Genomic DNA, 57030 nt, shown 5'->3' with positions numbered 1-57030 from the left:
CGGCAATTTACCGCTCGGATGGATCCATCCCGCTCGAGACGATCCCCGCTCGGAACCGGCTCAAGAGCCTTTGTCTCGTAGTCTGCGGTCGGCCCCCGTACTGTTGTCAGCTGACAACATCTTGTGCGATGTGGGGGAGGGCAAAAGAGGCGCGATGAGAAAGCAGGCGAGTCGGCGTTGTCAGCTGACAACACCTCCTAGGTGATCTGCAGAATTCCGACGGGTCGCCCATTCGAGCACTTGTAGCCCGCGCGTCCGGCGAAACATGGTTAATGCATTTTAATGGTGAATCCGACACCAACACTTCGCAGCAAAACGTTGTCAGCTGACAACACAGCCTAGCTCAATCTAGGCCTTTGATACAGGCGTTCTCACGACTGGCCAGAGCGAGTGAAGGCCCGCGAAGCTCCAAATCGAACTACGGTTGGCTAATCGTTCGAACCCTTCTTGAAGAAGTCTCGTAACCGTTCTTTGACCATCCGCCGATACGCCGTTAGCTGGTCGGAACTGAACTCTTCAAGACGACCGTTGCCACGCCTACTCGCCAAATCTGGCTGCTATCTCCGCGAGGGGTAGTTCTCGATATGACCTTCGCACCGCCGCTACAGACTGCCTAATCATGCGCCAGACTCATGCGGGGCCCAGTGGGGGGCCATCGCCGCTTGTAGATGAGCCGCCCAGCAACTGCCCCCGCCGGTAGTAATGATGCCAACCGGGTTGCTCTACAGCTCTACAGGCGGACGGCCGAGGAAGGAGAATAGAGGCTAGGACTCCGACATCGGTTTAAAGACCGATCGGCACTAACGCTTGCACGCTCATCATAGCAGTTGAAGCTATGTCGCTATGACGGAAATTAGCGACATGATAGCTTCCGTGTCGCCGATTCTCATCAAAGTTATCAAGGCGTTGTCTAGTAGCTACAAAATACCAGAACCGTTGCCCTGGTCGGCGATTGCACTTCCGCTCGCAGCCGCGGAAGATGCTTTAGCCCGTCTAGATGAGCGCCTTGCGAAAAGCCCAATCCGAGACGGTTGGATTAGTCGGACGCACTTCACCGACGCATGCGCCACTCTATGGCTGGAAGGCGAACTCGTCCACCTCGAAGATCTCGTTCTTCATGACGCTGGCATGGATGTTCGTGCGCCAACTCACGAGCTGAGCCGAGCTCGCGATGTACTCCGCGCCCGCCGGCGCATTCACCGCGAGGGCCCCGACTGGGCTCTCTCGTCCGTCGGGATCACCGATCTGCGCGGGTTAGCCGGCACAAATGGAATAGAAGAGGAGGACTGCGAACCGCCGAACATCGGAACTACGCATCATGAGGCGGAGCAGGACAGCCATGTGCCGAGAACCCACGACTACTCTTCTGTAACTCAGAGCAATGACGGACTCGCGCAGGCTTTCGCAGAAATCGACGCCGCGATCGCCAAGACCGACCAGATCTTAACCAGCGATCTCCGTCGAATGACCGAGCGGGATCCACTGGTCTACGACCCCGATTGGGACGAAGAAAAGCGTCTTGCCGTCTGGAGACGCGGCCTTCAGCAAAGCAGGAGCCTGCCTCCGACGCTCGCGGCGGCCATTGCCGCGGACAGCTGGCGCAGTCTCGAGCCCCTTCAGCACCGACCCTGGCTTGGCCAGCTGCTTACGTCTGCGCTGCTAGGTCATCGGAGAAAAGCACGCTCACACCTGGCTTGCCTGCATGAGGGGCTGAAGACGATCCCGCGTGAGCGACGCCGCTCGCGCGACCTTGCAACCCGTCTCGTCGCGGAGCTTGAGGCCATCACGGCCGCTGGTGAGATTGGCCTGAAGACGCACGACAGGTGGCTGAACGAACGCACTCTGATGCTTCGAAGGGTGGCCGGCCATCGATCGACGTCGAAATTGCCGGCGCTTATCGATTACGTCTTCAGCCGGCCAGTCGTTTCTGCCGGCATGATCGCAGAAGAGCTGGATATCACACCGCGTGCAGCATTGAGTCTCGTAAATGAGCTTGGTCTGCGCGAGACCACTGGACGAGGGCGTTACCGAGCCTGGGGTGTTCTCTAAAAAAGATAACCTACCCGAGTGCCAGCAGACGACCAATCTGCCGGTTCCTAATGCCCGCAGGATCAACCCCGCCATCGAGAATTCCCGAGACTCTTGAAAAATACAGCTTGCGCCCAAGCGGGCCTCCGCACCGATTGATCCCCTCCTCCATGACTCGGACTCAACAAGAGAGATGGACAAACGGCCGATCTGCCGCAGGCTTCGTTCTCGTGACCTTGGAACGGCCTAAAGTCCTGCTGCCCATGCCGTTGCGGCGCTTGAGCTCGGCGGCTCTCCTAAGCTCAGCCTGCCGCGAACGGACAGGGGACTCGATGCTCGTGACCACCCACAGGCGAAAACGATAGCGGGTGGTGGGCTTGTCGATGGGGCTAAGGCCCATGTATCATCTGCATCCTTTCCTTGGGCTCCGGCGCTACGAGAATGACAGGGTATCCCGACCGCGGCAATCGTATCCCGTTGCGTGGTGTCGCTGGCGGCGATCACCGCGATCGTAGGCAGGAGCCGGGCAGATCAGCTGGCGATTGCCGGAGGGCTGAAGGCTGAAGGCTGCATCATTCATTGGCAGCGGTTTACAGAGTCATGCAACAGCCGCGTTGGACGGCCCATTCATCATTATTTTGCTCGAGCGGGATCGCGCCGATCAGGCGTACGATGGCGTCTTCGTTCAGGAAGATGCCGACCACCTCGGTGCACCGCTTAATCTCGTCGTTAAGGTCCTCGATTGGGTGGTGGAGTGCTGCTTGGTCCGGGGCTGCGGCGAGAAGGTCACATAGGCCAGCACATCGGTCCAAGCCTCGCCAGCAAGCGCGCAAGCTTGGGCAATTTTGGCGGAGCTGGTCGGCGACCTTGCACCATTGCGCCTTTTCTGTCTCCGCATCGTCTGGGCAAACGCAGTAGCAATGAACGCTGAGACGACGCGGCGTCCACTTTTTTGCCGGCATGCGCCGGGGCGTTGTTAGAGGCAATGCCGGAGACGCCGATGTCAGCGTCCGCCGAACGCCCTGAAATAGTGTTCGATCAAAAATTGCTGCAGATCCTCGTCTGCCCGCTGACTAAGGACCCGCTGGAATTTGGCTCGGCCAAGCAGGAGCTGATCTCGCGATCGCGCAAGTTCGCTGACCCGCCCGTTTTCATAATCCGTTAGGCAAAGCGGCGATCTGGCACGGGATTTGATCTCAAGAGCCTGGGTGCTCGGGTAGTGAAACTTTACCGTCGTGGCGAACAAGTCGAGAAACGCCCGGCCACTTCCGGGCCGGGCCCAAGCGGGGATAGAACCCATGAAAATGGTTATGGCAATTATCAAGCCATTCAAGCTGGAAGACGTCCGTGACGCCCTGACCGACATTGGTGTTCACGGTCTCACGGTGACAGAAGTCAAGGGATATGGCCGTCAGAAGGGCCATACGGAAATCTATCGCGGCGCCGAATATGCCGTGAACTTCCTGCCCAAGATCAAGATCGAGGTCGCTGTCGCTTCTGATCAGGTCGACAAGACCATCGAGGCCATCACGTCCGCTGCGAAAACCGGGCAGATCGGCGACGGCAAGATCTTCGTCATCAATCTCGTCCACGCGGTCCGCATCCGCACCGGAGAGACCGACGCCGCGGCCCTTTGATTTCGCGGCCTGGATCTACCTTTCGATAACCCGAGCTTCGGTGTGGTGCCGTGCCAGTTCGCGCGCAGTTCTTCCGGATCGGAACCGTGTTTTTCGCGAGATGCACCGCGGCCTATCGACAGCGGCTCGGGTCGCTGTAGTCCGATCGCGCAAACCGGCGCCGCACTCGCTAGAGCTGGCCCTCGATCGCTTTCTCGGAACCGGAAGCATCGCGTCGGGAGCATTCCTTCAATGCGGCGGAGGAACTCGGGCCGATTGCTGAGCAGCACGTCGTGCTGTTCAGCAGATCGCCTATGCGCCGCATTGCGGACCGTGTCACTAAAGGTACCGTCGCGTTCGCCAACAGTTTGGCACGTTCCAGACAGTAGGCGCGTTTGCGTTCCGACGGAAACGGGGCGGCCGTGTGGCGGTCGGCGATGATGTTTTTGAGCGTTGGGCATTCTCGTGATGAGCGCCACATCTGACCGCTTCCCGCGACAATGAGGCGCGGGAGAAGAATGCTTCGACCATGAGATTGTACCCTCGCGAGCTCCCGGGCATGCATGTAGAGGAGAGTGCCAAGCTACGATGGTCAACTTCTTGCAAAGTCCTTCGAACAACGTCGGCGCGTTTCGACATTCAGTCCAGGCGCCAGAGCATCACGCGGCGAAGTTTTCACAACTTATGCCGTCCCGCTGCAGCGAGCCTCGGGCTTTGACAGCTCGTAGCCGCCGTACTGCCTGAGCTCTTAAGACCAAGCTGCGCATCTGCGTAATCTGTATGCACGGGCTCAAGTGCACTTGCTGCCTGGAGAGCTTTATGCGGATCATCGCAAACCGCCGCTTAAGGAAGCGGGGCTGTCGATGATCTCGCTCGGCGCGACGGGCTATCATGGCGGCCGCTGGAGGCCAACCCGAGGCAATCTTTCCGGCAAATGCGGGCCAAATGTAAGGGCCAAGTACCTCGCGGCTCAAGACAATCCACCGCATCCAGACAAGTGCTAACGTCGCGGGCATTTCGATGCCGGCCGGTTGGCCGAGAATGGACGACGAGCAGGCTAGCAAGGGCTATTGCCTCTACAAAATGGCTGCAAGGGGAAACCACCTAACGCTTGCTCGACCAGAGTGCGCAGCAATTCGGTATTGAGAACACCATGGCGACGTTCGTCCATGCGGCATGTGATGGGGCTGAAATGCCTTACGAGCAAGCGCGGAAGCGCCGCCCACGAATTCAGTCGAACTCAGAGAGTACAATGATGGGCATTCAGACGCCCAACCGATTCACGCTCGGTAACTCCAGCGAGGGCGATCTTGTCGATCCGCTGACCAGGATCGAATTCACCTGCTTATCGAGGTGAATGTCGATTCCGATAATGTGATCCGCAACGCGGTCTCAACGAGACGATGCGGCGTGGTATTGGGCGCGCGATGCCTTGGCGTTCACCGAGCGAATTTGCTGGGTCTGTACCGGCACGCACGCGCCGGCACCTGCGCGCAGTAGTGAACCGCTTGGCATCGTCATCCGGGAGATTCCCAGTTTAAACCTGTTACATCATGCAACTATGCATGACTATCTCGTGCATTTTTTGTCACGTGCATGCTCTGGATTGGGCTGGCTTCGGTCGGCGCGGTCTTCGCAGTCGAGGCTGACGCCAAGGCGGCCTCAGCACTTGCGCAATCGATCTCATTCGTCGCGTTACTGCTCACCAGGCTCACCAGGCTCGTGCAAACAAAGAAACTCGATCCATTCAAGAGCGCATTTTCGAGGCACCCAGCGTACAAGCTTTCGCCGTAGGCGAACCTAATGGCGGTGGCACATTGCCTGCAGGCGCTCGATCTCTAGAAGGACGTCGACAAACTCCACGTGCTGTTACGGCGGCAAGAACCCGCATGCGAACTGGCTAGTTGGAGTGCACCCAATGTCGAAAGAGGAATACAATGAACGGGTCGCAATTCGAGCGCGGAAACATCGTGGCAGAAGAGCTGTCGGCGACGGTCGCCTCGAAAACGACCGATCCGATTCAGGAACACAATTCCCGCCCCAAAGCCGAAGGCCTGTACGATCCGAGCCTGGAGAAGGATTCCTGTGGCGTCGGCTTCATCGCCAACATCAAGGGCCAGAAGTCGCATGAGATCGTCTCGGATGCGCTGAGCATCCTCTGCAATCTCGAGCATCGCGGCGCCGTCGGCGCCGACCCGCGCGCCGGTGACGGCGCCGGCATCCTGGTGCAGATCCCGCACGCCTTCTTCAGCCGCAAGGCCAAGGAGAACAAGTTCGAGCTACCCGCGCCGGGTGAATACGCCATCGGCGCGCTGTTCATGCCGCGCGACACCGCCTGGCGCAACGTCATCAAGAGCATCATCGCCGACCAGATCAAGGCGGAGGGCCTGACCCTGCTCGGCTGGCGCGACGTGCCGACCGACAATTCCTCGCTCGGCGTCACCGTGAAGCCGACCGAGCCTGCCTGCATGCAGGTGTTCATCGGCCGCAATGGCGTTGCCAAGACCGAGGACGAGTTCGAGCGCCGGCTCTACATCCTGCGCAAGTCGATCTCGCAGGCGATCTACCAGCGCCGCGACCGCGGCCTCGCCGGCTATTACCCCTGCTCGATGTCCTGCCGCACCGTGATCTACAAGGGCATGTTCCTCGCCGACCAGCTCGGCAAGTACTACCCTGATCTGCACGAGAAGGATTTCGAGAGCGCGCTGGCGCTGGTGCATCAGCGCTTCTCGACCAACACCTTCCCGGCCTGGTCGCTGGCGCACCCCTATCGCATGATCGCGCATAACGGCGAGATCAACACGTTGCGCGGCAACACCAACTGGATGGCGGCGCGCCAGGCTTCGGTGAGCTCCGAGCTGTACGGCAAGGACATCAGCCGGCTCTGGCCGATCTCCTACGAGGGACAGTCGGACACCGCCTGCTTCGACAACGCGCTGGAATTCCTGGTGCAGGGCGGCTACTCGCTGCCGCACGCCGTCATGATGATGATTCCGGAGGCGTGGGCCGGCAATCCGCTGATGGATGAGAAGCGCCGCGCCTTCTACGAATATCACGCCGCGCTGATGGAGCCGTGGGACGGCCCGGCCGCGATCGCCTTCACCGACGGCCGCCAGATCGGCGCCACGCTCGACCGCAACGGATTGCGGCCGGCGCGCTATCTCGTGACCAAGGACGACCGCATCGTGATGGCGTCCGAAATGGGCGTGCTGACCATCCCCGAGGACCAGATCATCACCAAGTGGCGCCTGCAGCCCGGCAAGATGCTGCTGGTCGACCTCGAACAGGGCCGCCTGATTCCCGACGACGAGATCAAGGCCGAGCTCGCCAAGAGCCATCCCTACAAGGAGTGGCTGGAGCGGACCCAGATCGTGCTGGAAGACCTGCCGAAGGTGCCGACCACGGGCGTGCGATCCAACCTCTCGCTGCTCGATCGCCAGCAGGCGTTCGGCTACAGCCAGGAAGACATCGCGATCCTGATGACGCCGATGGCGGCCACGGGGGAGGAAGCCGCGGGCTCGATGGGCAACGACACGCCGATCTCGGCGCTGTCGGACAAGGCCAAGCCGCTGTTCACCTATTTCAAGCAGAACTTCGCCCAGGTCACCAATCCGCCGATCGACCCCATCCGCGAGGAGCTGGTGATGAGCCTCGTCTCGATCATCGGGCCACTGCCGAACCTGTTCGACCTGCAGGGCATGGCCACCACCAAGCGCCTCGAAGTCCGTCAGCCGATCCTGACCGATGCGGACCTGGAAAAGATCCGCTCGATCCCGGAAGTGGCCGAGTCGCACTTCAAGCCGCGCACGCTGGACACCACGTTCCACGCCGGCCTCGGTGCGGCGGGTATGGACCAGGTGCTGGACGAGCTCTGCGCACGCGCGGAAGTCGCCGTGCGCGAAGGTGTCAACATCATCATCCTGTCCGACCGCATGGTCGGCACCGACCGGGTGCCGATCCCCTCGCTGCTGGCCTGCGCCTCCGTGCATCATCATTTGATCCGCACGGGCCTGCGCACCTCGGTTGGCCTCGTCGTCGAATCCGGCGAGCCGCGCGAAGTGCACCACTTCGCTTGCCTTGCCGGCTACGGCGCCGAAGCGATCAATCCTTACCTCGCGTTCGAAACCATCATCGCGATGAAGGACCGCCTGCCCGGCTCGCTCGACGACTACGAGATCGTCAAGCGCTACATCAAGTCGATCGGCAAGGGGCTGCTCAAGGTGATGTCCAAGATGGGCATCTCGACCTACCAGTCCTATTGCGGCGCGCAGATCTTCGACGCGGTCGGCCTCAAGGCGGATTTCGTCGGCAAGTTCTTTGCCGGCACGCATACCCGCGTCGAGGGTGTCGGTCTTGGCGAGATCGCGGAAGAGGCGGTGCGCCGCCATGCCGACGCGTTCGGCGAGGCTCAGGTCTACAAGACCGCGCTCGATGTCGGCGGCGAATATGCCTATCGCAGCCGCGGCGAGGACCATGCCTGGACCGCCGAGTCGGTCGGCCTGCTGCAGCATGCCGCGCGCGGCAATTCGCTGGAGCGCTATCGCGCCTTCGCCAAGATCCTCAACGAACAGTCGGAGCGTCTGCTGACGCTGCGCGGCCTGTTCCGGATCAAGAACGCGGAGGAAGAAAAGCGCAAGCCGGTGCCGCTCGACCAGGTCGAGCCGGCCAAGGACATCGTCAGACGTTTCGCCACCGGCGCGATGAGCTTCGGCTCGATCTCGCGCGAGGCGCACACCACGCTCGCGATCGCCATGAACCGGATCGGCGGCAAGTCGAACACCGGTGAAGGCGGCGAGGAAGCCGACCGCTTCAAGCCGATGCCGAACGGCGATTCCATGCGCTCGGCGATCAAGCAGGTCGCCTCGGGCCGCTTCGGCGTCACCACGGAGTATCTCGTCAACTCCGACATGATGCAGATCAAGATGGCGCAGGGTGCCAAGCCCGGCGAAGGCGGCCAGCTGCCCGGCCACAAGGTCGACGCCACCATCGCCAAGGTCCGGCACTCGACGCCGGGCGTCGGCCTGATCTCGCCGCCGCCGCACCACGACATCTACTCGATCGAGGATCTGGCGCAGCTCATCTACGACCTCAAGAACGTCAACCCGACGGGCGACGTCTCGGTCAAGCTGGTCTCCGAGATCGGCGTCGGCACGGTCGCCGCGGGCGTCGCCAAGGCGCGCGCCGACCATGTCACCATCGCGGGCTTCGAGGGCGGCACCGGCGCTTCGCCGCTGACCTCGATCAAGCACGCCGGCTCGCCGTGGGAGATCGGCCTTGCCGAGACCCATCAGACGCTGGTCCGCGAGCGGCTGCGCAGCCGCATCGTGGTCCAGGTCGACGGCGGCTTCCGCACCGGACGTGACGTCGTGATCGGTGCGCTGCTCGGGGCCGACGAGTTCGGCTTCGCCACCGCGCCCTTGATCGCGGCCGGCTGCATCATGATGCGCAAGTGCCATCTCAACACCTGCCCGGTCGGCGTCGCGACCCAGGACCCCGTCCTGCGCAAGCGCTTCACCGGCCAGCCCGAGCACGTCATCAACTACTTCTTCTTCGTCGCCGAGGAAGTGCGCGAGATCATGGCCTCGCTCGGCTTCCGCACCTTCAACGAGATGGTCGGCCAGGTTCAGCTGCTCGACCAGACCAGGCTGGTCGCGCACTGGAAGGCCAAGGGCCTCGACTTCTCCAAGCTGTTCGTCAAGCAGAAGGAAGAGAAGGGCCAGAAGATCTATCACTCCGAGCGCCAGAACCATCATCTGGAGGCTGTGCTCGACCGCACGCTGATCGAGAAGGCGACGCCTGCGCTCGACCGCGGCGCGCCGGTGAAGATCGAGGCCAAGATCAACAGCACCAACCGCTCTGCCGGCGCGATGTTGTCGGGCGTGGTCGCCAAGATCTACGGCCATGCCGGGCTGCCGCACGACACCATCCATGTCGGCCTCAAGGGCACTGCCGGCCAGGCCTTCGGCGCGTGGCTGGCGCAGGGCGTCACCTTCGAGCTCGAAGGTGAAGCCAACGACTATGTCGGCAAGGGGCTCTCGGGCGGCAAGATCATCGTCAGGCCGCCGGCCAACAGCGGCATCGTGCCGGAAGAGAGCATCATCGTCGGCAACACCGTGATGTACGGCGCCATTCAGGGCGAGTGCTACTTCCGCGGCATCGCCGGCGAACGCTTTGCCGTGCGCAATTCCGGCGCGGTGGCGGTGGTCGAGGGCGCGGGCGACCATTGCTGCGAATACATGACCGGCGGCATCGTGGTCGTGCTCGGCAAGACCGGGCGCAACTTCGCGGCCGGCATGTCCGGCGGCATCGCCTATGTGCTGGACGAGACCGGTGACTTCGACAAGCTGTGCAATCTGTCGATGGTCGAGCTCGAGCCGGTGCTGTCGGAAGAGCTGATCAACGCCGGCACCTACAACCACTCCGGTGACCTCGAGGCGCATGGCCGGGTCGACGTCTTCAAGAACCTGCTCGACTCCGACGTCGAGCGGCTTCACGTCCTGATCTCGCGCCACGCCAAGGCGACCGGCTCCAAGCGCGCCGCCGATATCCTTGCCAACTGGAAGGAATGGCTGCCTAAATTCCGCAAGGTGATGCCGGTCGAGTACCGGCGCGCGCTGCGCGAACTGGCCGCCAACGCGGACGCCGAGCCGAAAATCTAAATCGGGGCGTAAGAAAACGATCTCATGGTGAGTGGGGCGCGAAGACCGCCTCGTAAATACACAAGGCCGTCGCCGACAGCTTTAATTACCAAATCAAACTGATCGCGATGCAACATTGAGGCGTGTTAGGCCTCGCCAGACGGACCGTGTTTCTTGGCGGCGGATCGAGGTCAAGCGACTGAAGACGCTGGAGGAGGAGAATGCGAAGCTGAAGAAGCTTCTGGCCGAGCAGATTCGATGCGGCTGCCCTTCGCGAGCTCCTTTCAAAGAAGGGGAGGGGGCCCCCCCGCCACGCGCGCTGCCGTCTGCAGGCTGTCATGAGCCTGTCGGTGCGGAGCGCCTGCTCAATCATCAGCGCGGACCGGAAGATGATCCGCTATCAGTCCAGCCGCCCGCTGGATGCGGAGCTGCGCGGCCGGTTGCGCGATCTCGCCACCGGGCGGCGGCGGTCGTTCGGCTACCGCCGGGTGTTCGTCCTCTTACGACGGGAAGCAGAGCCATGGGGGATCAGCCGGATCTACCGGCATTATCGGGAAGAAGCACTCGCGTCCGCAAGCGGTGAGCTCGCCGCAAGGCCGTGGGGACCCGGCCCCGATTCTGGTGCAGGCCAGGCCCAATGCACGCTGGTCGCTGGACTTCGTTCATGACCAGTTCGGCATGGACGGCACTTCCGCATTCTCAACATCGTCGATGACGTGACCAAAAAGTGCCGGGGGGCTGTTCCGGATACGTCGGTCTCGGGCCAGCGCGTCGCCCGCGAGCTGACGTTCGTCGAGCGACGGGGCAAGCTACGGATGATCGTGTCCGACCATGGCACCGAGTTTCACCTCCAATGCCATGCTGCCTGGTGCAAAGGACACAATCATCGACTGGTACTTCATTGCGCCCAAAAAGCCGATGCAGAACGGCTTCATCGAAAGCTCCAACGGCTCGATGCGTGACGAACTCCTGAACAAGACCCCGTTTTCGATCTTGACGACACCCGCGCCAAGATCGTCCGCTGGGTCGCTGACTACGATATCCGGCGCCCTCACTCGTCGCTAAATACCTCACCCAGCGGCCTATGCCGTCCAACTCACCGCAAGGACGACCGGTTACGCAAACCCGACCAGCTCCGCCGATCGTCCGCTGCTACACACGCGCCGCTCAGCGTACAAAACCCTGAGCCTCTAACCGCTGCCGGATGAGTGGCAGGTCATGCCGATTATACAAGGATTGATCTGTCCAGGATCAACTTATCGCCCCGCCGCTCGGGGTACTGCGATGCGTCTCGTTTGGATGCCGAGCCACGAGATGCTTGCGGATTTCCAGGCTGTTATGGCTCAAGCCGAAGGTAAGAACTGCTGAATCGCGCGCTGTTGGCATGTGATCACCAAACAGTTGCGGGGAGACTTGATATGAATGGGCTGCTTCATCAGGTCTGACAGCTGTTTAACTGCATCGATGATCATCACTGGTCGACTCCCGGCGGACCTCCTGATGTGAGGCGGCCTAATGGGCACGTCACCTACGACTCGCTGGAGAGTTTGATTGATTGTCTCACTAGCGACGCGCCGATCAGACGAGTGACTCCTCGCCTTCCGTATTTGAAAGGAACAATCAGGCGTTGGTACGACAGCTGAACTTTGTCGTTCAAATGGGGGCGAAGAATCTTGGCATCGACCTCATCTAGGCGAGGTTGGTGCGTTTCTAGGACGGACTCGTACATACGATGCACCCATCGCCCATATTCATAATCCGGTTGTTCATCAACCGGAATGCCGGGCGCATTCTCCCGCCAGGTCTTGCTGAAGATTTCGAAGCCGGCTCCGAGATCGATAATGGTGAGGCGACCAGCCACGGCCTCAATTGCGGCGAACCTGACCGCGGCTGGGGAGCACAACGCCTTCTTCAGAGCTGTCAGATCGGCGGTTCGGTCCGAACAGTCCCAGTAGGACAAAAGCATGGATAGTGGACCTTGGCAGCCTACCAAAGTCTCAATCGGCATCTGCCTGTATCGAATGTTTGTCGCCGCTCGCTGGCAAGGCTCGCCTAGCCGCTGATTTATATATGTGACCGCTTGCGAACGAGTTGAAAACAACTTGTCGGCGAGGTCTACCGAATTTGAAATGACCATTCGCTCCACCCCAAGGTCGCTGACAAGATTGATCGCCGCAGCAACGCTGACTGGGGTGGCAGTCTCAAACCGGATTCGTATCTGTGCCGACCCGGGGCGGAACAGAGCAACTGTCACGAAACCCATATTATTGATGAGATAACTCAGGAAATCGAATTCGGTCACTGGGTAGTGTAGAAAACATTTACGCAGAGCTGAAGAACATGCGTCCCAAGCGTGGCCGCGATCGTCCAGTACGATTGTCCGCATGAGGGCCTCACGGCAAATCTGAGTGCCATTGTTTGCGCCAACTATGCGACTACAAAACATCGCGCCCGCGCGCTTGCACAGTACCGCCGGCAGCTGGCAGCTGCGAAACAAGATGCCAATCCAATGCAAGCATCAACCTGCCGAAGTTGGTAGCCCAGAATGGGCCCGCACGACGGGACCTCATTGGCTGCGGGACATTCCTACCAGGGCTGGTCATTGATCGTCTGTAGCGGTCGTGTATCAACTCGTGAATGATGAAAACGGTCGGGAAATGGTCGTCTGATACTGAAATCAGTCGCCGAACAACCCGCAGAGAGTTCTTATGCATTTCCAGTCAATATCGCTCATCCCCGACACTCACGACGATCTGATTCTAATCCCCAGGGTCGAGGCGGAGATCGCGCGATATGGCATGAATGAGAGGCTGAGTCGCGCCTATACCGTCCCTTCGACGATCAGCCCGATCCAAGGCCGCTACCGGAGACCAGGATCATTACCGGCGCTGTTGCAGACATGTTTGACGCGCTGGTTGCGTCATTGAGCGATACCCGGCTGGAGCCCGACCTCGATGATCTCCTCTGGCCGACGGTCAACCTGTTCCATCGCGCCGTCGAACGCATCGAGCGCCAGCTCGACGTCAACGAACAGGCGCAGCAGAAGAGCCAGCGCGAGCAGAACGGCTCGGAAGTGCGCTCGGTCGAGCTTGAGCGCCTAACCGCCGAGGGCATCTCGCTGATCGAGCGCCGCAACTGTCTCGAACTCTTCCGCGACCAGGCGATCGAGCGCTTCGAAGTCCACACGGGGTCTGCTTGGCGCCCACGGTCGGGATCACTGGTCAGCCATCGCACGCTCACCGCGGCGATAATCGATTCCCGCGACTTCATCGCAGCCAAGCGCCGCTCGGAAACCGAGATCATGGTGCCGCCGGGTCCGAAGATCGCCCTGACCGGTGGGCTCGACTTCAACGACTATAGCCTCGTCTGGGATCGGCTCGACAAGGTGCACGCCAAGCATCCCGACATGGTTCTGCTGCACAGCGCTTCACCGAAAGGCGCCGAGCTGATCGGCTCCAAATGGGCAACCAGCAAGTGCCACAGATCGCATTCAAACCGGATTGGACCAAACACGCCAAGGCAGCGCCCTTCAAGCGCAATGACGCGATGCTCGAACTGCTGCCGATCGGCGTCCTGCATTTCCCCGGCACGGGCATTCAGGACAACCTTGCCGATAAGGCAAAGCGGCTTGGCATTCCGGTCTGGAAGTTTGGCGGCGCGTGAGCGCCGTCTTGCCGTCAACCGACGAGTGGCGAGGCCGCACCCGCCGTAACTCCGCCTCGTTTTGTTTATACGTCGGCGGCTGGGCTGCGGTGGTGGTGGAAGGCGCGAGCGCTCACACGCGTGCCTTGGAGCCACCACCATGCTCGCCCTCGGGCTTCTTCTCAATATTGCTGGTATCGGCCTATTTGCTGGCTGATCGTTGTGCTAGCGGTCTATGCGCTGCGCTTTTTGTTGCGATCAATATCGGATTGATGGCGTTCAACAGCGGTGCGGGCATTGTCGGCGCACTGCTCGTCGGCACAGTTTGCGCTGTGCTCACACTCGCAGCCGGCCAGCTGGCCATTACCCTTAGCCGCCACGTGGCCCTGCGACTTGCAATTGCGGCCGTGTTCGTCGTTCCCGCGGCCGTTGCCGGCTATCACGTGGTGTTCGCGCTCTCACAGATCGGAGCGCCGTCGCTGGCTTGGCGCGAGGTCTTCGCATGGCTGGGCGCGGTTTGCATCGGCTCGTCAACATTCACGCGCTTGACGCTCATCTCGAAGACCCGCCCGATCGAGCCGGAAAGGACGGGCGGAGAGCCGTCCCGCCCCGTTCTCACGGCCGCGGCAAACGAGGGATGAACTTTCCGCGCTTTTGTCGTCGAACAGGTCGCAGAATAAGCACCCTCGACGATGGATGATGCTCACCAGAGCAGAGGAGGCGGACGGTCCTCTCAGAAACCTTCGAACACGTGCTGGAGATTTCCGATCCGGCACACATAGCTGCCACGGCTGGACCCGCCGCACCGCTTGACCGCTTTGCCGGGACGATGCCGCCCATTCCCGCAGATTGTTTCTCTTCCTTCCCGAACCGTTCCGACCTCTTGTGCAGAGGAACCGAAATTCGCCAAGCTTCTCCCCGGGTTTGAGGTTCAGCACGCGGACGCACGAGGCCTCTTTGATGGCTCGATCTGGCCGAAGACCGGCTGCGCCTCGATCGGCTGAGCCGCAACGCCGTTGCTGCGACTTTCTTCCCCTGGGCTCACGCCCATTCCTCGCGAGACAAGAAAGTCTCTTCAACGGCGTCCTCCGCTGCGCTTCAGCCCGCGAGCGGGTGCGTCGCCGATCGTCCTCGCCCTTGAGATCGCCATCGAGGCCGCGGTGGTCGCGGGCTCGAAACACAACGGAGAAGCAAGATGGCTAATATCGGAACTTTCAAGAAGGTCGGCAATGATTTCCAGGGCGAGATCGTCACGCTGAGCTTGCAGGCTAGGGGCGTCCGCATCGTCGCCGAGACCAACCGCTCCAACGAGAACGCGCCCAGCCACCGCATCTATGTGGGTCGGGCCGAGATCGGCGCAGCCTGGTCGAAGCGCTCCGAAGAGGGCCGCGACTACCTCTCGATCAAGCTTGACGATCCCTCCTTCAACGCGCCGATCTACGCGAGCCTGTTCGACGACGAAGGTGGCGAGGGCTACAACCTGCTCTGGTCCCGGCCGCGCAAGAACGGCGAGTGAGATCCTCCGCCAAGCCCCGCCCGGTTCGCCGGGCGGGGTAATATCTCCATCGGAGAAGCATCTCGCTAATACGCGACACTGCGGTCGCATCCGCCGGTTGTCCGCAACTGCGGGCGTCAAGCTATCCCCGAGCAAAACCCTCGATCGTGCGGCGGACACGCACTTTGCCGGGACCAACGTGGTAGTCTTTTATCACAGCGCCTTCCAGAGCTTGCTCGGCCATGGTGGAGCGGTTGCGCTGGCGCAGGTAGTCGTGCCAGGTGTGGAAGTGATAGCGCTCGATCCACGCTTCTGGGTCTGCCATGTTTTGTGCGATCGACCAACCGTAGGCGCCATTGCGCTGCCTGACGAGCCGAAGCTCTTGCATGGCCTCCCGAAAGTCCGGAGCGTTTTTCTGCTCCACCCGATATTCGATCTCGATCACCACAGGTCCGTCGCGCCCCCTGACCGGCAACCGCACCTGCGGATCTTCGAGGAGGCTTCCCTCTTCGGCACCCTCACCAACAGAAGGCATCCGCAATCGTAGGCCGACCAGAGGAGATGCCAGCATCAGCGAGGCTGCGACAAGCAGCGCTGTTTCAACGCCGGCGATGTCGGTGAGATGTCCCCACCCCCAGCTGCCTATGGCAAGACCGCCGGATGCGGCGGCCTGGTACGCCGCCAGAGACCTCGCGGCAACCCAGCGGGGTGCAGAAAGCTGTACGCCGATGTTCAAGAGCGTCCAAGACAACGTCCACCCTGTACCAGCCAGAACCAATCCGAACGCAGCCATCAACGGATTGTGGCTTAGTGCCAGAGTTGCAATACCCGCTGCCATGGACAGCGTGCAGCATCTCATGGCGGCTTCGCTACTTAAGCGCTCGCGCACCAGCGAGATATTGATCGCTCCCAAAATGGCTCCCAGGCCAAAGGCGCCCAGCATCACGCCGTAAGTTGGCGCGCCACCGAGAAGGCGATCACGTACGACCACTGGCAACAGCGCCAGGATAGCTCCGCTGACCAACCCGAATATGATCGTTCGGACCAACACGATCATAATAGGTGGCGAGTTCGTGATGTACCGGACGCCCAACAGGATGGCATGGCCGAGCCGTTCCGGTGGGAGACGCGACCGCTCACTTGCGCGCTTCCATAGATAGAGCGCGGCGATAAGTGGCACGAACGAGATCGTGTTGAATGTGAACGCGGCTACGGTCCCGGCGGAGGCCACAATGATACCCCCGACTGCCGGACCTACGCTCCGCGCGATGTTGTAGCTGATGCCATTCAACGCAACTGCGGCGGGCAGGGCTTGTGGAGGCACTTGCTCGCCCACTGCCGCCTGCCACGCGGGTCCCAACATCGCGGTGCCACAGCCTGCTGCAAAGCAGAGACCAAGCAAGAGGTCCGGCGTAAGCAATCCCAGCAAAGCGAGTACCGCCAGCGTAGCGCTGGCGGTCAGTGCAATACCGAGTGAAATCAATGCCACGATGCGCCGGTCATGCAGGTCAGCAATTGCGCCGGCCGGAATCGCAATGAGCATCACCGGCAATCCGAGAGCGGTTTGGACCAGCGCGACCTTGTCCGCTGACGATGACATTTCGGTCATAGCCCAGGCCACCCCGACTCCCTGTACCAAACTACCGAGATTTGACACCAGGCTGGCGGTCCAGATGCGGCGGAACGTGCGGTGCCGCAGAGGGGCGGTAATGCGATCGGCCTTGGCAGAGTGGAGGCGAGCTTCAAGGTCAGGCGAGGTTGGCTCAGCTTCCTCGGTCGTCGACCGCTCTTTCGGCTTGCCCGGAGCCAGGACAGGGCCGTTCAATGAGCGAAGCGAATTATCTGGACACACGAAGGTCTGCCTTTCGGCGGACCTTTTCGCGGTCCTACCGATCCCTTAGAATCACACATTATACCCATGCCCGCCGAAGAATTGCAGTGACGAAGTCCTACTTCGCGCCGGATTGCCGCACCGAGAACAAATGCCCGTGAGGCGGGATAAAACATATCTGACATGTGCAGTGGCTCGACGATGAGCTGAGGGCCGCGATATCTGGTTCTCGGCGTCCGGGGGCCGTACTGATCAGTTCTCGCAGATGTCCTGCGGTACGTGCACGCAGCACTGGCCTGGGTCATCACCTGAATGGCCTTAATCTGCAACGGTGAGGCAGCGTTCACATGGATGACGCTGCTAGGATAGACGTACTCGACTGGACGGCCGAGGCGGTGAACTACCGACTCACCCAGTTATTGCGGCCGCGATGCGCAAAGCCGGACCGTTAGGACGTTCCTCATCGTCATACAGATTTCTAAGATTGGTAGCCGACGAGGCATGATGTCGTGTGAGCAGCTTAACGGCTTGCCTATGAAGTGCTACGAACAAGCAGCACCGATTATCACGTCTCGCCCCACATAGCTCCGGCGCCGGGACGAAGCGCACCGCTTGACCGGCTTTGCGGGGACGATGCCGCCCATTCCCGCAGATTGTTTCTCTTCCTTCCCGAACCGTTCCGACCTCTTGTGCAGAGGAACCGAAATTCGCCAAGCTTCTCCCCGGGTTTGAGGTTCAGCACGCGGACGCACGAGGCCTCTTTGATGGCTCGATCTGGCCGAAGACCGGCTGCGCCTCGATCGGCTGAGCCGCAACGCCGTTGCTGCGACTTTCTTCCCCTGGGCTCACGCCCATTCCTCGCGAGACAAGAAAGTCTCTTCAACGGCGTCCTCCGCTGCGCTTCAGCCCGCGAGCGGGTGCGTCGCCGATCGTCCTCGCCCTTGAGATCGCCATCGAGGCCGCGGTGGTCGCGGGCTCGAAACACAACGGAGAAGCAAGATGGCTAATATCGGAACTTTCAAGAAGGTCGGCAATGATTTCCAGGGCGAGATCGTCACGCTGAGCTTGCAGGCTAGGGGCGTCCGCATCGTCGCCGAGACCAACCGCTCCAACGAGAACGCGCCCAGCCACCGCATCTATGTGGGTCGGGCCGAGATCGGCGCAGCCTGGTCGAAGCGCTCCGAAGAGGGCCGCGACTACCTCTCGATCAAGCTTGACGATCCCTCCTTCAACGCGCCGATCTACGCGAGCCTGTTCGACGACGAAGGTGGCGAGGGCTACAACCTGCTCTGGTCCCGGCCGCGCAAGAACGGCGAGTGAGATCCTCCGCCAAGCCCCGCCCGGTTCGCCGGGCGGGCTTTCCGCACATCGGCGCGAATTCCATGGGCTCGGAATGCGAATCTTAATTTTGCGATGGATTCAGCACTAGCCACAGGTCGGCGCCACTGAGATCGGCAAACCCCTTCGCACCGGCCTGTTACGATCAGGGCCATCTCGCTCCAAAGACGGCCCACGCGTTACACAAGCGACGTAGGCGTATATCCCGCGATTGTCGAAACAGAGGGTGTTATTTCTTCTTGCGGTCAAGTCGGGTCGATTTGCGCCCTTTAGGCAATGTTTTATGGATCGTAGCGCCCTTTGGTAATGGAAGGAATAACTCGTTGAGTTGGACACCGAGGGTGTCAGCCAACCGGTCAAGCAAATCAATCGTAGGATTTTCCAACTTCCGCTCAAGACCACTCATATACGAACGATCTATTCCCGCGTCATAAGCCAATTGCTCCTGCGGAATACCGCGATCGACGCGTATCCGGCGTATATTCCAGGCTACGAGTGCGCGAGCTTTCATTTGCGCAGGCAGCCATTTGGTGGCCCATTAAACCACTGGATATGGCCCGACTATTTAAGTAGGCTCTCGATAGAGAGACCGTTCAGCACGCCATCACCAGAACATCCCGTGTCTCCCAAGGAGGTTGCTGGCGCAGCTGAAACGGTAAGACTTTTGTAGGCCGTTGGAGCCGTCGACGTGCGAACAGTGCTGTCCGAACCATCGTCGCACCTGTGGGAAGCGTCCTACCCTCACTTGGGGCAGGTGCTTTGGCTTTTTCGGAAACAGTTACTTCCGCTTGGCCAGTTTTCCTTCGTTTCGCGCCTCCTCGTCCGGCGCGATGAGATCAACCGGAGTGACGCCCAACGCACTGGCGAGCTGGAACAGGCTTACGACGGTTGGATTGCGGCGGCCGCGTTCCAAGTCGCTGATGTATTGTTGAGTAAAGCCGGACAGGTCGGCGAACTTCTCCTGCGTAAAGCGCTTTTGCTTCCGCAGCTTTGCGAAATTCCGGCCGACCAACTTGCGCATGTCCATTCGCGCAAGTTGCGTCTTACATACTATGAGGTTTATCTCCTATAGTATGTATCTGCACCGACCCCGGAATACGACTAAAATGAGACCGCTCGTCAATCGCGCGTCCAGGAACCTTGCAATTATTCGATGTTTGTTGTCAGCCCATGACCAAGTTCAACTTAAATCCCGAAGTGGCCGATGCCCCTCCCGCTGGGGACGCCATGACCTCCTACGACGAACAGCATGTCGTAACCTACATGCGCCTTCTGCAGGCGGAGAGCGAGGGGGCCGATTGGTCCGAGGTCGCTCGGATCGTGTTGCACATCGACTCCGATCGCGAGCCGGAGCGTGCGCGTACTGCATACCAGACACATGTTCAGCGCGCGAAGTGGTTGACCGAACAGGGACGTCTGTTGCGCGGACCTAGATCAACCTAGAATAGTTTTCTAGACGGCTTTGGTTCTGACGACACCTTTTTCTCGGCACTCGGGCGTGGTGACTCACGTGCACCACGTGGTGACAAGCTGGCATCTTTTCCCAAAGGCCTGTTCGCAGCTATTGCGCCGTCATCGTTGTTAGCTCTTTGCAATGAGGCGGATGTTATGGCCCAAGTCGATTGGCGCTCCCCGGACTCCTACGACTACCTGAATAATGCTGACCCCACTGATATCGCTTGGGAGTTCGTGCGTCGCAATCCTGAATACCAACGTGACTACCAGGCTGTGATCGCCAAGAGCCCGACGGGTGAAGTCACCGAGGAATTCAGGAGGAAGTGGGGCATCTGCTTTCGCCCATGACCCGCAGCGGTCCTTTGATCAACAGACAATCTTTTGGGCGCCCGAGGCGCTGCCGGATGTCGTCCCGGTTGCGGTAACGACGTCAGGCGCTGACCCGAGTGCGCCAGATCTACCTCTATTCAACGTCTCGACGGCCGAAATGCGTCGCGCCGCTGATGGGTGGCACGCCGTGCTGCGCATCGGGACCGTGAACCACCGTGTCTGGTTGAAGGATGAACCTTCCATTGGTCATCGCTATGCCGCCAAACTTCCCTTCGATGAGAACTTGCCGCCGCGAGCGCATGCAGCTCGCAGATTGTGGCGCGCGCTCAACGGACGCGCGGCAGGCCCCGCTTTCCACGAACTTTCCAAACAGCGCCGGGATCGCCTAAGGCAAGTCGCGCGTGCGCTCGACGCACGTCATGCCGGTAGCAGCTATCGTGTGATCGCGTTGGCACTGCTTGGAAAGAAAAGCGTCCCAAAGCAAGCCTGGAAGACCCACGATTCCCGTAGCCTCATCATCCGTCTGGTACACGACGGCTTCTCCTTGATGCGGGGCGGCTATTGCAGGCTTCTGCGCTCCGGGCGCAGGAACAAATAGCCTCATCGCGGGGGTGTCGAAACATGCACCCCCGATCTTCGGCATCCCCCTCCGAAGCCCTGCTTCTCCAAGATGACCACACCCACGCCGGCGCCCTCATGGGTGGTGCGCCGCCATCTTGGAGCTCTCAAATGCCCGATCCGACCGCCGGACTTCCTCCGCGTTTCCTGCGCACTCCCGAGGCTGCACGCTACCTCGGCCTGTCTGGCCGCACGCTGGAAAAACATCGCACTTACGGTACCGGGCCGACCTACCGGAAGATCGGCGGCCGCGTCGTCTACGCCTTGGACGACCTGAAAGCGTGGGCCGATCTCGGCGCCAAAACGTCCACTTCTGACCCTGGCAAAGACACGGTGCTGCCGGCCAAAAAGCATTCGCAACTACGTCGTTATGCCGGCCAGGAACACCGCTGATGGTCGCTCTGAAGGCAATCATCATGCGACGCATTCAGCAAGCCGACCGCCATCAGCTTGAGCTTTTCCGCGCCCTGCCGGGAGATCTTGCTCCACGCGATGCGCAGGATCTGATGGCTTATCCATTCTTTTCGCTGGCTAAGACCAAAAGGATCGTGCCCATCGATTTCTGCGCCGGAACAACCTCAATCCGCGTCGAAGCTGTCCCGGAGCACGGCATGGCAACGATCTGGGACGCCGACGTCCTGATTTGGGCTGCCTCCCAGATCGTCGAAGCTCGCGATGCCGGTCTGAAAACATCACGCCTGATAGCCGCAACGCCATATGAGATTCTGACGTTCGTCGGCCGCGGCACCAGCGCACGCGACTACGACCGGCTGAAGGCAGGTCTTGACAGACTTCAGTCAACGACCGTGCTGACCTCGATCCGTCAACCCGCAGAACGGCGGCGGCACCGCTTCTCCTGGATTAACGAGTGGAAGGAAGCCGCTGATGCATATGGCAGACCATTTGGGATCGAACTGATCCTGCCAGATTGGTTCTATGCCGGCGTGATCGATGACGCTCTCGTTCTGACGATCGACCGCGCCTATTTCGACCTGACAGGTGGCCTTGAGCGCTGGCTTTACCGGCTGGTGCGCAAGCACGGCGGCCGGCAGCGCGGCGGCTGGAGCTTCGACCTTGCCCATCTTCATGCCAAGTCCGGCAGCCTCTCGCCGCTCAAGCATTTTGCCTACGACGTTCGACAGATTGTCCAGCGGCAGACATTGCCGGGCTATCGGCTCGTCCTCACGCGCGATCCAAACGGCCGCGAGCGGCTGAACTTCGCCTCGATCCCAAACCTTCCCGTTACGGCGCGCCTGTCGGCGCGTCGTTCGGGACCAATTTCAGGGGACAACCTGTGAATCAGCTCGTGCTATCGGGGACCGCAACCCTCGTGCCATCAGGGACCAGATCATCGTGCTATCGGGGACCGAAAGCGAACCTAAAGGCTTGTGAACGCGCGCTTTCCTGGCCCCCTAACTTTACTAACCAGAAATCCTTCGGATTTCTTCTAACGGAACTCGCTGTTGCCCACATTGTGGAAGAGCGGCAGTGGCACGGACGGTCGAGCTGCCTTCAGGTTCAAATCCCGCAATCGTCCGTCCTCATCACTAGCCGTTGGCTTTTCGAGCTTCCGGGAGAGACAGCATGAGCGATCTCACCGAGGTGGAAGTGCTGTGGCTGGAGAAGCGGATCGAGAACCGGGTTCGATTTGGCCGCAATGTCGAGGAACGGAAGCTCGATCGCCATCGTCGCGTCCTGGCATTTGCTCCAGGCAGCATCTTTGCGTTCGTTCGTTGGACGTCGAATGATTTCGGGACGGTGATTTCGCGCATTGATATCCTGCGTGCCGTCGCCGCGGGTCAGCGCTGCTCGACCGTGCCCTATGTGAAGCCAGGAGGCGACATTCTGCTTCGCCTTTCTGGCTGGCCGAAGGTCGAGCGCGTGCTGCAGATGATCGATGCCGTCGAGGCACTTGGTATCGATCCGGCTGATGTCGCCCCAGATCATTGGCAGCATGTCCACAACCGTCTTTCCGTCAATGAAAGCCCACGTCCCTACACGAAAGCTCGCCATCAGGCCTGGCTTCGCCGGCGGAGGATCATCCGATGAGAGGGCGGATGATGACGCTGCTTGCGATGTGCGGGGCTGCCGCAGCGATCGCCGTAACCATCGTGGAAGGGCGAACGCCGGCCTTCATCTGGAATGCATCGCCGAGCGTGCCCATCGGCCTTTACCGCCTGCGTTCCGCAGAGACTTTGTATGTCACGGAGCTGGTTGCGGTTCAGCCGCCTGAACCGCTGGCGAGCTTCCTCGACCTGAAGGGCTATTTGCCGCTCGGCCTTCCTATGCTCAAACGTATCCTCGCGCTCCCCGGGCAGACGGTTTGCAGAACAGGCCTCGCCATCTCGGTGGACAACATTGCTATGGGTGAGGCGCGTGAGCGTGACGGCCGCGGCCGTCCGCTGCCAGACTGGCAGGGCTGCCGCGTCGTCGGGCCGGCCGAGCTCTTTCTCATGAACTGGCAATCGGATGAGTCCTTCGACGGCCGGTATTTTGGCTTTCTTCCAGCCGCAGCCGTGATCGGCCGTGCGGACCCGGTGTGGACCTCGGAGGAGTGATGAGGTGTGTTCGTCATATTCATTTCACCATGCGCTTGTTCGATGGACCGCAAGGCCCTTTCTCCATTCCGGCTCCTCCATGCAAAGGCGATGTTAGGGAGGAACACCTCCCGCTGCTGAATGGCGCGCACAAAGGCTTTCTCCATCGGGAAGAGGCGCGCAGGAGGACGTACCTGGCACAGTTTGGCGCGCGCCTGTTCGCTGCACCCTTCCTGTTGCTCGTGCTCGCGCTTTGCAGTGCTTCGGTCGCCGAGGAGACAGCAACAGGGGCGGAGCACGAAGGGGCCCAGCCATTCGAAACCTTCATCATCGAAGCTTCACAGCGTTTTTCCATTCCAGTCTCCTGGATTGTCGAGGTGATGGCTGTCGAAAGCACTGGAGACGTTCGTGCCAGATCGCCCAAAGGCGCCATGGGGCTGATGCAGCTCATGCCCGACACCTGGGCCGAATTGCGCCGCCGGCACGCCCTCGGCAGCGATCCGTTCGACCCCCGTGACAACATCCTGGCAGGAACGGCGTATCTGCGTGAAATGCTCGACCGCTTCGGACCGAACGGCGTATTTGCTGCCTATCACGCAGGACCGCTGCGCTATCAGGAGCATCTTGCCGGGCGTCCATTGCCTGTCGAAACCCAAGCCTATGTGAAGAGGCTTGGGTCCGTGCTGGACGTCGATCAGCAACCGACCTGGAAGGCTGGCGTCACGTCATCAGCATCGTCGCTGCTCATTCCGCAGTCAACTCATAAGCCAACTGACATGCCGAGAACGGACGACCGGTCGATAAGGATTGTGCCTTCGGCAGACATCATGAACGCTATCTCCTCGCGAGATATTCTGCGGATCGTTCCAAGCTCGACTGGTCTATTCGTGGCGCGGACCGATTCTCGCACCATGCAATGATCAGAAGCGCGGTTGCGGAGCGGAACACATGTCAGCGAGCGATCGGCGAGAAGTGAGAGGGGCGGAGGTGAACGACCGTAAGCGTCCGGCATCTGCATACGGCATATGGGCGATGCCTTCGGCCCGCGCTCTACTCGTCGCTTCGCTCCTCACCGAGCCACCCTATGGGTGTCTCGGCCCTTCGGGTAACGATCGCTATCGCAAGCGCTCGCAAACAGTGTGCGCTTCGCAAACTAACTGCCACGTCGCGGCTGTTTTTTTCCCAATGAATCGGCCACCAGCCGACGTGTTTCTGCAGGCGCTGTTGGAGGATCCACCACAATGAATCCCAACTGCTCTTTGCCGTAAATCTCCCTCCTTTGCAGGCGAAAAGGCAGGAGATTTGTCTGCTGATCCGTGGACCAGCAGACGAAATGTTCGTCAACTAGAGGAAGGAAGAGCGAGTAACAAAGAACGACGGGCTAGGGCAAGATAAAAGCGGCTCGCCCGTCGAACGCCAAGCCATTGCCATGGCTTGGGTTCTGGCGTGCCGATCGGTCGTGGCGCGTGCCGCGCTTTGAACATTCACAAGCAAATTCAATGCATCTTTCGGTACTGACTAAGATTTACGAGGAAAGAACGACCGTGAATACCAAGGACAGCGAACTTCACATCCGGCCCGGCCGCATCCGCAGCACGCGCGCGCCCAAGGCCAAGAGCTTCTTCAATCAGGTACTGCAAGCGGCGCAGAAGGCGGGCCACACCTCCGCCTCCTCGATGAGCCGCGGAGGACGCGTCGGGCGCTCGACGTTCGGCCGCGGCCGGCTCCAGTTTGCCCGCAACCGTCTGTTTAGCGCTGCGCGCCGCGTGACCGTGAAGGCGCGGGTCGCGCGGCATAAGGGATTGGCATTCGGCTCGGCATCACTCGCGGCGCATATCTCGTACCTCCGGCGCGATGGCGTGACCCGCAGCGGCGAGAGAGCCTCGCTGTTTGACGCCGAACGCGAAGAGGTTGATGGCAGCGCCTTCGCCGAGCGTTGCAAGGGCGATCGGCATCATTTTCGATTCATCATCGCACCCGAGGACGGGGGCGAGATGAGCGATCTGAAAGCGTTCACGCGCGATCTCGCCAGGCAGATGAAGGCGGACCTCGGCACACGGCTCGACTGGGTCGCCGTCGATCACTGGAACACGGACAATCCACACATTCACCTGCTTGTTCGCGGGGTCAGCGACAACGTTGAGGACCTCGTGATCTCCCGCGACTATATCAGCCAGGGACTACGCTCTCGCGCGGAAGAGCTGGCATCCATCGAGCTCGGGCCCAAAGCCGAGCACGAGATCCGCAGGGCTCTCGAACGCGAAGTCTTCGCCGAAAGATGGACACGGCTCGACCGCGAGATCCGTCTGGCTGCCGACGAGACCGGCTATCTCGACCTGCGGCCCGATCGGGAAGGGATATCTGACCCCGAAATCCGCCGCCTTATGATCGGGCGCCTTCAGCATCTGCAAAAGATGGGCCTTGCCTCATCGGCGGTACCCGGTGAGTGGATGGTGGGTTTGGACGCAGAACCCCATCTCAGAGACCTTGCAATTCGGGGCGATATCATCAAGACCATGCATCAAGCGATGACAGAGCGGGGACAGGAACGAAGTCTCTCGGAATTCGCCGTTACGGGGGAAAGAACGACCGCACCGATTATCGGGCGATTATTGGCAACCGGGCTACACGACGAGCTCACCGGCGAAGCCTATGCGCTCATTGATGCGACCGACGGACGGCTCCATCACGTCCGCTTTCGTGGTCTTGAGGCATTCGAACAGGCGCCCCCCATTGGCGGCATTGTCGAAGTCAGGCAGTTCGGTGGGATGGACGAGCAGCGGCCGACGCGCGTGCTCGCCAATCGCTCGGATTTCGATCTTCCCGCGCAAATAGGTGCGCCGGGAGCAACCTGGCTCGACCACCGACTGGTCGAGCGCGATTCGATGCCGCTCGCCTTGGGCGGCTTCGGGCGGGAGGCTCGGCAAGCGATGCAGGCGCGAGCCGAACATCTTGCAGAAGCAGGGCTCGCACACCGAGCGGGAGGGCGCATCATCCTGCAACGCGATCTCCTCAATACGCTGCGGCGCCGGGAGCTAGAGGCGGCCGGTGCCGAAATCGCGGCCGAGACCGGCTTGCCTCACGCGCAAGCCGCAGTCGGTGAGCAGGTCGCAGGAACATACCGAAAGAGCCTGTCCCTCACGTCGGGCCGCTTTGCATTGATCGACAATGGGCTTGGCTTTCAACTCGTCCCCTGGACGCGCGAACTGGAAAAACGCCTCGGCCAGCATGTGACGGGAAGCGTTAGGGATGGCGGTGGGATCGAGTGGAGTTTCGGCCGCAAGCGCGACCTCGGTCTTTGATTTCCTTGGCCAGAGCGTCATTCAGCGAAGGAGAGCCTTGTCGATGTCCGGAACCAAGATCTTGTGGGGGCAGCTCGTGGCTGTCGGCGCGATCGTCCTGCTCACGATCTGGAGCGCGACGGAGTGGACGGCCTGGCGCTTGGCCTTCCAACCCGAGCTCGGTCTGCCCTGGTTCAAGATGTATGGATTTGCGGTCTATTACCCGCCCGAGTTCTTCTGGTGGTGGTTCGTGTTCGACGCCTATGCACCTGACGTATTCACCGAGGGCGCCTACATCGCCGCCTCTGGAAGCTTTCTCTCCATCGCCGTGGCCATCGCCATGTCTGTCTGGCGCGCCCGGGAGGCCAAGGACGTTGCCACCTATGGCTCGGCCCGATGGGCCAAGCTTGAGGAGGTGAGGGCGGGAGGTTTGCTGAGCGCGGACGGGGTTGTGCTTGGCCGACTGGAGAAGAACGACCTGCGTCACGATGGGCCCGAGCACGTCCTCTGCTTTGCTCCAACGAGGTCCGGCAAGGGCGTCGGGCTCGTCGTCCCCTCGCTGCTGACATGGCCGCACTCGGCCATCGTGCACGACATCAAGGGTGAGAACTGGCAGCTCACAGCCGGGTTTCGGTCGAAGCACGGCCGTGTGCTGCTGTTCGATCCGACCAATGCCAGATCATCAGCCTATAATCCGCTTCTGGAGGTCCGGCGCGGGGAGTGGGAGGTCAGGGACGTCCAGAACGTCGCAGATGTGCTCGTAGACCCCGAGGGCTCGCTCGACAAGCGGAACCATTGGGAGAAAACCAGTCATTCCCTGCTCGTCGGGGCAATCCTTCACGTCCTCTATGCCGAGCCCAATAAGACGCTCGCCGGCGTCGCCGCTTTTCTATCGGATCCCAAGCGGCCGATCGAAACGACGCTGAACGCGATGATGACGACAGCACACCTCAAGGACCAGGGGCCGCATCCGGTCGTCGCCTCTACGGCAAGAGAGCTGCTGAACAAATCCGAGAATGAACGCTCGGGTGTGCTTTCGACAGCGATGTCCTTCCTCGGACTTTATCGGGATCCCGTCGTCGCCGAAGTGACAAGCCGCTGCGATTGGCGGATCGCCGACCTTATCGCAGACAACTGCCCCACCACGCTCTACCTGGTCGTGCCGCCCTCGGATATTTCGCGAACCAAGCCACTAGTCCGCTTGATCCTCAACCAAATCGGGCGGCGGATCACCGAGGACCTTCAGGATAAGGATCGCCGTCACCGCGTGTTGCTGATGCTGGATGAATTTCCAGCTTTGGGACGACTTGATTTTTTCGAGTCGGCACTGGCTTTCATGGCCGGCTACGGCATCAAGGCGTTCCTCATTGCCCAGTCGCTCAACCAGATCGAGAAGGCCTACGGCCCGAATAACGCGATCCTAGACAACTGTCATGTCCGGGTAAGCTTTGCGACCAATGATGAGCGCACCGCAAGGCGCGTCTCCGATGCGCTAGGCACGGCAACCGAAATACGCTCCATGAAGAACTACGCCGGCCATCGGCTCAACCCATGGCTCGGCCATCTCATGGTCTCTCGCCAAGATACCGCGCGGCCGCTTCTGACCCCGGGAGAGGTCATGCAGCTGCCGCCGTCAGAGGAGATCGTGATGGTGGCAGGCACTCCTCCAATCCGTGCGAGAAAAGTGCGCTACTACGAGGATGAGCGATTTGCCGAGCGCGTACTTCCCCCGCCAGATCCCGTCAAGATCCGAAGGTCTTCTCGCGCCGACAGCTGGTCAGGGCTGAAGGCCGCTATTCCCGATAAGACGCCCGCGGACATTGGCGGTGGCGACGCTGACACGGCCAATGGCGGACTGCGGCGAGAGCCCGAGCTTCCGGATCACCTCGCCATCGTTAAGGAAACGACGGAGGTCGCGCCGGCCGAGGAATTCGCCGTGCTGGAAGACGACGAAGATGCCGCGCGCCAGTCGCGCCTGCTGCGGCAGAAGATGCGCGGCGTTGCGCGGCAAGCCGCACTCGACCCGAATGATGGCATTGAATTGTGAGAAGATCATGCGCAACCGCATGAACGTCTACTTCCCTCCAGAGCTGTTGGCACAGATCACGGAACTTGCCGATCGAAAAAACATCTCACGCTCTGCAATCGTCGAGGCGGCAGTCAGCTCGTTCCTGTCCCCAGATGGCTCGGACCGGCGGGAAGCCGCCTTTTCGCGTCGTCTCGACAGGATATCGCGCCAAATGCAACGCCTCGAACGCGACCTCGGACTTACCGCTGAAACTCTGGCTCTGTTCGTGCGGTTCTGGTTGACAGTCACGCCCCCGCTTCCCTCCGACGCCCAGGCTGCCGCCCAAGCCAAGGGGCGTGAGCGCTTCGAGGGTTTTGTCGAGACGCTCGGCCGTCGCCTGCAAAAGGGGCAGAGTTTTCTGCGCGAGATTCCCGAAGATATCGTTCGGCAGCCGGCGGACGGAGACAGCAACTGACATCGGTTGTTGAGGCTTTGCGCCAATGTTTCTCTTTCTACGCTAGCCTACGATCCGACGAGCCACGTTGTTGCGTCATCTTCCATCGTGGTTTTTCTAATCGTCCCCATCTGAGGCGCTCGTGGGGGGCGCTCTCAAGCGAATGGGGCTCTCGTGATAATCCAGTCGGCTCAAGCGGAGGCGATCTCGCGCGGCGCGCGCATGCTGCGCAGCGCGCTCGGGCCTGCGGTCGCGCGCTATCTCGAAGACGATGCCGTCATCGAAGTGATGCTCAATCCCGATGGGCGGCTCTGGATCGACCGCCTGTCCGGCGGTTTGGAGGATACCGGCCAGCAGCTGTCACCTGCGGACGGGGAGCGCATCATTCGGCTGGTCGCGCATCATGTCGGTGCAGAGGTCCATGGAGCTGCTCCCCGGATCTCGGCCGAGCTGCCGGAAACCGGAGAGCGGTTCGAGGGATTGTTGCCGCCGGTCGTGGCTCGGCCGACCTTTGCGATCCGAAAGCCAGCGGTCGCTGTCTTTACGCTCGACGATTACGTCGCCGCCGGGATCATGCGCGCCGGTCAAGCCGCGATGCTGCGGGACGCCGTTGCCGGGCGACAGAACATCCTCGTCGCGGGCGGCACGTCGACAGGCAAGACCACGCTGACCAATGCGCTGCTGGTGGAGGTTGCCAAGACCTCCGACCGGGTCGTTCTGATCGAAGATACCAGGGAGCTGCAATGCCTGGCAGCAAACCTCGTGTCTCTGCGAACCAAGGACGGCGTGGTCTCGCTGTCTGACCTCGTGCGCTCTTCACTTCGGCTGCGGCCGGATCGAATTCCAATCGGTGAGGTCCGAGGCGCGGAGGCGCTCGATCTCCTCAAGGCCTGGGGCACGGGGCATCCCGGCGGCATCGGCACGATCCACGCAGGTTCTGCGCTCGGGGCGCTACGTCGCCTGGAGCAGCTCATCCAGGAGGCGGTCGTCACCGTCCCGCGCGCGCTCATTGCCGAGACCATCAATGTCATCGCCGTCCTTTCGGGGCGCGGCGCCGATCGCCGCCTTGCCGAGCTCGCCCGCGTCGAGGGCATCAGTGCGGGCGGCGACTACAGTCTTTCACCAGCAGGAGATCTCAAGTGAACCATCGCCTCCAGACTTCGCAAGCTTTCACCCTGGCCTTGATTGCCATGACCACGACCGCTACCCCCGTCATGGCCGCCGGCTCCAACATGCCCTGGGAGCAGCCGCTCAACCAGATTCTGCAATCGGTCGAGGGGCCTGTCGCCAAGATCATCGCGGTCATCATCATCGTGGTCACAGGCTTGACGCTGGCCTTCGGCGATTCGTCCGGCGGCTTTCGCCGGCTGATCCAGATCGTCTTCGGCCTGTCGATTGCCTTTGCGGCTTCGAGTTTCTTCCTGTCGTTCTTCTCGTTTGGCGGCGGCGTGGTGATCTGATGCAGGAGGGCGTCGCAGGCTTCCTCGTGCCGGTGCATCGCGCATTGACCGAACCGATCCTGATGGGCGGAGCGCCGAGAGCTGTTGCGATCGTCAATGGCACGCTCGCAGCGGCACTTGGATTGGGATTGCGCCTGTGGATCGCGGGCCTGCTGCTCTGGGCGCTCGGCCACGCCGCAGCTGTATGGGCCGCAAAGCGCGATCCCGCTTTCGTCGAGGTCGTACACCGCCACCTGCGAATTCCCGCTCATTTCGATCTTTAGGAACCTTTCCCATGTTGAATCTTGCCGAATATCGCAAGTCGAACACCCGCCTTGCGGACTTCCTTCCCTGGGCCGCGTTGGTCGATGAGGGCATTGTCCTGAACAAGGATGGCTCGTTCCAACGCACGGCCAAATTTCGCGGGCCCGATCTCGACAGCGCGGTACCGGCGGAGCTCGTCGCAGTCGCCGGCCGGCTCAACAATGCGCTGCGCCGCCTTGGCTCGGGCTGGGCGGTCTTCGTCGAAGCCCAGCGTCACTCCGCGGGAGCATACCCGCCGAGCATGTTCCCGGACGTCGCCTCCGCGCTCGTTGACGCCGAGCGCAAGGCCCAGTTCGAGGAGGAGGGCGTCCACTACGAGTCGAGCTACTATCTTACGCTCCTTTATCTTCCGCCGCCGGAAGATGCCGCAAGGGCCGAGCGGCTTCTCTATGAGGGCTGCGCTCGCAACGAAGATGCCGATGCGCGGCAGGTGCTGGCTGGCTTCGTTGATCGGACGGCGCGCCTCCTGCAGTTGATCGAAGGCTTCATGCCCGAATGCCGCTGGCTCGATGACAGCGAAACACTGACCTATCTTCACGCGACGATCTCGACAAAGCGCCATCGTGTCCGCGTCCCGGAGATCCCGATGTACCTGGACGCTCTGCTGGCGGATCAGCCGCTCTCGGGAGGGCTGGAGCCGATGCTGGGAGCGGCGCATTTGCGGGTGCTCACGATCGTCGGCTTCCCGACCGCCACGACCCCTGGGATTCTTGATGACCTCAATCGGCTTGCCTTCTCCTATCGCTGGTCGAGCCGAGCCATCATGCTCGACAAGCTAGAAGCCACAAGGCTGCTAACCCGAATTCGCCGGCAGTGGTTCGCCAAGCGGAAGTCTATTGCCGCGATCCTGAAGGAGGTGATGACGAACGAAGCATCCTCGCTGCTGGATACCGATGCGCACAACAAGGCGATGGACGCGGACGCCGCGCTCCAGGAACTTGGATCCGACGAGATCGGAGAGGCCTTTGTCACCGCCACTGTCATCGTTTGGGATCTGAATGCAAGGGCGGCCGACGAAAAGCTACGCCAAGTGGAAAAGGTCATTCAGGGTCGCGATTTCACCTGCATGGTCGAGACGGTCAATGCCGTCGAGGCGTGGCTCGGCAGCCTCCCCGGCCATGTCTACGCCAATGTTCGGCAGCCTCCGATCTCCACCTTGAATCTCGCGCACATGATTCCTCTCTCTGCCGTCTGGGCAGGCGAGGCGAGGGACCAGCACTTCAACGCGCCGCCGCTGCTCTTTGGCAAGACGGAAGGCTCGACGCCATTCCGCTTCTCCCTTCACGTTGGCGACGTCGGGCATACTCTTGTTGTGGGACCGACCGGCGCCGGCAAATCGGTTCTGCTCGCGTTGATGGCCCTTCAGTTCCGCCGCTATCCCGGCTCGCAGGTGTTCGCGTTCGATTTTGGCGGCTCGATCCGGGCGGCCGCGATCGCCATGGGCGGCGATTGGCACGACCTTGGTGGCGCGTTGTCGGCCGATGATGGCGCACCGATCGCATTGCAGCCGCTGGCCTGGATCGACAATCCCGCCGAACGGGCCTGGGCGACTGACTGGGTGGCCGCTCTTCTTACACGAGAGAAGGTCGATCTTTCTCCAGAAGGCAAGGACCATCTGTGGTCGGCCCTGACCTCGCTTGCCTCGGCACCGGTACCCGAGCGGACGCTAACCGGGCTTTCTGTCCTTCTGCAGTCGAACGTCCTCAAGCGCGCTCTCCAGCCCTATTGTCTGGGTGGGCCCTATGGGCGGCTGCTGGATGCAGAATTCGAGCGGCTTGGGGAAGCCTCAGTCCAGGCATTTGAGACCGAAGGACTGATCGGAACGGGGGCTGCGCCGGCCGTACTCGCTTATCTTTTTCACCGGATCGGTGACCGGCTCGACGGCAGGCCTACATTGATCATCGTCGACGAGGGGTGGCTAGCGCTCGATGATGCCGATTTCGCAGGACAGTTGCGGGAGTGGCTGAAGACGCTCCGAAAAAAGAACGCCTCGGTGGTGTTTGCCACCCAGTCCCTTTCCGACATCGACGGCTCGGCAATCGCCCCCGCAATCATCGAGAGCTGCCCGACGCGGCTGCTCTTGCCAAACGAGCGCGCGATCGAGCCGCAGATCACAGCCATCTATCGCCGGTTCGGGCTCAATGATCGCCAAATCGAACTCCTGAGCAGGGCAACGCCGAAGCGCGACTATTATTGCCAGTCTCGCCGAGGCAACCGCATGTTCGAGCTTGGCCTCGGCGAGGTCGCACTCGCCTTTACAGCCGCATCAGCCAAGTCCGATCAACTCGCAATCGAGCACCTGGTCGCCGAGCACGGCGCCGAGGGGTTTCTAGCGGTCTGGCTTGAGCACCGCGGAGCAAGCTGGGCTATCGACCTCATCCCGAATCTGAAAAATCTGGAGTCATCACGATGAGCCTTCGACGCTTGCGTTTCGCCATCACGATCCTTGTTGCATCGGCTTTTTCTAGCGGCACAGCGCGTGCCCAGTGGATTGTGTTCGATCCCAACAATTACGTTCAGAACGTGTTGACCGCCGCTCGCGAGCTGCAGCAGATCAGCAACCAGATCACCTCGCTGCAAAACGAAGCGCAGATGCTGATCAACCAGGCAAAAAACCTGGCGAGCCTGCCCTATTCTTCGCTTCTGCAGCTTCAGACCTCCATCCAGCGCACCCAGCAGCTCCTTGGTCAGGCGCAGCACATCGCCTACGACGTCCAACAGATCGACCACGCCTTTGCCACAAGCTATGCGCCGGCAACAAGCAGCCAGTCCGATGCCGCGCTGTTTGCGGGAGCGCAGGCGCGCTGGCAGAACTCCGTCGGAGCGCTTCAGGACGCTCTTCGCCTCCAAGCCGGCGTTGTGGGCAACCTCGACACCAATCGCATTCAGCTGTCCGCCCTGGTGAGCTCGAGCCAGAGCGCCAGCGGCGCGCTCCAGGCAACCCAGGCCGGTAATCAGCTCCTCGCTCTTCAGGCCCAACAGCTCGCCGATCTCACCGCGACCGTCGCGGCCCACGGCCGGGCACAGGCTCTCGAAGCAGCCCAACGCGCAGCGGCCCAAGACCAGGGCCGCGAACAGCTGCAGCGCTTTCTGACTCCTGGGCCCGGCTATCAATCCTCCAACGTACAGATGTTTCACTGATGAGGGATCCGAAAACTATCAAGGCGGTGTCGATCGCAATCACCGTCTTTGGCGGCATAGTGGCGATCATCGCATGCACGCTCACGCTGCAGAATCATGCGGGTGAGCTCGAACACCAGCCGATGACCGCCCAAATACCGAGTGTGCACGAGGCTGACCTGATCCGTTGCCGTGCCGTGACATCCACGCAAACTGATGCCTATGAGACTTGCCGGAAGGTCTGGGCAGAAAGCCGCCGGAGCTTCCTTGGGCAGAAGACGGACTCGAAGGGTTCGTCAGTTGGCTCTTCGGCGGAAGAGGCTTTGGAAGCAAAGGATCAGAGCCGATTGCCTCAAGGCTATCTAGCCCGTCCTGCGGTAGGGGGCGACCAATGACCGGCACGGGCATCATCGACCAATTCCTGGAGACTTTTACACGCTACATCGACAGCGGCTTTGGTCTCGTGGGCGGGGAGGTCGGTTACCTCGCAACGACCCTCGCTGCGATCGACATCACGCTTGCAGCGTTGTTCTGGAGCTGGGGCGCGGACGACGACATCATCGCGCGGCTGGTCAAGAAGACGCTCTTCGTCGGGGTTTTTGCTTACCTGATCGGAAATTGGAACAGTCTCGCCCGTATCGTCTTCGAGAGCTTTGCGGGCCTTGGGCTGAAGGCCTCCGGCACCAGCTTGTCGGCCGGCGATTTCGTGCGGCCGGGCAAGATCGCGCAGGTGGGCCTCGATGCAGGCCGTCCGCTCCTGGACTCGATCTCCAGCCTGATTGGCTACATCAGCTTTTTCGAGAACTTCGTCCAGATCGTGGTTCTGTTGTTTGCCTGGGCAATCGTGCTTCTTGCCTTCTTCATTCTGGCCGTTCAGCTTTTCGTGACACTGATCGAGTTCAAACTCACTACATTGGCCGGATTTGTGCTGATTCCCTTCGGCCTGTTCGGCAAGACCGCCTTTGCGGCAGAGCGCGTCCTCGGCAACGTGGTCTCATCAGGCATCAAGGTGCTGGTGCTGGCTGTGATTGTCGGCATCGGCTCAACACTGTTTTCGCAATTTACGTCGGGCTTCAACGGCGCCCAACCGACCATCGAAGATGCCATGACATTGGTTCTTGCGGCGCTCTCGCTGTTGGCGTTGGGGATCTTCGGACCGAGCATCGCAAGCGGGCTGGTCTCCGGTGGGCCGCAACTCGGCGCAGGATCTGCGGTCGGTACAGCACTTGCCGCAGGCGGCGCCGCGGTGGCGACAGCCGGGCTTGCTGCAGGTGCGGCAGGTCTCGCCGGCGGAGCGCTCGTGGGCGCCGGCAGGATGGGCGCAAGCGCTGTCACGGGCACCGCAGCGGCATATCGCAGTGGCGGCCTCACGGGCGTCGCAAATGCGGCCGCCTCTGCAGCAGCAAGTCCACTTCGCAGGATGGCCTCGACGGTTGGCGGAGGCGGTCAATCGACGAGCACTTCAGCTCAGACCGCGAGCGGTAGCCCCACTTGGGCTCAGCGCATCAAGCAAGGTCAGGGCCTTGATCGGGGGGTATCGGCGGCAGTTCATGCAGTCAAATCCGGCGATCCCGGTGGCAGCGGCAGCTCGGTCGATCTCTCCCAGGAAGAGCGCCGATGAGAGGGATTTCCGAGAACGGCGCATGGCCGTCGAACTCCGCTCGGCCTGTTCCGATGATCAGCTGTTCTCGTGGGTCCTCTGCAGTGCGTCGGCTGGGTCGTCAATGCGTCATTCAAGCCTCTCGCATTCTGTCCTTGACGCTGACGCCAGCTCTGATCTGGCAAGCGATCCATGGCCAGATCCCGTCCGACACGTCGCTGCGCCAACGGCCCCTTCTTCTCGGTGTCGCGGGTGCGAAGGCAGGATTGGGCTCGGTTCTTTTGCCGCGCAATCCGGCGCAGCTCCCGGAAGTAAGGGGACTCAGTCGCAGCATTCGCCGCCGGCGGTGCAGAAGCTGCCACATCGTACGGTGCTTGTGCGTGTTCGCGCGCGTGATCCGCATCGAGCAGCCGACATGAGCAAAACGCCGTCTGCTGCCGGCTCGCTACGATGGATCAGGGATACTCAGGGGAAGTTCAATGTTTAAGAGATCAGCAACGCATTATGGCCGCGCGCCGGCGGCACTCACCCCTTATCAGAAGGCAGGTCAAGTCTGGGACGAGCGCATCGGCTCGGCCCGCCTGCAGGCGAAGAACTGGCGCTTGATGGCGTTCGGCTGCCTTGCTCTGTCTTGCAGCCTTGCCGGCGGGCTGATCTGGCAATCGACACAAGGAACGATAACGCCGTGGATCGTCGAGGTCGACCGGCTCGGTCAAGCTCAGCGGGTCTCGCCTGCAAGTTCCGACTACGACCCGACGGATCCACAAATTGCCTGGCACCTGGCGCGGTTCATCGAAGATGTGCGCGCCCTGCCATCCGATGCCATCGTGCTGCGGCAGAATTGGCTCCGGGCCTACGACTTCACGACCGATCGCGGGGCCGTCGCACTCAATGAATATGCCAGGGCAAACGACCCATTCGCCGGGCTCGGCAAGGCGCAGATCTCGGTGGAAGTCTCCAGCGTCATACGGGCCTCGCCCGACAGCTTTCGTGTCGCATGGATTCAGCGCGCTTACGAGAACGGCTCGCTCGCCTCGACCGAGCGATGGACAGCCATCCTGAGCATCGTCATCCGAACGCCGCGTGATGCCGATCGGCTGCGCAAAAATCCTCTCGGAATCTATGTGAATTCGATCAATTGGTCCAAGGAGTTGGGGCAGTGAAAGTATATCCTTGCGAGTTCAGGACAGCGCCAATGAAGAGGGGCATCACTTCCGCAGCCGTCATGCTTGGCTGCATGCTCAGCGGCTGCTCGACCTTCATTCCACCCGAAATCAGCTATGACACAGATGTGCCGCCGCTGCCTGTGGCGGCAGCGCCGGCGGATGATCGTCCGCGTCCCCTGCATGTGCCTCCATCCTGGAAGCCGTCGCTTGGCGGCAAGCCGGGCACCAAGGAGGATGTCGAGCCGGTCAACCGGATCGAAATCGCCAACAGTGCGGCGCGCGTCGAGCCGAGGCGGAGAGGCTATTTCAACGCCGCACAGATCTACAGCTATAGCCCGGGCGCGCTCTATCAGGTCTATGCCGCGCCGGGACAGATCACCGACATTGCTCTTGAGGAGGGGGAGCAGTTGACCGGCTCCGGCCCGCTCGCAGCCGGCGACACCGTGCGATGGGTCATCGGCGACACCGAAAGCGGCAGCGGCGAGGAGCGCAGGGTGCACGTGCTGGTCAAGCCGACGCGCGCCTCCATCGAAACCAACCTCGTGATCAATACTGATCGGCGCACCTATCTCCTCGAGCTCCGCTCGCGCGAGAAGCCCTACATGCCATCGGTCGCGTGGTACTATCCGCAAGATCGGATCAAGCGGCAGCAATTGACTCCTGTTCCGCTGCTCCCAGAGCTTGCACAACGGCGCTTTCGGTATGCGATCGAGGGGGACAATCCGCCGTGGCGCCCCCTTGCAGCCTACGACGACGGCCGAAAAGTCTACATCGAGTTCTCGCAAGGTATCGTCCAAGGCGAAATGCCGCCGCTGTTTGTGCTCGGGCCTGACGGTAAGAGCGAAATCGTCAATTATCGCACCTTTGGCAGCGTCCTGATCGTCGACCGCCTGTTTGCGGCTGCCGAACTGCGGCTTGGTGGAGAACATCAACAAAAGGTTAGGATCGTCCGCACCGACGGGAGGTTTTCGTCATGACGGAAGAACACCGCGAAGATGAGACCTCCCCGGACGGCGAACAGGAGACAGGTGAGCTCGAGGATGGGTTTCGGCTCCGGCCCGAATACCCGAGCGTCACCCGCTTGTCTCGCAAGGTGCTGCTGACCGGATCCGCGCTCTGCCTGGCGCTGGTCGCCGCGGCGGCGACGTGGGCGCTCCAGAAACAACGGCCGCGTGAGGCCGCTTCCGAGGAGCTCTATCTGGCTGAGCGTCACAATGTTGCTGAGAGCGTCACAGCGTTGCCGCCGGACTACTCGAAGGTCACCCCTCCTGTCCCCCAGCTTGGTCCACCTCTTCCCGGCGATCTCGGCAGACCAATCCTGGCCGCCAAAGGCCAGATCGCCGCGCCAGGCGCTGCGGCCGACCAGGAACAGCAACGCCGTGACCAGGAACAAGAGGCGGCTCGTGTAAGCCGACTGTTCGCCTCTACCAATGTGAGGGACACGGCAGCGTCGAGCGGAGCCCAAGCAGGTGGCGCCAATGCTCCCTCCCTGATCCCCAGCAGCGAGGATGGGTCACTGCAAAACGCTCAGGACCGGAAGCTCGCCTTCGTAAATGCGGCCACCGATCGACGAACGACCAGTCCAGACCGCCTCGTGAAGGCGCCATCACCTTACGTGGTGCAGGCCGGATCGGTTATCGCCGGGGCCCTGATCACCGGCATTCGCTCCGATCTGCCTGGAATGATCACAGCTCAGGTAAGCGAGAATGTTTATGATACGCCCACCGGGCGCTTTCTCCTCATCCCCCAGGGCGCCAGACTGACTGGCATCTATGACAGTCAGGTGAGCTTCGGCCAGAGCCGCGTGCTGCTCGTTTGGACCCGGTTGATCATGCCGAACGGCCGCTCGGTCGTCTTGGAGCGCCAACCGGGGACAGACACGCAAGGCTATGCCGGCCTTGAAGATCAGGTTGACAACCATTGGGGTGAGCTGTTCAAGGCGGCGGCGCTGTCGACCTTCCTGGCTGTTGGCTCGGAAGCGGGTGCAGGTTCCGATGCGAGCAATAGCAACAGCGCAATCATTGGTGCCCTCAGGCGCGGTGCATCAGATTCGCTGAACCAGGCCGGCCAACAAGTGGTCCGCCGTAGCCTCAATATCCAGCCGACCTTGACGATACGCCCGGGTTACCCGGTCCGCGTCCTGGTCAACCGTGATCTCATTCTTGAACCTTATAGAGGCTAGCCGCATGCCTAAATTGAAGATTGCAGCGCTTGTGGACGATCGGCCTGTCAAAATGACGGTCGAACTCGCGGCCCATGTTCACCGGGATTTGCACGTCTATGCCGATGTGCTGGCGAAGCAAACCGGACAGGCCGTCGAACCTGCCAAGCTCATTGGCCCGATGTTGGCGCGCTTCATGGCGACAGACCGGGCTTTTGCGAAATCAAAACGTCAAGCCCGCTCTTCCCCTCCTGAAGAATAACATTCTCTCAGAAGGGCTAGGAAGTGGGCGACAACAGATCTTTCATCGCCGGTTCTGACATGAGCTGACATTGTGATCCGACTGGGTCCCCTTGCGTCGTGCAGTTCGCGATACACCACCCCTGGGAATCCGGCGTGAGCTTCGGATGCCAATAACGGCGTGACGCCGCGGCCAATGCTGACGAGACTGGTCAGCTTGCTGCGGCTCACGTCGCAGGCTTCGATTAAGGCCCCGTTTCCATGAGCCGCCAGTTTGCAGACCAGAAGGTCTTCGACTTCTCTTGCGGGATCATCGCGGCTGACGAGAACGGTTCGACTGTGCAGATCGGCGCAGGAGACCGACTCGTTCTGAGCTAACTCATCATTCTTGGCGAGTGCGATGAGAATACCTTCACGCCATAGGGGAAAGGCCGCCGTGAGCAGCATGGAAGATAGACCGTCTGGCGCGATGGCGATATCGAGCGAGCCCGTCTGAAGCGCGATCAGGAGTTCCGGCATGACGCGTTCAAGGACGGCGACCTTGATTTCCGGATAACGGCTTTGAAACTCGGCGATCGCAGGTGTTATTCGTCCTGCGGAGACGAATGGGCAGAAGCCGATAGCCAGGTGATCCGCCCGCTTGGACAGGGTCAAGACTGTCGCCTTCGATAATGAATCGACCTGCTCGATGATAAGCTTTGCCGTCCTCAGGAATGTCGTACCAGAGGCTGTTGGATTCATCCCGTATCTCGATCGCTCGAACAAGCGGGTACCAACCAGGCATTCCAATCGTCCGATCGCCCGACTGATGGCCGAGTGTTCGACACCCAGCACCCTGGCTGCGCTCCGAATGCTGCCCGCTTCATTGACTGTCACAGCAACGCGCAGATGTTGTAAACTTATTGGATTGGATATTGGTCGCTGTGTCTGACAGGCAAGGTGGTCGATTGGAGGCATTTACAAATCAAGGTGCGGCGATTTAAGTCGGATGAGTTCTGCGGGCAGCGAGCCGGCAGTCAGGCGGCGTGCGACAGGACTGGAGTCCAGAGAACTGGGCCGGCGAGTCCACCGGCCGCACGTATCCTGTCCAAAGCATTGAGCGTGATTTCCAGGTGGCCGGCGACAGCAAGCGTGTTTCCAATTTCACAAGGCGATGCAATCCGGCGAAGCGGCCATCCTGCGCGCCTCAGAATTCGCTCCATCCGGACGTCGGTGACTGTGACGATGCTCGTGAGCTGTCGAGACAGACCAAACTCAATCATGCCCGCGAAGAGTTCGTAAGTTGCCCTCGCAAGCCCGTGTGCCGCCTTCGGAGCATCTGAAGGAAGATCAACTGCAAAGCGGCTGCTCTCCCACACATGAGGATCCGATGGGGCAGGGCACTTTCCCAGGAGCACAGAAAAGGTGTCGCGGATCATCGTCGGGCCGGTTGTCGGCAAAAGGCGAACCGACCCCTGCACCAGTCCCTCGACCGACGTTTGGACGAGATATACCGGACCTAGCGCGTCAAACTCGTCGGTCTCCATCTCGCCGGAACTGTGAACGCTCCAATCTAATCTTTGCTTGAAGACGCGATGCCGCAGCCTGTGCATGGCCGCTAGCGTTTGGGAGAACGCGCCGTGAAATGGTTCGGCAATCAGTTGAATCATGACCCCTCCTGTCCGGATTTCGACTATATGGGAGAGCCGGGTGCAAATGGCACCACGTACAACTAGAGGGGCGGCGCGGCCCTAATCTTGCCTAACTGCCTTAGCAGCGCCAAGTCGTGAAGTCGCTTCGGCCAATGTCCTCACGCCCAGCTTGTTCTTTGCATTATTCAAATAGGACTTCACGGTATTTGGCGATATCTGCAGGATCTGCCCAATCTCCCATGTGGTCTTGCCCTTTGCGACCCAGTCGAGGCACTCCATTTCGCGACGTGAGAGTTCAACGTTAGCGATCATCAGTTCATGAGAAAGCTTTTGCCGCACGCGCCGGTCGAAAGAAATGGCCATGAACTGGAGGACCTCCGAGCGGCGCTCTATGCTCAATTGAAATGCTCGGTCATTCTGGTCGGTGGCAAACGTCAAGGCGGCCATGGAGGCGCCGTTGTGGATTGGAACGGTGAATCCCAATCGGATCCCACACTGAGCAGCTTCGTCGAGCAAGCTTCGCTGCGCCCGAGAAATCAATCTATGAGGTTCCCTGTGGTCCCAGCTAAAGGGCTCCGTGGTCTCCAGCGCACGCTCGATAATGGGGTCGAGGCGCTCATAGTGACTGCGCACATAATGCGCAACCCAATTGGCGGGATACGTGGAAATCACGAGGGCGTTCTCACCCCGTCTCTTCGGCCAGGCCAGATAAGCCAAACATGGCAGCTCAAGTGCGCGTCCGGTGACCGCCAAGGCGTCGCTAAAGCCATCAGCGTGGTTCGCGTTGATCAGCAGATTGAGAAAATTTTGGAAGATACGGTGCGTGCTCATTCGCATACGATTCGGTAGAGAAGATGAGCGACGTTACGAGTCCCTTTGCTGCGTAAAGGCAAGTTGTTCGAAAGTCTCGCGACGTCACACTGTTAACCGACCAGCGATCGAGCTGCACCTATTCAGCTCACGTCCACTTTCGACACGGCGCAACCGACATCACTGTTCTGGGCGGTTCTGTAGGCGAGAACCGCCAAAGAGCGCAAGGACGACAAGCCCTGATAGTTTGGCGGTCATCTTCCACACACGCAACTACACTTAGAGGCCGCAGTCCTGCGCTCATCGCAGAATTTGGCAGGATAAATGCGCGTACGCCGGGATTCTTCGCGGATTTACTCCCAAAGTGGTCCTACGTTCTCTACGGCAGGCGAGGCGGGGCTGAGGAAAAGCTAAGAGATAATTTTTCGTAGGCAGACGGGGCCGTGCGCGTCAAGCGCCGCCCAGCGTTCTGCTCGCCGTCCAGTTGGAGACTTTTCTATGCGTCGTCGAAGCGGCCTTTCGAAAATGCCTACACTTTTGCGATCATTGCTCTCGATCGCCAACTAAGGGGACGACGGCAAGAGACGGGGTTCTGAAGTGCATGAATTGATCAGGCAGACCGCCTGCAGTGTTGTCGAAAAATTGCGGAATGGCGAAGTAAGCCCCCTGGAGCTGCTGGACGCGCTGGAGCAGCGGATCGGGCAAGTCGACGGCAAGCTTAACGCGCTGCCCATCCTTTGTTTTGATCGCGCGCGCACACATGCTCGTACGCTGATGGAGCGACCTACCGGCGCACGTGGGCTGCTGGCCGGTCTTCCCGTTCCCATCAAAGATCTGATTGACGTTGCCGGCACTCGCAACACACAGGGCTCCCCGATCTTCAGGAACAAAATAGCTGAGACGTCGGACATCTTGGTCGAGCGCATCGAGCAGAATGGTGGTGTTGTTTATGCAAGATCGAACACCCCCGAGTTCGGAGCGGGGGCCAACACGGTCAATGAACTCTTCGGAGCAACGCTCAATCCGTGGAATCCAGCTCGCTCTGCTGCTGGCTCGTCCGGAGGTGCCGCGGTTGCGATCGCCGCCGGCATGGCTTGGGTTGCGCATGGCTCTGACATGGGGGGCTCACTCCGAAATCCGGCGAGCTTTTGCGGTGTAGTGGGTCTTCGGCCGAGCTTGGGCCGAGTGGCCCGAACTCCCAAATCTAAAATCGACCGCAACCTCGGCATACACGGACCAATGGCGCGCAATGTCGAGGACGTTGCGCTCCTGTTGGACGCAATGAGTGGTGAGCATCCTGCCGATCCACTGTCCTTGCCGGCACCCGCAGAATCGTTCCTGACGACCACGCGCACGGCAAAGAGACCAAGACGGGTTGCCTATTCGGCCGATCTGGGCATTACACCCGTGGATCCTCAAATTGTGGAAATTACCCGCGGCGCTGCAGCGCGCTTCGTCGAACTTGGTGTAATCGTCGAAGAAGCTCACCCCGATCTTCGAGAAGCTCAAGAGTGCTTCCACGTTCTCCGCGCATTCGATTTCGCTATTAGCAAAGCTGCTCTACTTCGAAGCCATCGCGATCTGCTCAAGCCGGACGTCGTTTGGAACATCGAAGAAGGGCTGAAGCTTTCTATCGAGCAACTCGAACGCGCCGAGGAGCAGCGAGTTGCCATGGTGGTGCGCGTACTTAAGTTTTTCGAGAAGTACGATCTTCTCTTGACGCCGGCAACAATCGTAGAGCCTTTCCCCGTGGCCAACAGCCACGTCATGGAGTGCGACGGCAGACAATTTGAGAATTACGTGGATTGGGTTGCCATCGCTTTTGCAATCACCCTCGTCTGTTGCCCCGCGATGTCTCTGCCCTGCGGTTTCACGAGTTCCGGCCTTCCGGTAGGCTTGCAAATGGTCGCTCCCCCTCGAGCCGACGGGCAGTTATTGGCCGGTGCTAAACTGCTTGAAGATAGTTTGGGGCTACTCGGCAGTACGCCGATCGATCTGGGGCTCGCAACATGAATGGCACAATCGCGGTTCTCGGCTGCGGGCTTATAGGCCAAAGCTGGTCGGCGCTATTCACTGCCTATGGTTATGACGTCGTCGGCTGGGATCCAGCGCCAAAATCGCAGTCCCTGTTGCAAGAAGCGATTTCTCGATGTCAGAAGCAGGTTTTTCGTCCCTCGGAACTTGAATCAGGCCTTGGTTCCTTTCGCCTTGTCGAGACACCGGAACAGGCGGTTTCCGACGCCTTTTGGGTTCAGGAAAACGCACCCGAAGTGCTCGAGTTAAAAGGAGAGCTCTACGGCCGCGTTGAGGCGGCAGCCCATCCCGATACGGTACTCGCAAGCAGTACATCCTCTCTAACTTGGTCACAGCTTGCCACCAGCCTAAAACGAACCTCGCGATTCATTACTGCTCATCCCTTCAATCCTCCACACATCATGCCGCTAGTGGAGATTTATGGGGCCGATGCTGATCTTCGGACGACGGCTGTGTCGTTCTTTCGCGGGCTCGGCCGCGAGCCAGTTCTTTTAGCCCGCGACGTAGTAGGGCACATCGCCAACCGGCTTGCTTCAGCACTCTGGCGTGAAGCGGTCAACTTAGTCGCCGAGAATATTGCTGATGTCGCCGCTGTCGACGCGGCGCTCGTGCATGGACCTGGGCTGCGCTGGTCAGTGGTCGGTGCACATATGGCCTACCACCTTGGTGGGGGTCCTGGGGGAATTGAGCATTACCTGCGACATCTCGGGCCTAGCCAGGAACGCCGATGGGCCACGCTAGGTCAGCCACAGCTTACTCCCGATGTCTGTACCCGTCTGGTCGCTGGCGTCCATGCAGAGGCGGATGGCAGATCGATTTCCGAATTAGAAGGTGAACGTGATCGCGCACTCTTGAGACTCCTTGCCGCGCGGAGTTCAATTTAAGCATATGGACAAGCTCAGCGTGGGTTGACTTCAGCGACAATTGGAAGACAACCTGTACATCCGAGCCGGCGCTCGCAGGACTGACGCGCCGTTGACATTGGCCAAAGCTGTTGCCTGACGGCGCTATCAAGCGTGAATTGCACCAAACAATCATCATTGCCAAGCCGCCGACGGCGCGTGGCACGCTCCCTCAGTCTGAGCTGCTGCCGGTTTGATGGACACCGAGATTAGGTGTTTCATGAAGCCGGAGGTGGGCGATGAAGAGACGGAAGTTTAGTCGCAAGTTCAAGATCTAGGCGGTCAAGCTGGTCCGGAAACGCGGGGTGTCGGTGGCACAAGCCGGCCGCGACCTGGACGTTCATGAGAACGTTCTGCGCAAATGGGTCAAGGAGTTCGGCTGCTGATTCCGCTTGATGTCGCCCACCATTCCGGGATGATGTCGCCCGGGGTATCGCAAGAGCGAACCCGGGGTGACGAGGCCTCTTCTGGCTCCGATACGGTCCCGCCTTTCGTTGCGAAGGGGGACCTGGATGCCGACGGAGAGGCTTGCGATGCGCCATGTGCGCGATGTGATCAGATTGAAGTCGGCTGGGATGCCGACCCGCGAGATTGCGCGGCGGTTGGGGACGGTGCCTTCGACGGTGCGGTTGACGATCCGCCGGTTTGAAGCGGCGGGGCTGACCTGGCCATTGCCCGACGGCATCACCGACGCTGTGCTGGAAGCCCGGTTGTTCGCCAGCGCGGGAGCCGGTCTCGGCACCCGGCGTGGCCATCGCCGGCAGGCGGAGCCGGACTGGGCGGCGGTGCACCGCGAGCTCCGGCGCACGCACGTGACGCTGTCGATCCTGTGGGAGGAGTACATCGCGGGCGAACCCGGCGGGTATCGCTATTCGCGGTTCTGCGAGCTCTACCGGGCCTGGGAAGGCCGGCTGTCGGCGACGATGCGCCAGTCGCATGCAGCCGGCGACAAGCTGTTCGTCGATTATGCGGGCGACGGCGTGCCGGTGGTGATCGACCGGTTTACCGGCGAGCGGCGCACCGCGCAGATCTTCGTCGCGGTGCTCGGCGCATCGAGCTTCACCTGCGCGCAGGCGACCTGGACGCAGGGGCTCGCCGACTGGATCGATGGCCACGTCGGCGCCTTCGAGGCGATCGGCGGCGTGCCGGCACTGCTGGTGCCGGACAACACCAAGGTCGCCGTGATCAAGGCCTGCCTGTACGATCCGCAGATCAACCGCAGCTACGCCGACATGGCGGCGCAATACGGCACCGCCATTCTGCCGGCCAGGCCCACGGCGGCCACGGGACAAGGCCAAGGTCGAGCAGGCGGTCCTCATGGTCGAGCGCTGGCTGCTCGGACGGCTGCGCCATCGGACCTTCCACAGCCTCGCCGAGGTCAACGCGGCGATCGCCGAGTTAATGACCCGGCTCAACGAGGAGCGACCGATCCGGCGGCTCGGCGTGACCCGCCGCAAGCTGCTGGAGGAGATCGACCGGCCGGCACTCAGGGTCTTGCCGGAGAGCCCTTACGTGTTCGCCGAGTGGCGGATCTGCCGGGCCAGCATCGACTACCACGTCGAGGTCGAGGCGCATTACTACAGCGTCCCGCATCGCTTCGTCCGCGCCGAGGTCGAGGTGCGCTTCACCGCCCGCACCGTGGAGATATTCCACAAGGGCGAGCGGATCGCCGCGCATCAGCGCATGAGCGGCAACCACAAGCACACCACCGTGCCGGAACACATGGCGTCCAGTCATCGGCGCTACGCCGGCTGGACCATCGAGCGCATCCGCAAGGAGGCCGCCGCGATCGGGCCGGCCACCGCCGCGCTGTGCGACCTGATCCTCGATGAACGCACGCACCCCGAGCAGGGCTTTCGCACATCGGCGCGCACCTACGGCTCAGTCAAATCGATCCTCGCCAACAATCTCGATCGGCGGCCTTCACCCAAGCGGCCCGCGGACGACGCGCCGATCCTCCATCCCAACAACCGCGGGCCGCGCTACTACAACTAGGAGATCACGCCTTGCTCACGCATCCGCCCCTCGATCAACTCTACACGCTCGGCCTGCATGGCATGGCGAAGGCGCCTTCGCCGACATCGAAGCCGGCGGCGAGGCCGCAAGCCTCGGCCACGCCGAATGGCTCGCGCTCCTGCTCGAACGCGAAGCGTCGCTGCGACGCGACAAGCGGCTGTCGAAGCGGCTGCAATACGCCAAGCTGCGCCAGGAGGCCTGCGTCGAGGACATCGACTATCGCACCCCGCGCGGCCTCGACCGCAGCCTGCTGACGATGCTGGTCGAAGGGCAATGGATCGACGACCACGCCACCTTTTGATCTGCGGGCCCTCCGGCGTCGGTAAGAGCTGGCTCGCCTCAGCGCTCGGCAACAAGGCCTGCCGCGACAATCGCTCCGTGCTTTATCAGCGCGTCCCACGGCTGTTTAGCGATCTCGCTTTGGCGCGCGGCGACGGCCGCCACTCCCGCCTGCTGCGCGCGCTTGGCCGCGTCGATCTCCTCATCTTTGATGGTGTGGACGGCCTCACCTCAACGGCATCATAGTGCCAAGGCGTGGTCGCCAGAGCGCCACAAAGAAGGGGGACCGTCCGAGATGAAGTTTATTAGAATAGGCGTTGATCTCGCCAAGAACTATTTTCAGATTAATGCGCTGTCTAGTGAGGATGCACCAGCCGTAAAGCGCAAGCTGACGCGCCGGACGATGCGCGAGTTCTTCTCGAGGATCGAGCCGTGCCGCGTTGGCATGGAGGCTTGCGGCTCAGCCCACTATAGGGCGCGCGAACTGAAGGCCATGGGACACGATGTGTCTCTGATGCCGCCGGCCTACACAAAACCCTATGTCAAGCGAGGTAAGAACGATGCCGTCGATGCGGAAGCCATCTGTGAAGCGGTCTCGCGCCCTGCCATGCGTTTTGTGCCGATCAAGAGCGCTGATCAGCAAGCGACCCTGATGTGGCACAAGACGCGCGAGCTGCTGGTCAAACAGCGAACGATGAGCGTGAACGCTCTACGCGGCCATTTGGCCGAATTCGGTCTTGTCGTCGCCAAGGGCACCGGCCGCGTCGACGAGCCTTTAGGCCTCGCAGAAGGCGATGCGACTCTTCCCGACGCCGCTGTCCTGGCCGCGAGGGTTCTCGGTCAGCAAATTGATGCGCTCGGAGGCGCACTCGATGATTTGGAGAGGGAGATCGCCAAGGCTCACGCGCTCAGCGAGACGAGCCGTTCGCTCGGAGAAATTTCCGGCGTTGGCAAGCTTGTTGCCTCGGTAATTACAGCCAGTGTACCAGACCCAAGCGTATTCAATTCGGGACGGGATTTTGCTGCCTGGCTGGGTCTGACGCCCAGGCAAATTTCAAGCGGGGGTAAACCAACTCTCGGAACCATCACCAAGGCGGGTAATCGATATATAAGGAAGTTACTCGTTCTCGGAGCAACATCGCTTCTAAACGTTGTGGAAAAACGCCGCGGCGGCTTGCGCGACTGGATTGTCGGGCTTTTGGCTAAAAAAGCCGGCGCGGCTTGTGACCGTCGCCCTCGCCAACAAGCTTGCTCGGATCATCTGGGCAATGATGAAAACCGGAGAATGCTTCCGCACCGAGATGTTCGCCAAACTTTGAGTGTCGGACAGCCGCATCGAAGAGTTATAAGCTTGGTAAGTGCAAGAAAGGCATGATGAAAGACAACGGTCGCCACCGAAAACCAGGAAAACCCGACCAGTCGTGTGAGCCTCAAAGCTCGCATCCTTGATGTGACCCCTTGGTTGTCGGACTTCATCAGGGCCAGCGGAGATATGATCCGCGCTAAACGCCGGACATACGATCGCAGCCGTCCAAGTCGTTCGAAGTGCCAAATTGTGCTTGCCATCAGAGGCCGTCCACATACGACGACTGGGGCCTCGAGCCGCTTGACGCCGCGGCCCGCCACGACCTCCTGGAGATCCTCGAGGACCGCTACGGCCGCGGCTCCACCATCGTCACCAGCCAGCTCCCGATCGATCAATGGCACGCGCTGATCGGCGAGCCGATGACTTCATGATGCCTCCTCCTTCGAACGCTTGGTGTGTTGTACTCGATTGCGAAGCTGACTGATTTGTTCGTCTGAGAGCTCGATCTGCCATGGCTGGCCTTTGGTTAACTGACGACCTGCCAGCATTCCGCGCGCGAGATAGTCGAATACCGTCTGCGGGGTTACTCCAAGCTCAGCCGCTGCGCCCTGAATCGAGAAGCTGCCGTCGGGCCAGCGCATCGGATTCTTGTCTACGCCGTTGATTTTGACCGTGGGAATGCCCCAGCGGGTGCGCAACAGCCGGACGTTCTCGCCTTTGAAAGCGCAGCCTCGGGCCGCGACAAAGCCTTCCTGATTGAGGATTGCCGCGATCTCGGCATCCATTTTATGTTCAGCATTCAACTCGACGATCCGTCGCCGCAACCGATCAATGTCAATGTAGTTGCGGTAGGTATGAACGCGCCGTTGTACGTGATGCTCGCTGGTTGTGGCGGTCTGCCAGACGACGGGCCAAGCGAGAAGCGTCGAGGCTCACCACAAGGCCGGCGTTGCCAAGGCCGATCTCGGCAATGAGCTTCTGGAAACCATGACGATCCACAGCGCCAGCTCCGGACTTGCCCAGATCCTCGTCAATGACCTGGACGCGCTCCGGCGGCCAGCCCAGACCGATGGCCCGATCGACGAGGCGGTACTGCAGCTCGGTGCTCTCCTGGTGCTGGCGCACCTGGTTCACGGATGACTGCCGCACGTAGACGTAGGCCAACTTGGCTCGGTGTGCGGTCGTGAGCCGCTCGTCAGCGACGGTCGAGCTGATCAGCACGACCCAGTCTCCTTCCGGCCGTGCCGGGAACCGCTTGCATTCGCCGCAGCAGCGTGGCGAGGATTTGAGCGATCTGGGTTTGCGTCGCGGTCGACAGATTCGGCCACAGGCGCGGAATGTCGGCCGTCGGACGGCGGGGTGGATTTGCCAATATCGGCAGGGGTCGATACGCAACGCGACCTGGAAGCGGTCGGTGGGTCATCGCGAATCACCTTCTCGTCGAGAAGGCTCAGACTCGCGCTCAAATGTTGCATCAATGGGATCAGCGTACGGGCACTGATGCGCGGCAGATCGGCGGCGTTCGGGCGAGGCGTGATCGGCGTCTCGACAAGATCCGTCGACGCGATCCGAACTGCCCGCGGCCGGCCGTCCGGCAGCGCGACAACGACGTAGGCGGGACCGCCCCCGACCGCTCCTTCAGCACCTCAAGCCGGTGCCCAAAAAGAAAATGATGCGGGTCAGTGATCGTGACGTGAGACACGACCCGTTCCAAAATAGGGGCACTCTGTTGTGTTTGGTGATCCCACCTACGCCGACGCCGTCCTCGACCGCCTGGTCCATAACGCCCACCGGATCGATCTGAACGGCGAAAGCATGCGGCGAACCCGCAAACCTGACCGAAAGGCCTGAGCCTGTGGCGCTGTGGACATGCCGCTACGCTTGGACAACGCAAGAGCGTTGCCCACATGCCCACAGCAGGAACAACAGAAAAACCCGCCCGTCGAGCCGCGATTCAAGATTGACCACGCGGCTTCGCCGATGCCAGAAACCAGACAGCCAGAACGCCTCGCGCCCCGGGCGACATCAAATCGGAATGGTGGGCGAGATCATCTCGGAATACTGGAGGGTTCAAATAGGTCCCGCGTCGCAGATCTCGCCGCAAGTCCAGCGCGGGACCTATTTGAAGCTGGATTGAACGAAGCCGCGTCTTGTGAGCGAGGACCTATGGGGGCTCGATCTAGGCGCCGGTAGGCGCGATTGACCCGATGTCGGGCCCGCGAGCGAGTGTGGCCGCAGATTGCCGTTGATATTGGCAGCAGAGGATGCCGGCGTCGATAGCGTCGAACGGCGCGTCAAGCCCAAGCGGCTGACTATCGCCCGTTCGCCGCGCGTTGTGAGCGTGCTTGATCGTTCCGACGGAGAACGTCGGCATGGCGATGCCTGCAGTGGGAGCGAACAAGTCGAGGTAGTCGGTCATGATGTATCGCAGCGAGGTGCTGCGCGTCGCGGCGTTTGCGCACGCGGCACAGGCCCAATCTCGACCATGCGGCCTCCGCAGATGGGGCACAAGTCGAGGCGGTGACCAATGAGGATGGCGCAGCGCTCACGATAGTCGACAGCTTCGGCAGGCGGAGGCGGCTCTGGCGCCTTTAGCGCCGCTCGGATGCGCGCGAGTTTGGCGACGCGGCAGGCGTTCGCCAGGAAGCCAAAATGACGGATGCGGCGAAACCCCTTCGGCAATACGTGGAGCAGAAAGCGACGAAGGAACTCCTCAGTGTCGAGCGTCATCACTTTGGATCTGTTGCCAGCGCGATAATCCTTCCACCGGAAGCGGACGTGGCCCTGGTCACAGGTAAGGAGCCGGCCGTTGGCGATTGCAACGCGATGGGTGTAGCGCCCGAGATAGGCCAGAACCTGTTCTGGTCCGCCGAAGGGACGCTTGGCGTAGACGACCCACTCGACCTTGCGGAGGGCGGTTAGATGGCGGGCGAATGCCGCTGGCTCGACGAGGTGCGCGAGATGGCCGAAGAACTGGAGCTTGGTGCCATTGAACGCCGCCTGCAGGCGCTCCAGGAACAGCCGACGATACAATCGTGACAGGACGCGAACGGGAAGGAAGAAGCCGGGGCGACAATGAACCCAGCTTCCATCAGGGGCGATCCCGCCGCCTGGCACGAGGCAATGGGCATGCGGATGATGCGTCAGGGTCTGGCCCCAGGTATGGAGAATGGCGATCATCCCGGTCTCGGCACCGAGATGCTTCGGGTCGGCGCTGATGAGACGGATCGTCTCGGCTGCTGCCTTGAGCAGGATGTCGTAGACCGCCGTCTTGTTCTGCAGCGCGATGGCGGCCACCGGCGCCGGCACGGTGAAGACGACATGGAAATAGGGGACCGGCAGCAGGTCGGCCTGGCGCTCGGCGAGCCATTGGGCGCGCGCGAGCGCTTGGCACTTTGGACAGTGCCGATCGCGACAGCTGTTATAGGCGACGCGGACCAGGCCGCAGTCGTCGCACCGCTCGACGTGGCCGCCGAGCGTCGCTGTGCGACACGCCTCGATGGCCGCCATCACACGGCGCTGATCGGAGGACAGCCGAGGACCCTGCGCGGCACGGAAGGCGCCGCCGTGGCGGCGGAGGATGTCCGCCACCTCGAGCACGGGGCGCATATGCGCAGCTCAGTCGGGTGGGATCACCCTGACGGAGAGTCCATCGAATGGGCTGGTCGTGCGGGCGAGCAGGTTGGTCGCAACCTGAGCGTAGCGCGCGGTCGATCCCAGGTCGGCATGTCCGAGCAGAACTTGAATGATGCGAATGTCGATCCCGCTTTCCAGGAGATGGGTCGCAAACGAGTGCCGGAGCGTATGGACAGTAATCGGCTTGGCAAGCCGAGCGCGGCGGCGGGCGGCGCGGCAGGCCGCCTGGACGCAGCGGACGCTGACATGTTCACTTGGGTCTTGGCCTGGAAATAGCCACAGCCCCGGTCGGGCTCGCATCCAGTACGTACGCAGAATCTCCAGCAGTCGCGGAGAAAGCATCGCGTAACGATCCCTGCCGCCCTTACCGTTCTCGATGTGGATCAACATTCGCTTGCTGTCGATCGAGCTCACCTTCAGGCGGACGACTTCACTAACCCGTAAGCCAGCCGCATAAGCCGTCGCCAGCACGACGCGATTGCGCACCCCTGTAACCGCGTCCAGGAAGCGCTCGATCTCTTCGGCACTAAGCACGAGCGGGAGCTTGTCGGGCTTCTGGCCACCAATGATCCGCTCGAATGCCTCCGTCTGCCCGAGTGTGACGCCGTAGAAGAACCGCAGCGCGCAGGCCACCTGATTGATGTGGGACCACGAGCGCTTTTGGCCGATGAGATGTAGTTGGTAGGCGCGGACCTGCTCGAAACTCAACCGGTCCGGGGCATAGCCGAAATGGCGGCTAAACTTTGCGATCGCATAGATATAGGATTGTTGAGTCGACGGCGACAGATTGCGGACCGTCATGTCCTCGATCATGCGCTGCCGAAGAGGGCTCATCGTAGCCATCTGGGTCTCCTGTCTTGAGAGGGGTGGTGCGAAGACCAACATCCTCTCAGACAGGACACCTCAGTTCAGCAGGTTTGCCCCCTACTGCCGCGTAGCGGGTTCGTTCAATCCTGGGCGAGATCAAATCGGTACACCCCGGCGAGATCATTGGAATCAGCAAGTTCGGCTCCGACCCGGTGCAGGCCTTTCCCGGTCACGGGCAGATGAAGCCGGAGCAGCAGGAGATCGAGCGGCTGCGCCGTGAGGTCGCCAAGCTGAAGGCCGAGCGGGATATCCTAAATAACTGTCCAGCGTCGTGGCGCGCCTGCGCGGGATAGAAACAGCCTTGTGCTATCCTTTAGCTCGGAGGGTAGCGGCCGTCAGCTTATTGGAGGCACTGTCCCCGTTAAAAAACGTGGTCCATGGGCGCATGCGGACTTGAGAGTGGTGACGCCGTTTCGACGGCGATCCCGATTAGGAAGATGACAAATTGGCATAGCCCTGACCCTCCAGCCCATCATCGGACGGAGGAGTTGCGATGCCTAACAGGACAACCGACCGCGGCCCGGACCTAAAGCTGGTCAACCTCAGCCCGGCCGCTATCGATATCGGATCAAAGATGCACATGGCCGCGGTAAACCCGGCCTGCACCGACAAGCCAGTGCGTGCATTCGGCACATTCACGCAAGACCTGCATGAACTGGCGGACTGGTTCAAGATGTGCGGCGTGACCAGTGTCGCGATGGAATCCACTGGGGTCTATTGGATCCCAGTCTACGAGATCCTAGAACAGCGCGGGTTTGAGGTCATTCTGGTCAACGCGCGGTACGCCAAGAATGTACCTGGCCGTAAAACCGATCTCAGCGATGCCGCTTGGTTACGCCAGCTCCACTCCTATGGCCTGTTACGGGGCAGCTTCCGACCGATGCCGAGATCGCAACGTTGCGAGCCTATCTACGCCAGCGCGAGCGGCTCGTGGAATATGCTGCCGCCCATATCCAACATATGCAAAAGGCTCTGATGGAGATGAACCTGCAGCTCCATCATGTTGTGTCGGATATCACCGGCGCGACCGGCATGCGGATTATCCGAGCCATTGTTGCAGGCGAACGCAATCCCGACGTCCCGGCAACCTATCGGGACGTGCGCTGCCACTCATCGATCGAGACGATCCGCGCAGCGCTCGTAGGCAATGACCGCCACGAACATGTTTTCGCGTTAGCTCAATCACTGGAGCTCTACGACGTTTATCAGGCAAAGATGCTCGACTGTGATCGCAAGCTCGAAGTCCTGATCAGTGCATTGAACACCAAAGGAGCAAGACCGGTCGGAAACCTAGCCAAGCCGCGCGTAAAGACCAAGCAGGTCAACACCCCCACCTTCGATGTCAGGACCGCACTGTACAGAGTGCGGGGCGTCGATTTGACTGAGATCCACGGGTTGGGTCCGTCGCTCGCATTGAAGCTCATTGGCGAGTGCGGTATCGATCTAACGGCATGGCCGAGCGCCAAACACTTCACTTCCTGGCTCTGCCTCGCACCCGGCAACAAGATCTCCGGCGGCAAGGTGCTGTCTTCGCGCACACGGAGATCTTCAAGTCGCGCAGCTGCGTTGTTGCGTTTGGCAGCCACAACCGTGGGGCGGAGCGAGACAGCGCTGGGAGCATTCTATCGCCGGTTGTCAGCACGTGCGGGTAAATCGAAGGCGGTGACGGCGACGGCTCGCAAGATTGCGGTTTTATTCTACAACACACTCCGGCACGGCATGAGCTACAAGGATCCTGGCGCCGACCAATATGAGCAGCAATATCGTAGCCGCGTCCTCGCCAACCTACAGCGCCGGGCGAAATCGCTAGGCTTCGTGTTGCAGGCCATCCCGGGCGACGCCAATCCGGCTGTTTCTTAGGAAGGCCGCAGCCTACTTCGCGAAGGAAGCGACATGAAGTTCCCCTTCGTTGCGAAGCACCGGACGATCTGGCCGGTGGCATGGCTATGCGATGCGCTGGGGGTGTCGCGGTCGGGCTTCCATGCTTGGCTGAATCGTTCGCCCAGCGCCAGATCCCGCAGCGACGAGGAGCTCGGCGGCAAGGTCAAGGCCAGCTTCGCCGCCAGCGACCGCACCTATGGCGCACGCCGAGTGTGGCGCGACCTGCTCGCCGAAGGGGCGGATTGTGGCCTGCACCGGATTGAGCGGCTGATGCGGCTGCAAGGCTTGCGGGCGCGGCCGCGACGTCGGCGCTTGCCGAAGGACAGCGGCGATCGACAGCTCGAGACCGTACCGGCGAACCTCCTTGACCGGCAGTTCGCCGCCGAGCGTCCCAACCAGAAATGGATCGCCGACTTCATCTATCTCTGGACGGCCGAAGGCTGGCTCTATGTCGCAGCGGTGATCGACCTGTTCTCGCGCCGCGTGGTGGGCTGGTCGATGAGTGCCGCCATGACCGCACAGCTCGTGACGGACGCATTGTTGATGGTCGTCTGGCGACGCGGCAAGCCGGATGCGCTGTTGCATCACTCCGACCGGGGCAGCCAAGGCGGATTCAAGCGGTCGTCGCAATACCAATTGTGTTCACTCACGATAGCAACTCGTCAAGGGCCTCTGCCGGCGTTTTCCAACCCAGGGTTTTTCTCGGTCGAGCATTGAGGGCCGCGGCCACAGCGGCGATCTCGTCGGCGCCGTGGACGATAAGGTCGGTGCCTTTCGGGAAGTACTGACGCAGCAGCCCATTTGTGTTCTCGTTGGTGCCACGCTGCCATGGGCTGTGCGGATCGCAGAAGTAGATTTGGACACCCGCGTCGATCTTAAGACGATCGTGCTGAGCCATTTCAGCTCCCTGATCCCAGGTCAGCGAACGACGCAGCTCTTCGGGCAAGCTGATGATGGTGCGCGTAATCGCGTCGCGCACCGCTTCAGCTCCGTGCCCTGCGAGAGTAGGCCCATTCTTCATGCGCGGAGCTTCGCCATGCCCCGCAAGCCGGGGAAGATGCAGCAACATCGTGAAGCGCGTCGTACGCTCAACCAGCGTGCCGATCGCCGAGCTGCCAAGACCAAGGATGAGGTCTCCCTCCCAGTGACCCGGCACCGCGCGATCGGCCGCTTCGGCGGGGCGTTGACTGATCATGATCTCCGGCGAGACAGAGCTCCTGTCTCGCCTGCGTACGCGCGCCCTGGGTACCCGCAACACGCGCCCCGTTCGCAAGCAGGCCGACAGTTCGCGGCGTAGCGCTCCCCGCCCCTGAACGAAGAGGGCTTGATAGATGGCTTCGTGGCTGATGCGCATCGTCTTGTCGTCCGGGAAGTCGATCGGCAAGCGTCGGGCAATCTGCTCTGGGCTCCAAGCCCTGGCCCATCGCCGATCCTTGCGCGGGCGGGCGGCCCTTCCACGGAACGGCGGGACCAGGAACGGCAGCGCCACTCAGGGTCGTGACGACGCCAGCCAGCGCTGCTCCCCATAAGTGCGCAAGGTTGTGTTGAGCGCAAGCTTGCTCGGTTTGGGTCGACGGGCCGATCGCTCGGCGTGCCATTGGGCTGTCGACGCACGATACTCCAGGCCGCCGCTGCTCGTCGCGGCATTGCGTCGTAGCTCACGGGAGATAGTCGAGACGGATCGGCTAAGTCGGCGCCCGATCTCGCGGCTCGAAAGGCCCTGAACGCGAAGAAGTGCAATCTCCTCACGTTCCGCAAACGAGAGGTACCGCCCGGACGGCGGCTTGGTCGAAGTACTGAACATCGCTGGTGCCATGCCGCCCGCGTCGGAACAATCTGGTTCCGACAGGCTGCGACATACCAGCCGCCAATGCAGCATCCTCGCTGGTCATCCCCTGCGCGATCCCCAACCAAAATCGCTGGAGTGCAGATCGCCCCGCTACCGGCGGTCGTCCCCGTGACGGCAACGGCGCCCGTCCAGAACGGTGTGATCGTCGCTTTCGAATCCCATCGCAACCTCCTTCGTTCAGGTGTTGCGACGACCGCTTGAATCCGCCCAGTACACAAGCGAGCAGTTCCAGCGCCTGATGGCCGACAACGGCATCGTTTGCAGCATGAGCCGCTCCGGCAACGTCTGGGACAACGCGGCGATGGAAAGCTTCTTCTCCTCGCGCAAGACCGAGCGTACGGCCAACAAGATTTATCGAACCAGAGACGAGGCACGCGCCGATGTGTTCGACTACATCGAACGATTTTACAACACGACGCGCAGGCACTCGACCATCGGCTATCTCAGCCCGGTTGAGTTCGGGCGTAAGGTGGGATTAGCTTGACCGGGTGTCCATCA

General features: G+C 61.1%; 48 protein-coding genes and 13 pseudogenes. 46 read left to right on the top strand and 15 right to left on the bottom strand.

Features of this window, described 5'->3' with window-relative positions:
• The first annotated feature begins 861 nt into the window (after positions 1–861).
• Positions 862–2049, top strand: coding sequence for an RHE_PE00001 family protein (locus AC0WRY_RS38890; protein ID WP_128929796.1), 1188 nt, complete (start codon positions 862–864; stop codon positions 2047–2049).
• A gap of 590 nt (positions 2050–2639) precedes the next feature.
• Here AC0WRY_RS38890 and AC0WRY_RS38885 read toward each other — a convergent pair.
• Positions 2640–2990: pseudogene (locus tag AC0WRY_RS38885) on the bottom strand (transposase); the annotation flags it as partial.
• A 38-nt stretch (positions 2991–3028) separates the two neighbouring features.
• Between AC0WRY_RS38885 and AC0WRY_RS38880 the strand changes: the two are divergent.
• The 8 genes and pseudogenes from AC0WRY_RS38880 (at position 3029) to AC0WRY_RS38845 (ending at position 11490) form a co-directional block, all read left to right on the top strand.
• Positions 3029–3193 carry a Trm112 family protein gene (locus AC0WRY_RS38880; protein WP_128929798.1) on the top strand — a complete coding sequence of 55 codons (165 nt, stop codon included), beginning with the start codon at positions 3029–3031 and terminating at the stop codon, positions 3191–3193.
• A 133-nt stretch (positions 3194–3326) separates the two neighbouring features.
• On the top strand, positions 3327–3665 hold the full coding sequence (gene glnK, locus AC0WRY_RS38875; protein WP_128929799.1) for a P-II family nitrogen regulator: 339 nt from the start codon (positions 3327–3329) through the stop codon (positions 3663–3665).
• Between the two features lie 1090 nt (positions 3666–4755).
• Positions 4756–5001 carry a hypothetical protein gene (locus AC0WRY_RS38870; RefSeq protein ID WP_237874327.1) on the top strand — a complete coding sequence of 82 codons (246 nt, stop codon included), beginning with the start codon at positions 4756–4758 and terminating at the stop codon, positions 4999–5001.
• Positions 5002–5076: 75 nt separating this feature from the next.
• Positions 5077–5448, top strand: coding sequence for a nickel-dependent hydrogenase large subunit (locus tag AC0WRY_RS38865; RefSeq protein ID WP_232995620.1), 372 nt, complete (start codon positions 5077–5079; stop codon positions 5446–5448).
• A gap of 133 nt (positions 5449–5581) precedes the next feature.
• Entirely contained in the window at positions 5582–10303 is a 4722-nt protein-coding gene (gltB, locus tag AC0WRY_RS38860) for a glutamate synthase large subunit (protein WP_128955105.1), read from the top strand.
• Between the two features lie 317 nt (positions 10304–10620).
• Positions 10621–10950: a hypothetical protein gene (locus AC0WRY_RS38855; protein WP_371746377.1), complete on the top strand. Its 330-nt coding sequence runs from the start codon at positions 10621–10623 to the stop codon at positions 10948–10950.
• A 48-nt stretch (positions 10951–10998) separates the two neighbouring features.
• On the top strand, positions 10999–11244 hold the full coding sequence (locus AC0WRY_RS38850) for a hypothetical protein (RefSeq protein ID WP_371746376.1): 246 nt from the start codon (positions 10999–11001) through the stop codon (positions 11242–11244).
• A pseudogene (locus tag AC0WRY_RS38845) lies at positions 11141–11490 on the top strand (integrase core domain-containing protein). Before AC0WRY_RS38850 ends, AC0WRY_RS38845 begins: the two are co-directional and overlap by 104 nt.
• Before the next feature lie 135 nt (positions 11491–11625).
• Here AC0WRY_RS38845 and AC0WRY_RS38840 read toward each other — a convergent pair.
• Both AC0WRY_RS38840 and AC0WRY_RS38835 read right to left on the bottom strand, forming a co-directional pair.
• Entirely contained in the window at positions 11626–11757 is a 132-nt protein-coding gene (locus AC0WRY_RS38840) for a hypothetical protein (protein WP_256438973.1), read from the bottom strand.
• A 53-nt stretch (positions 11758–11810) separates the two neighbouring features.
• The gene (locus AC0WRY_RS38835; RefSeq protein WP_128929800.1) at positions 11811–12668 is read right to left on the bottom strand and encodes a hypothetical protein; all 858 of its coding nucleotides are present in this window, start codon (positions 12666–12668) and stop codon (positions 11811–11813) included.
• A gap of 438 nt (positions 12669–13106) precedes the next feature.
• Between AC0WRY_RS38835 and AC0WRY_RS38830 the strand changes: the two are divergent.
• From AC0WRY_RS38830 to AC0WRY_RS38820, 3 genes and pseudogenes are all read left to right on the top strand, one after another.
• Positions 13107–13945: pseudogene (locus AC0WRY_RS38830) on the top strand (DUF2493 domain-containing protein); the annotation flags it as partial.
• Complete coding sequence (locus AC0WRY_RS38825) at positions 13942–14565, top strand: hypothetical protein (protein ID WP_313753974.1); 624 nt, start codon at positions 13942–13944, stop codon at positions 14563–14565. The pseudogene AC0WRY_RS38830 and the gene AC0WRY_RS38825, both read left to right, overlap by 4 nt.
• 554 nt (positions 14566–15119) lie before the next feature.
• Complete coding sequence (locus AC0WRY_RS38820) at positions 15120–15440, top strand: DUF736 domain-containing protein (RefSeq protein WP_128929802.1); 321 nt, start codon at positions 15120–15122, stop codon at positions 15438–15440.
• Between the two features lie 121 nt (positions 15441–15561).
• Here AC0WRY_RS38820 and AC0WRY_RS38815 read toward each other — a convergent pair whose 3' ends face one another.
• Positions 15562–17130 carry an MFS transporter gene (locus AC0WRY_RS38815; protein WP_232995657.1) on the bottom strand — a complete coding sequence of 523 codons (1569 nt, stop codon included), beginning with the start codon at positions 17128–17130 and terminating at the stop codon, positions 15562–15564.
• Between the two features lie 1119 nt (positions 17131–18249).
• Here AC0WRY_RS38815 and AC0WRY_RS38810 point away from each other — a divergent pair.
• Positions 18250–18570: a DUF736 domain-containing protein gene (locus AC0WRY_RS38810; RefSeq protein WP_128929802.1), complete on the top strand. Its 321-nt coding sequence runs from the start codon at positions 18250–18252 to the stop codon at positions 18568–18570.
• 247 nt (positions 18571–18817) lie between these two features.
• On the opposite strand, the gene AC0WRY_RS38805 is transcribed toward AC0WRY_RS38810, so the two are convergent.
• Positions 18818–19099, bottom strand: coding sequence for a helix-turn-helix domain-containing protein (locus tag AC0WRY_RS38805; protein WP_128955107.1), 282 nt, complete (start codon positions 19097–19099; stop codon positions 18818–18820).
• Between the two features lie 267 nt (positions 19100–19366).
• Positions 19367–19615: a helix-turn-helix domain-containing protein gene (locus AC0WRY_RS38800; protein ID WP_128929805.1), complete on the bottom strand. Its 249-nt coding sequence runs from the start codon at positions 19613–19615 to the stop codon at positions 19367–19369.
• 143 nt (positions 19616–19758) lie between these two features.
• Here AC0WRY_RS38800 and AC0WRY_RS38795 point away from each other — a divergent pair, with 143 nt between their 5' ends.
• The 22 genes from AC0WRY_RS38795 (at position 19759) to AC0WRY_RS38690 (ending at position 39343) form a co-directional block, all read left to right on the top strand.
• The gene (locus tag AC0WRY_RS38795; RefSeq protein ID WP_128929806.1) at positions 19759–20031 is read left to right on the top strand and encodes a DUF2285 domain-containing protein; all 273 of its coding nucleotides are present in this window, start codon (positions 19759–19761) and stop codon (positions 20029–20031) included.
• A 165-nt stretch (positions 20032–20196) separates the two neighbouring features.
• The gene (locus AC0WRY_RS38790) at positions 20197–20391 is read left to right on the top strand and encodes a transcriptional regulator domain-containing protein (protein ID WP_128929807.1); all 195 of its coding nucleotides are present in this window, start codon (positions 20197–20199) and stop codon (positions 20389–20391) included.
• Between the two features lie 139 nt (positions 20392–20530).
• Positions 20531–20971 carry a DUF2285 domain-containing protein gene (locus AC0WRY_RS38785; protein WP_188637459.1) on the top strand — a complete coding sequence of 147 codons (441 nt, stop codon included), beginning with the start codon at positions 20531–20533 and terminating at the stop codon, positions 20969–20971.
• Positions 20972–21102: 131 nt separating this feature from the next.
• Positions 21103–21384: a helix-turn-helix transcriptional regulator gene (locus AC0WRY_RS38780; RefSeq protein WP_128929809.1), complete on the top strand. Its 282-nt coding sequence runs from the start codon at positions 21103–21105 to the stop codon at positions 21382–21384.
• Between the two features lie 23 nt (positions 21385–21407).
• Positions 21408–22289 (top strand): replication initiator protein A, encoded by an 882-nt coding sequence (locus AC0WRY_RS38775; protein WP_128930181.1) that lies wholly within the window; start codon positions 21408–21410, stop codon positions 22287–22289.
• A 286-nt stretch (positions 22290–22575) separates the two neighbouring features.
• The gene (locus AC0WRY_RS38770; RefSeq protein WP_128929810.1) at positions 22576–23040 is read left to right on the top strand and encodes a DUF2840 domain-containing protein; all 465 of its coding nucleotides are present in this window, start codon (positions 22576–22578) and stop codon (positions 23038–23040) included.
• Positions 23037–23549 carry a S26 family signal peptidase gene (locus AC0WRY_RS38765; RefSeq protein WP_128929811.1) on the top strand — a complete coding sequence of 171 codons (513 nt, stop codon included), beginning with the start codon at positions 23037–23039 and terminating at the stop codon, positions 23547–23549. Before AC0WRY_RS38770 ends, AC0WRY_RS38765 begins: the two co-directional genes overlap by 4 nt.
• Positions 23549–24448, top strand: a complete 900-nt coding sequence (locus tag AC0WRY_RS38760; RefSeq protein WP_232995621.1) for a lytic transglycosylase domain-containing protein — start codon at positions 23549–23551, stop codon at positions 24446–24448. Before AC0WRY_RS38765 ends, AC0WRY_RS38760 begins: the two co-directional genes overlap by 1 nt.
• Positions 24449–25072: 624 nt before the next feature.
• Positions 25073–26830, top strand: coding sequence for a relaxase/mobilization nuclease domain-containing protein (locus tag AC0WRY_RS38755; protein ID WP_128929812.1), 1758 nt, complete (start codon positions 25073–25075; stop codon positions 26828–26830).
• 43 nt (positions 26831–26873) lie between these two features.
• Positions 26874–28856 (top strand): conjugal transfer protein TraG, encoded by a 1983-nt coding sequence (locus AC0WRY_RS38750; protein WP_128955108.1) that lies wholly within the window; start codon positions 26874–26876, stop codon positions 28854–28856.
• 7 nt (positions 28857–28863) lie between these two features.
• Complete coding sequence (locus AC0WRY_RS38745) at positions 28864–29292, top strand: ribbon-helix-helix domain-containing protein (RefSeq protein WP_128929814.1); 429 nt, start codon at positions 28864–28866, stop codon at positions 29290–29292.
• A gap of 201 nt (positions 29293–29493) precedes the next feature.
• Positions 29494–30414, top strand: coding sequence for a P-type conjugative transfer ATPase TrbB (gene trbB / locus AC0WRY_RS38740; protein WP_128930183.1), 921 nt, complete (start codon positions 29494–29496; stop codon positions 30412–30414).
• Positions 30415–30461: 47 nt separating this feature from the next.
• Positions 30462–30731: a TrbC/VirB2 family type IV secretion system protein gene (locus AC0WRY_RS38735; protein ID WP_232995658.1), complete on the top strand. Its 270-nt coding sequence runs from the start codon at positions 30462–30464 to the stop codon at positions 30729–30731.
• Positions 30731–30994, top strand: a complete 264-nt coding sequence (locus AC0WRY_RS38730; protein WP_128929816.1) for a VirB3 family type IV secretion system protein — start codon at positions 30731–30733, stop codon at positions 30992–30994. The genes AC0WRY_RS38735 and AC0WRY_RS38730 overlap by 1 nt, the downstream gene beginning before the upstream one ends.
• An 11-nt stretch (positions 30995–31005) precedes the next feature.
• Positions 31006–33447, top strand: a complete 2442-nt coding sequence (trbE, locus tag AC0WRY_RS38725; protein ID WP_128929817.1) for a conjugal transfer protein TrbE — start codon at positions 31006–31008, stop codon at positions 33445–33447.
• On the top strand, positions 33444–34175 hold the full coding sequence (trbJ, locus tag AC0WRY_RS38720) for a P-type conjugative transfer protein TrbJ (protein ID WP_128929818.1): 732 nt from the start codon (positions 33444–33446) through the stop codon (positions 34173–34175). Before trbE ends, trbJ begins: the two co-directional genes overlap by 4 nt.
• The gene (gene trbK-alt / locus AC0WRY_RS38715) at positions 34175–34549 is read left to right on the top strand and encodes a putative entry exclusion protein TrbK-alt (RefSeq protein WP_128955109.1); all 375 of its coding nucleotides are present in this window, start codon (positions 34175–34177) and stop codon (positions 34547–34549) included. Before trbJ ends, trbK-alt begins: the two co-directional genes overlap by 1 nt.
• Entirely contained in the window at positions 34546–35775 is a 1230-nt protein-coding gene (gene trbL, locus AC0WRY_RS38710) for a P-type conjugative transfer protein TrbL (RefSeq protein ID WP_128929820.1), read from the top strand. Before trbK-alt ends, trbL begins: the two co-directional genes overlap by 4 nt.
• A 458-nt stretch (positions 35776–36233) precedes the next feature.
• Complete coding sequence (gene trbF, locus AC0WRY_RS38705) at positions 36234–36917, top strand: conjugal transfer protein TrbF (RefSeq protein WP_128929821.1); 684 nt, start codon at positions 36234–36236, stop codon at positions 36915–36917.
• A 32-nt stretch (positions 36918–36949) separates the two neighbouring features.
• A complete protein-coding gene (gene trbG / locus AC0WRY_RS38700) occupies positions 36950–37897 on the top strand; it encodes a P-type conjugative transfer protein TrbG (protein WP_128929822.1) in 948 nt (315 codons plus the stop codon).
• On the top strand, positions 37894–39102 hold the full coding sequence (locus AC0WRY_RS38695; protein WP_128929823.1) for a TraB/TrbI/VirB10 family type IV secretion system protein: 1209 nt from the start codon (positions 37894–37896) through the stop codon (positions 39100–39102). The genes trbG and AC0WRY_RS38695 overlap by 4 nt, the downstream gene beginning before the upstream one ends.
• Positions 39103–39106: 4 nt before the next feature.
• The gene (locus tag AC0WRY_RS38690) at positions 39107–39343 is read left to right on the top strand and encodes a DUF2274 domain-containing protein (protein ID WP_128929824.1); all 237 of its coding nucleotides are present in this window, start codon (positions 39107–39109) and stop codon (positions 39341–39343) included.
• On the opposite strand, the gene AC0WRY_RS38685 is transcribed toward AC0WRY_RS38690, so the two are convergent.
• The 3 genes from AC0WRY_RS38685 to AC0WRY_RS38675 all read right to left on the bottom strand — a co-directional run bounded on the left by AC0WRY_RS38685 (position 39313) and on the right by AC0WRY_RS38675 (position 41783).
• On the bottom strand, positions 39313–40278 hold the full coding sequence (locus AC0WRY_RS38685; protein WP_128929825.1) for a LysR family transcriptional regulator: 966 nt from the start codon (positions 40276–40278) through the stop codon (positions 39313–39315). The two genes, AC0WRY_RS38690 and AC0WRY_RS38685, sit on opposite strands and share 31 nt — an antisense overlap.
• Before the next feature lie 59 nt (positions 40279–40337).
• On the bottom strand, positions 40338–40970 hold the full coding sequence (locus AC0WRY_RS38680; RefSeq protein WP_128929826.1) for an acyl-homoserine-lactone synthase: 633 nt from the start codon (positions 40968–40970) through the stop codon (positions 40338–40340).
• A gap of 81 nt (positions 40971–41051) precedes the next feature.
• On the bottom strand, positions 41052–41783 hold the full coding sequence (locus tag AC0WRY_RS38675) for a LuxR family transcriptional regulator (protein WP_128929827.1): 732 nt from the start codon (positions 41781–41783) through the stop codon (positions 41052–41054).
• 576 nt (positions 41784–42359) lie between these two features.
• Here AC0WRY_RS38675 and AC0WRY_RS38670 point away from each other — a divergent pair.
• From AC0WRY_RS38670 to AC0WRY_RS38640, 7 genes and pseudogenes are all read left to right on the top strand, one after another.
• Positions 42360–43775: an amidase gene (locus tag AC0WRY_RS38670; protein ID WP_128955110.1), complete on the top strand. Its 1416-nt coding sequence runs from the start codon at positions 42360–42362 to the stop codon at positions 43773–43775.
• A complete protein-coding gene (locus tag AC0WRY_RS38665; RefSeq protein WP_128929829.1) occupies positions 43772–44680 on the top strand; it encodes a 3-hydroxyacyl-CoA dehydrogenase NAD-binding domain-containing protein in 909 nt (302 codons plus the stop codon). Before AC0WRY_RS38670 ends, AC0WRY_RS38665 begins: the two co-directional genes overlap by 4 nt.
• Before the next feature lie 257 nt (positions 44681–44937).
• Positions 44938–45072, top strand: a pseudogene (locus AC0WRY_RS38660) (transposase); the annotation flags it as partial.
• A 159-nt stretch (positions 45073–45231) separates the two neighbouring features.
• Positions 45232–46693, top strand: a pseudogene (gene istA / locus AC0WRY_RS38655) (IS21 family transposase).
• A gap of 11 nt (positions 46694–46704) precedes the next feature.
• A pseudogene (locus tag AC0WRY_RS38650) lies at positions 46705–47206 on the top strand (ATP-binding protein); the annotation flags it as partial.
• 82 nt (positions 47207–47288) lie between these two features.
• Positions 47289–48312, top strand: a pseudogene (locus AC0WRY_RS38645) (IS110 family RNA-guided transposase).
• 265 nt (positions 48313–48577) lie between these two features.
• A pseudogene (locus AC0WRY_RS38640) lies at positions 48578–48718 on the top strand (ATP-binding protein); the annotation flags it as partial.
• 6 nt (positions 48719–48724) lie between these two features.
• Here the strand turns inward: AC0WRY_RS38640 and AC0WRY_RS38635 are convergent.
• Both AC0WRY_RS38635 and AC0WRY_RS38630 read right to left on the bottom strand, forming a co-directional pair.
• Positions 48725–49084 carry a hypothetical protein gene (locus tag AC0WRY_RS38635; protein WP_128929830.1) on the bottom strand — a complete coding sequence of 120 codons (360 nt, stop codon included), beginning with the start codon at positions 49082–49084 and terminating at the stop codon, positions 48725–48727.
• 49 nt (positions 49085–49133) lie between these two features.
• Entirely contained in the window at positions 49134–49520 is a 387-nt protein-coding gene (locus AC0WRY_RS38630; RefSeq protein WP_128929831.1) for a recombinase family protein, read from the bottom strand.
• 510 nt (positions 49521–50030) lie between these two features.
• Here AC0WRY_RS38630 and AC0WRY_RS38625 point away from each other — a divergent pair.
• A pseudogene (locus AC0WRY_RS38625) lies at positions 50031–50150 on the top strand (ATP-binding protein); the annotation flags it as partial.
• Positions 50151–50478: 328 nt separating this feature from the next.
• Here the strand turns inward: AC0WRY_RS38625 and AC0WRY_RS38620 are convergent.
• From AC0WRY_RS38620 to AC0WRY_RS38610, 3 genes are read right to left on the bottom strand one after another with little or no spacing between them, the layout of a single operon-like run.
• Positions 50479–50718 carry a hypothetical protein gene (locus tag AC0WRY_RS38620; protein ID WP_128929832.1) on the bottom strand — a complete coding sequence of 80 codons (240 nt, stop codon included), beginning with the start codon at positions 50716–50718 and terminating at the stop codon, positions 50479–50481.
• A complete protein-coding gene (locus tag AC0WRY_RS38615; protein ID WP_128929833.1) occupies positions 50715–51908 on the bottom strand; it encodes an IS91 family transposase in 1194 nt (397 codons plus the stop codon). Before AC0WRY_RS38615 ends, AC0WRY_RS38620 begins: the two co-directional genes overlap by 4 nt.
• A gap of 9 nt (positions 51909–51917) precedes the next feature.
• Entirely contained in the window at positions 51918–52778 is an 861-nt protein-coding gene (locus tag AC0WRY_RS38610) for a tyrosine-type recombinase/integrase (RefSeq protein ID WP_164935788.1), read from the bottom strand.
• 517 nt (positions 52779–53295) lie between these two features.
• On the opposite strand from AC0WRY_RS38610, the pseudogene AC0WRY_RS38605 reads away from it, so the two are divergent.
• Positions 53296–54662: pseudogene (locus AC0WRY_RS38605) on the top strand (IS110 family RNA-guided transposase).
• Positions 54663–55289 (top strand): annotated as a pseudogene (locus AC0WRY_RS38600) (IS3 family transposase); the annotation flags it as partial. It abuts the pseudogene before it with no gap.
• A gap of 40 nt (positions 55290–55329) precedes the next feature.
• On the opposite strand, the pseudogene AC0WRY_RS38595 reads toward AC0WRY_RS38600, so the two are convergent.
• Positions 55330–56689 (bottom strand): annotated as a pseudogene (locus tag AC0WRY_RS38595) (IS30 family transposase).
• 42 nt (positions 56690–56731) lie between these two features.
• Between AC0WRY_RS38595 and AC0WRY_RS38590 the strand changes: the two are divergent.
• Positions 56732–57016, top strand: a pseudogene (locus AC0WRY_RS38590) (integrase core domain-containing protein); the annotation flags it as partial.
• Between the last annotated feature and the right edge of the window lie 14 nt (positions 57017–57030).

The sequence above is a fragment of the Bradyrhizobium sp. T-12 genome (genome assembly GCF_058314695.1).
This window is presented reverse-complemented; position numbering and strand designations above follow the sequence as displayed.

Coding starts and splice junctions, on each gene's coding strand:
- AC0WRY_RS38795 (WP_128929806.1), top strand. CDS start 19,759: ATGACCAAGTTCAACTTAAATCCCGAAGTGGCCGATGCCCCTCCCGCT.
- AC0WRY_RS38800 (WP_128929805.1), bottom strand. CDS start 19,615: ATGGACATGCGCAAGTTGGTCGGCCGGAATTTCGCAAAGCTGCGGAAG.
- AC0WRY_RS38785 (WP_188637459.1), top strand. CDS start 20,531: ATGCGTCGCGCCGCTGATGGGTGGCACGCCGTGCTGCGCATCGGGACC.
- AC0WRY_RS38880 (WP_128929798.1), top strand. CDS start 3,029: ATGTCAGCGTCCGCCGAACGCCCTGAAATAGTGTTCGATCAAAAATTG.
- AC0WRY_RS38765 (WP_128929811.1), top strand. CDS start 23,037: ATGAGAGGGCGGATGATGACGCTGCTTGCGATGTGCGGGGCTGCCGCA.
- AC0WRY_RS38820 (WP_128929802.1), top strand. CDS start 15,120: ATGGCTAATATCGGAACTTTCAAGAAGGTCGGCAATGATTTCCAGGGC.
- AC0WRY_RS38750 (WP_128955108.1), top strand. CDS start 26,874: ATGTCCGGAACCAAGATCTTGTGGGGGCAGCTCGTGGCTGTCGGCGCG.
- AC0WRY_RS38730 (WP_128929816.1), top strand. CDS start 30,731: ATGCAGGAGGGCGTCGCAGGCTTCCTCGTGCCGGTGCATCGCGCATTG.
- trbK-alt (WP_128955109.1), top strand. CDS start 34,175: ATGAGGGATCCGAAAACTATCAAGGCGGTGTCGATCGCAATCACCGTC.
- trbJ (WP_128929818.1), top strand. CDS start 33,444: ATGAGCCTTCGACGCTTGCGTTTCGCCATCACGATCCTTGTTGCATCG.
- AC0WRY_RS38610 (WP_164935788.1), bottom strand. CDS start 52,778: ATGGCTACGATGAGCCCTCTTCGGCAGCGCATGATCGAGGACATGACG.
- AC0WRY_RS38890 (WP_128929796.1), top strand. CDS start 862: ATGATAGCTTCCGTGTCGCCGATTCTCATCAAAGTTATCAAGGCGTTG.
- AC0WRY_RS38635 (WP_128929830.1), bottom strand. CDS start 49,084: ATGGATGCCGAGATCGCGGCAATCCTCAATCAGGAAGGCTTTGTCGCG.
- AC0WRY_RS38745 (WP_128929814.1), top strand. CDS start 28,864: ATGCGCAACCGCATGAACGTCTACTTCCCTCCAGAGCTGTTGGCACAG.
- trbB (WP_128930183.1), top strand. CDS start 29,494: ATGCTGCGCAGCGCGCTCGGGCCTGCGGTCGCGCGCTATCTCGAAGAC.
- AC0WRY_RS38770 (WP_128929810.1), top strand. CDS start 22,576: ATGAGCGATCTCACCGAGGTGGAAGTGCTGTGGCTGGAGAAGCGGATC.
- AC0WRY_RS38620 (WP_128929832.1), bottom strand. CDS start 50,718: ATGACCGACTACCTCGACTTGTTCGCTCCCACTGCAGGCATCGCCATG.
- AC0WRY_RS38695 (WP_128929823.1), top strand. CDS start 37,894: ATGACGGAAGAACACCGCGAAGATGAGACCTCCCCGGACGGCGAACAG.
- trbF (WP_128929821.1), top strand. CDS start 36,234: ATGTTTAAGAGATCAGCAACGCATTATGGCCGCGCGCCGGCGGCACTC.
- AC0WRY_RS38810 (WP_128929802.1), top strand. CDS start 18,250: ATGGCTAATATCGGAACTTTCAAGAAGGTCGGCAATGATTTCCAGGGC.
- AC0WRY_RS38760 (WP_232995621.1), top strand. CDS start 23,549: ATGAGGTGTGTTCGTCATATTCATTTCACCATGCGCTTGTTCGATGGA.
- trbL (WP_128929820.1), top strand. CDS start 34,546: ATGACCGGCACGGGCATCATCGACCAATTCCTGGAGACTTTTACACGC.
- AC0WRY_RS38835 (WP_128929800.1), bottom strand. CDS start 12,668: ATGCGGACAATCGTACTGGACGATCGCGGCCACGCTTGGGACGCATGT.
- AC0WRY_RS38805 (WP_128955107.1), bottom strand. CDS start 19,099: ATGAAAGCTCGCGCACTCGTAGCCTGGAATATACGCCGGATACGCGTC.
- AC0WRY_RS38790 (WP_128929807.1), top strand. CDS start 20,197: ATGGCCCAAGTCGATTGGCGCTCCCCGGACTCCTACGACTACCTGAAT.
- AC0WRY_RS38685 (WP_128929825.1), bottom strand. CDS start 40,278: ATGCCTCCAATCGACCACCTTGCCTGTCAGACACAGCGACCAATATCC.
- glnK (WP_128929799.1), top strand. CDS start 3,327: ATGAAAATGGTTATGGCAATTATCAAGCCATTCAAGCTGGAAGACGTC.
- gltB (WP_128955105.1), top strand. CDS start 5,582: ATGAACGGGTCGCAATTCGAGCGCGGAAACATCGTGGCAGAAGAGCTG.
- AC0WRY_RS38780 (WP_128929809.1), top strand. CDS start 21,103: ATGCCCGATCCGACCGCCGGACTTCCTCCGCGTTTCCTGCGCACTCCC.
- AC0WRY_RS38855 (WP_371746377.1), top strand. CDS start 10,621: ATGAGCCTGTCGGTGCGGAGCGCCTGCTCAATCATCAGCGCGGACCGG.
- trbE (WP_128929817.1), top strand. CDS start 31,006: ATGTTGAATCTTGCCGAATATCGCAAGTCGAACACCCGCCTTGCGGAC.
- AC0WRY_RS38665 (WP_128929829.1), top strand. CDS start 43,772: ATGAATGGCACAATCGCGGTTCTCGGCTGCGGGCTTATAGGCCAAAGC.
- AC0WRY_RS38680 (WP_128929826.1), bottom strand. CDS start 40,970: ATGATTCAACTGATTGCCGAACCATTTCACGGCGCGTTCTCCCAAACG.
- AC0WRY_RS38615 (WP_128929833.1), bottom strand. CDS start 51,908: ATGCGCCCCGTGCTCGAGGTGGCGGACATCCTCCGCCGCCACGGCGGC.
- AC0WRY_RS38735 (WP_232995658.1), top strand. CDS start 30,462: ATGACCACGACCGCTACCCCCGTCATGGCCGCCGGCTCCAACATGCCC.
- AC0WRY_RS38775 (WP_128930181.1), top strand. CDS start 21,408: ATGCGACGCATTCAGCAAGCCGACCGCCATCAGCTTGAGCTTTTCCGC.
- AC0WRY_RS38690 (WP_128929824.1), top strand. CDS start 39,107: ATGCCTAAATTGAAGATTGCAGCGCTTGTGGACGATCGGCCTGTCAAA.
- trbG (WP_128929822.1), top strand. CDS start 36,950: ATGAAGAGGGGCATCACTTCCGCAGCCGTCATGCTTGGCTGCATGCTC.
- AC0WRY_RS38675 (WP_128929827.1), bottom strand. CDS start 41,783: ATGAGCACGCACCGTATCTTCCAAAATTTTCTCAATCTGCTGATCAAC.